Source organism: Paenibacillus planticolens (genome assembly GCF_013141725.1).
In the GTDB taxonomy this organism is placed as follows: Bacteria; Bacillota; Bacilli; order Paenibacillales; family NBRC-103111; genus Paenibacillus_E; species Paenibacillus_E planticolens.
Genome location: NZ_WHNZ01000017.1, coordinates 346028 through 387216 on the forward strand (window position 1 = coordinate 346028; position 41189 = coordinate 387216).

At 51.2% G+C, this 41189-nt stretch carries 35 protein-coding genes (1 of these 35 cut by a window edge); 8 read left to right on the forward strand and 27 right to left on the reverse strand.

The features are described from left to right. From GC097_RS10275 to arfA, 11 genes are all read right to left on the reverse strand, one after another. A protein-coding gene (locus GC097_RS10275; protein WP_171683222.1) for a hypothetical protein crosses the window boundary here: on the reverse strand, nt 1-727 show its 5' portion. It extends 209 nt beyond the left edge of the window; the window shows 727 of its 936 coding nt (coding positions 1-727); its start codon is at nt 725-727; the stop codon falls past the left edge of the window. 439 nt (nt 728-1166) lie between these two features. After that, a complete protein-coding gene (locus GC097_RS10280) occupies nt 1167-2333 on the reverse strand; it encodes a Ger(x)C family spore germination protein (protein ID WP_171683223.1) in 1167 nt (388 codons plus the stop codon). After that, nucleotides 2330-3775 carry a spore germination protein gene (locus GC097_RS10285; RefSeq protein ID WP_171683224.1) on the reverse strand — a complete coding sequence of 482 codons (1446 nt, stop codon included), beginning with the start codon at nt 3773-3775 and terminating at the stop codon, nt 2330-2332. The genes GC097_RS10280 and GC097_RS10285 overlap by 4 nt, the downstream gene beginning before the upstream one ends. Next, nucleotides 3772-4866, reverse strand: coding sequence for a GerAB/ArcD/ProY family transporter (locus GC097_RS10290; protein WP_171683225.1), 1095 nt, complete (start codon nt 4864-4866; stop codon nt 3772-3774). The genes GC097_RS10285 and GC097_RS10290 overlap by 4 nt, the downstream gene beginning before the upstream one ends. 320 nt (nt 4867-5186) lie before the next feature. Beyond that, a complete protein-coding gene (gene helD / locus GC097_RS10295; RefSeq protein ID WP_171683226.1) occupies nt 5187-7481 on the reverse strand; it encodes an RNA polymerase recycling motor HelD in 2295 nt (764 codons plus the stop codon). A 16-nt stretch (nt 7482-7497) separates the two neighbouring features. After that, the gene (locus tag GC097_RS10300) at nt 7498-8469 is read right to left on the reverse strand and encodes an ABC transporter ATP-binding protein (protein WP_171683227.1); all 972 of its coding nucleotides are present in this window, start codon (nt 8467-8469) and stop codon (nt 7498-7500) included. A gap of 32 nt (nt 8470-8501) precedes the next feature. Continuing rightward, nucleotides 8502-9293, reverse strand: coding sequence for an ABC transporter permease (locus GC097_RS10305; protein WP_171683228.1), 792 nt, complete (start codon nt 9291-9293; stop codon nt 8502-8504). Then, entirely contained in the window at nt 9290-10066 is a 777-nt protein-coding gene (locus GC097_RS10310; RefSeq protein WP_171683229.1) for an ABC transporter permease, read from the reverse strand. Before GC097_RS10310 ends, GC097_RS10305 begins: the two co-directional genes overlap by 4 nt. Nucleotides 10067-10403: 337 nt before the next feature. Then, nucleotides 10404-12374, reverse strand: a complete 1971-nt coding sequence (locus GC097_RS10315) for an LTA synthase family protein (RefSeq protein ID WP_171683230.1) — start codon at nt 12372-12374, stop codon at nt 10404-10406. A 147-nt stretch (nt 12375-12521) separates the two neighbouring features. Continuing rightward, nucleotides 12522-12863 carry a c-type cytochrome gene (locus tag GC097_RS10320; RefSeq protein WP_171683231.1) on the reverse strand — a complete coding sequence of 114 codons (342 nt, stop codon included), beginning with the start codon at nt 12861-12863 and terminating at the stop codon, nt 12522-12524. 230 nt (nt 12864-13093) lie between these two features. Continuing rightward, nucleotides 13094-14599 carry an arabinosylfuranosidase ArfA gene (arfA, locus tag GC097_RS10325; protein ID WP_171683232.1) on the reverse strand — a complete coding sequence of 502 codons (1506 nt, stop codon included), beginning with the start codon at nt 14597-14599 and terminating at the stop codon, nt 13094-13096. Nucleotides 14600-14788: 189 nt separating this feature from the next. Between arfA and GC097_RS10330 the strand changes: the two genes are divergently transcribed. The 7 genes from GC097_RS10330 to GC097_RS10360 all read left to right on the forward strand — a co-directional run bounded on the left by GC097_RS10330 (nt 14789) and on the right by GC097_RS10360 (nt 22137). Continuing rightward, entirely contained in the window at nt 14789-15694 is a 906-nt protein-coding gene (locus GC097_RS10330) for an ArsR/SmtB family transcription factor (RefSeq protein ID WP_171683233.1), read from the forward strand. A gap of 164 nt (nt 15695-15858) precedes the next feature. After that, the gene (locus tag GC097_RS10335; RefSeq protein ID WP_171683234.1) at nt 15859-16101 is read left to right on the forward strand and encodes an ABC transporter permease; all 243 of its coding nucleotides are present in this window, start codon (nt 15859-15861) and stop codon (nt 16099-16101) included. 128 nt (nt 16102-16229) lie between these two features. Then, the gene (locus GC097_RS10340; RefSeq protein ID WP_171683235.1) at nt 16230-17429 is read left to right on the forward strand and encodes an MFS transporter; all 1200 of its coding nucleotides are present in this window, start codon (nt 16230-16232) and stop codon (nt 17427-17429) included. A 45-nt stretch (nt 17430-17474) separates the two neighbouring features. Further along, entirely contained in the window at nt 17475-18155 is a 681-nt protein-coding gene (locus GC097_RS10345; protein ID WP_171683236.1) for a TIGR00266 family protein, read from the forward strand. Between the two features lie 1408 nt (nt 18156-19563). After that, a complete protein-coding gene (locus GC097_RS10350) occupies nt 19564-20316 on the forward strand; it encodes an IclR family transcriptional regulator (protein WP_171683237.1) in 753 nt (250 codons plus the stop codon). A gap of 16 nt (nt 20317-20332) precedes the next feature. Continuing rightward, the gene (locus GC097_RS10355) at nt 20333-21106 is read left to right on the forward strand and encodes an SDR family NAD(P)-dependent oxidoreductase (RefSeq protein ID WP_171683238.1); all 774 of its coding nucleotides are present in this window, start codon (nt 20333-20335) and stop codon (nt 21104-21106) included. Nucleotides 21107-21237: 131 nt separating this feature from the next. Next, nucleotides 21238-22137: a fumarylacetoacetate hydrolase family protein gene (locus GC097_RS10360; protein ID WP_171683239.1), complete on the forward strand. Its 900-nt coding sequence runs from the start codon at nt 21238-21240 to the stop codon at nt 22135-22137. Nucleotides 22138-22211: 74 nt separating this feature from the next. Here the strand turns inward: GC097_RS10360 and fabG are convergent, their stop codons facing one another. The 15 genes from fabG to GC097_RS10435 all read right to left on the reverse strand — a co-directional run bounded on the left by fabG (nt 22212) and on the right by GC097_RS10435 (nt 38173). Continuing rightward, nucleotides 22212-22958 (reverse strand): 3-oxoacyl-ACP reductase FabG, encoded by a 747-nt coding sequence (gene fabG / locus GC097_RS10365; protein ID WP_171683240.1) that lies wholly within the window; start codon nt 22956-22958, stop codon nt 22212-22214. Nucleotides 22959-23003: 45 nt separating this feature from the next. Then, nucleotides 23004-23909: an intracellular short-chain-length polyhydroxyalkanoate depolymerase gene (phaZ, locus tag GC097_RS10370; protein WP_171683241.1), complete on the reverse strand. Its 906-nt coding sequence runs from the start codon at nt 23907-23909 to the stop codon at nt 23004-23006. Continuing rightward, nucleotides 23910-24953: a 3-oxoacyl-ACP synthase gene (locus tag GC097_RS10375; protein ID WP_171683278.1), complete on the reverse strand. Its 1044-nt coding sequence runs from the start codon at nt 24951-24953 to the stop codon at nt 23910-23912. A gap of 4 nt (nt 24954-24957) precedes the next feature. Then, entirely contained in the window at nt 24958-25149 is a 192-nt protein-coding gene (locus tag GC097_RS10380) for a hypothetical protein (RefSeq protein ID WP_171683242.1), read from the reverse strand. Continuing rightward, the gene (locus GC097_RS10385) at nt 25140-26147 is read right to left on the reverse strand and encodes a branched-chain amino acid ABC transporter permease (RefSeq protein ID WP_171683243.1); all 1008 of its coding nucleotides are present in this window, start codon (nt 26145-26147) and stop codon (nt 25140-25142) included. Before GC097_RS10385 ends, GC097_RS10380 begins: the two co-directional genes overlap by 10 nt. 4 nt (nt 26148-26151) lie before the next feature. Next, nucleotides 26152-27012 (reverse strand): branched-chain amino acid ABC transporter permease, encoded by an 861-nt coding sequence (locus GC097_RS10390; RefSeq protein WP_171683244.1) that lies wholly within the window; start codon nt 27010-27012, stop codon nt 26152-26154. Nucleotides 27013-27060: 48 nt separating this feature from the next. Next, nucleotides 27061-27765, reverse strand: a complete 705-nt coding sequence (locus GC097_RS10395; RefSeq protein ID WP_171683245.1) for an ABC transporter ATP-binding protein — start codon at nt 27763-27765, stop codon at nt 27061-27063. Further along, entirely contained in the window at nt 27752-28516 is a 765-nt protein-coding gene (locus GC097_RS10400) for an ABC transporter ATP-binding protein (RefSeq protein ID WP_171683246.1), read from the reverse strand. Before GC097_RS10400 ends, GC097_RS10395 begins: the two co-directional genes overlap by 14 nt. Nucleotides 28517-28532: 16 nt before the next feature. Next, nucleotides 28533-29813: a substrate-binding domain-containing protein gene (locus tag GC097_RS10405; RefSeq protein ID WP_171683247.1), complete on the reverse strand. Its 1281-nt coding sequence runs from the start codon at nt 29811-29813 to the stop codon at nt 28533-28535. Between the two features lie 51 nt (nt 29814-29864). Continuing rightward, a complete protein-coding gene (locus tag GC097_RS10410) occupies nt 29865-33134 on the reverse strand; it encodes an ATP-binding protein (protein ID WP_246294104.1) in 3270 nt (1089 codons plus the stop codon). Further along, the gene (locus GC097_RS10415) at nt 33131-34660 is read right to left on the reverse strand and encodes an acyl-CoA synthetase (protein ID WP_171683248.1); all 1530 of its coding nucleotides are present in this window, start codon (nt 34658-34660) and stop codon (nt 33131-33133) included. The genes GC097_RS10410 and GC097_RS10415 overlap by 4 nt, the downstream gene beginning before the upstream one ends. 135 nt (nt 34661-34795) lie before the next feature. Continuing rightward, nucleotides 34796-35980 (reverse strand): acetyl-CoA C-acetyltransferase, encoded by a 1185-nt coding sequence (locus tag GC097_RS10420; RefSeq protein ID WP_171683249.1) that lies wholly within the window; start codon nt 35978-35980, stop codon nt 34796-34798. After that, the gene (locus GC097_RS10425; RefSeq protein WP_171683250.1) at nt 35973-36653 is read right to left on the reverse strand and encodes a 3-oxoacid CoA-transferase subunit B; all 681 of its coding nucleotides are present in this window, start codon (nt 36651-36653) and stop codon (nt 35973-35975) included. Before GC097_RS10425 ends, GC097_RS10420 begins: the two co-directional genes overlap by 8 nt. After that, nucleotides 36650-37357, reverse strand: a complete 708-nt coding sequence (locus GC097_RS10430) for a CoA transferase subunit A (protein ID WP_171683251.1) — start codon at nt 37355-37357, stop codon at nt 36650-36652. Before GC097_RS10430 ends, GC097_RS10425 begins: the two co-directional genes overlap by 4 nt. A gap of 30 nt (nt 37358-37387) precedes the next feature. Then, nucleotides 37388-38173 carry a 3-hydroxybutyrate dehydrogenase gene (locus GC097_RS10435; RefSeq protein ID WP_171683252.1) on the reverse strand — a complete coding sequence of 262 codons (786 nt, stop codon included), beginning with the start codon at nt 38171-38173 and terminating at the stop codon, nt 37388-37390. Nucleotides 38174-38381: 208 nt separating this feature from the next. On the opposite strand from GC097_RS10435, the gene GC097_RS10440 reads away from it, so the two are divergent. Further along, the gene (locus tag GC097_RS10440) at nt 38382-39272 is read left to right on the forward strand and encodes a LysR family transcriptional regulator (RefSeq protein WP_171683253.1); all 891 of its coding nucleotides are present in this window, start codon (nt 38382-38384) and stop codon (nt 39270-39272) included. Nucleotides 39273-39609: 337 nt separating this feature from the next. Here the strand turns inward: GC097_RS10440 and GC097_RS10445 are convergent. Next, on the reverse strand, nt 39610-41189 hold a 1580-nt coding region (locus GC097_RS10445), incomplete at its 5' end, for an InlB B-repeat-containing protein (protein WP_246294106.1).

The window sequence follows — 41189 nt, forward strand, 5'->3', positions numbered from 1 at the left end:
CCGCATCTACGCTGGCGTTCACTTCTACTCCATCCATCTTGATGTCAGAGGTTAGCTGCGGAAGGCTGTTCTTCAGCGTTGTCACATCGATACCTAGCGTATCATTCTTGGACGGCAGCGGACGGTCGTTCTTCTCGAGCGTGCCATGCTTAATAACAAGGGAACCTAGCGTATTTATTACCGGAGAAATTTGACTGCCTGTCAATTTAAAATGAATCTCCTTCACGTTGCCCGCGGCTTCATCCATAGTGACATAGTTTTTGAGGTTGCCGACGAGTGCGTCGACCACATTTTCCACTTCGCTGACGACTTGCGGGTCCGGTGTGTGCGCAGTGCCTTCACGCTCTTTGAACTTTCCGCCCCTGTCGTTTCCTTCCAGTACTTTGTAGACGTCGGAATCGTCTGTTTTTATAATTTGCTTGCCGTCTTGGTTGTAGAAATGAATCTTTTGTTCGTCTGTGCCGCTGTTCACGGTCACTTCTGCGCTTCCTGCGCGATTTTCACTGCTGCTCTTAATCGTCGATTTTACGTTCAGCAATTGAGCTCCGTTGTCCTGCAGGGTCACGTTTACTTGTCGTGTTACATTATACACAGCTGCTGTTTGTTTCACGGCTGATTTGAAAGTCTCATATCCCGGTGCATCGCCCACGCCTGCATATACCGATGTCACCAGCATCATGCTGCCTACCGCCACGCCTAATCCTATCATTGCTAATTTCTTATTCATATCTTTTGGCCTCCGCGTCTTCTCACGCTTTATCTAATTTGGATGCGTTCCTCGCTTCCATGTTTACATCTTATCCCTCCGATCTTAATTGCCGCTAAAACAGCTATTAACCCCGCCTAAAACAATTCTTAAATATTTATAAACTGGCTGGACCGCCACTTCACACAAGGGAACTGGAGTCCCCTATTTATGCAATATCAGCATGTTTCAACTGCCAAGTGGAACTATAGGGTGTTATTTACCCATCCAGCTGTGTTTCGAGCCAGAAAAAGAGAAATAGAGGAACAGAGTTCCTCTACACCTACCAAATGGCCCGAATCTGCGAAAATAGCGGACCATAGTTCCCCCTAAACGGCTTGATCATGGCCAAAGCCGCACAAAAAAGAGGCAAGCATCGCACACCCGCTCACCCCACTTCCCCCCTCACGAATCCCAACTGTCAGTATTGCTTTTCCTTATCATTCATTTTCAGCATCCCCGAATGCGTGAGTCGAACATCAACTTGGATATCGCCGAGCTGGTATCCCTCAAGCGGCTGCTTTCCGTTGTCGGTAAGCTTGGACCACGACCCGAAGTCTTGTTTGTATAGTACATGTTCCAACTGATAGATATCGACATCGCGATTTTGGCCCTGCTTGAATGTGTAGTCGATTTCCTCGGCTATCTGCTTTTCAATTTGTTTCCGCAAGAGCTCCTCGTCTACTTTCTCGACGATTTCGACAATAATGGCCTTGCATCTCACGTGAACATCGAAGATCAGGCTACCGCCTTTGCGCAGCGTAATGCGTGGTTTCGGTCGTTGAATCGAAACCGATTGGACGGACTTGCCGTCGATGGAGACGACTATCGGCGTTCGGGCCGTGCTTTTCTCTAACCATCGGTCTCCCTTAAACTGACTCTCTGAAAACCAATCTACTTTATTATGTTCACCGAGCGAATACACGCCGCTGATTTCTAATTTGGGATCAGGTTTTTCATTTTTCACCCAAACATCGTCCCGAATGCTCAAGGTCGGCAACATCACCGTGTAACCGGGTTCACGAAGCAACGCGGCGGCCCTGTACAATCGGAACGGGCGAATGTAAGAGCGTTGTCGGTAGTTATCCACAGGGTGCATCAATATGGAAGACATAGGGGAAACATTGAAGAACGGAATGATTGAGAAAATTTCTTCAATGGACTCGTCCGTACTATAGATCCACTGCGTAAATCGCGTTTCGCTAAATCGCACGGACCCATCCAGAAATTTACCGATCCCTTGCTTCAGCGCTTCGCTAGAGAAGAGATAAGCATTGACATGCCCCCAAAAAACACGCTGCTGCGTCGTTTTGTACAATCGATTAAAAGCCTCATTAACGGTTTCTCCCTCTTCATGGCCTACCCAAATCTGAGGCGGCTGCCCTTGTTTGCCACCTTCCTGCTTGGCAACAGAACCGAAATCCAACATTTGTCCGTAGATGATGAATTTTCCTTTTTGGTAATCAAAACCTACGGCCGTTAAGTAATTCGTATCTTGGATTGTTTTGATATCCCAACAGCCCGTCTGGCTGACGATAAGCAGCAAGCCCATCATGATTCGTCCTAAACGCTTCATCAACCTAATCATGGGCGATCCTCATTCTGACGGGTGTTATCCTTCGGACTTAACATCTTTGGCCTAAATTTCATGCTGCGGAATGGCTTGGTAAGGATGGCCGGAATCATTTCCTTGAAGCGCGGCGGCGACAATGGCGACAAGTACGGGATACCGAACGACTCTAGCGTCGACACGTACAATGTAAGACCGATGAGAGACATCATGAAGCCGTAAATGCCAAAAGCCGTCGATGCCAATAAGATGATCACCCTGAGCAGCGTAACCGTTCCCGCCAGGGTTTGATTGACGAGGGTATACATGGCGATGGTCGAAATTGACGTTATGACAAGGGTCGTAGGACTCGTAATGCCTGAACGAATCGCTGCGTCTCCGACAATCAGCCCGCCCACAACCGTAACGGTTTGTCCAACGACTTTTGGCAGCCTCGCTCCTGCTTCACGAAACAGTTCGAACAACAGAAGCATGATAATAAAGTCCAACGGTCCCGATAGCGGTAATCCCAGTCTGGATGATGAGATCGTGGCGACAAGTGAAAAAGGAATTTGATCGAGATTAAACGCGGACAGCGAAATCCAAAACCCGGGCAGCAAGGTGGCAACAACCAGTCCACCCAGACGCAGAACGCGTTCGAACGCCACATAATAAAAGGGGGTGTGCACGTCTTCAGGTGATTTTAAGATCAACATCAGATTCGCCGGAGCTAACAGAACCATCGGAGATCCGTCGACAATAATGGCAAATCGCCCGCGAAGCAAGCAGTCCGTTACGTAATCAGGCCTTCCCGCATAATCCAGCAAAGGGAAGAAATTGTATTTCTGCTCCGTTAGCAATTCCTCTAATTGCGCGCTGGAAATTAAAGCATCGATATCGATGGCTTGCAAGCGGCGCCTTGCGTCCTGAAGCACATCCGAGTCGATGATATCATCTATATACAAGAGCGCTACGGAAGTATGGCTGCGCTTGCCGATTTGCATTTTTTCACAACAAAGGCTTCGGGTCAGCAGCCTCTTGCGAATCAGCGCAACATTGGTCACGATGCCCTCTGTGAACCCGTCGCGCGGGCCTTTGATGGAAGTTTCCGTATTGGATTCTTCCGGTGAGCGGTTAGGGGGATTAGACAGATCGAGCGCAAAAAAGCGCTGCTGATCTTCAAAGAACAAGATAAGGAATCCTGCGTATACACTCACTGACACATTTGCGATGGCATCAGGTCCTGTTATTTCTTGCATTTGAAGCAGCGTAGGGAGATCGAGCGCTGACATGTCCTTATCCTTCCTTAGAGTGATCAAGTCCTGAAGTTTAGGAAGCACACGCTGTTCGATGTGATCCTTGTTGATCATACCTTCGCAAAACATCAACAGCACCTTTTGATTAGCTCCGGGTAAAGGGTACGTCTTGATGATGACATCCTCCGACGACGCAAACATGTCCCGCAATTCATACGCATTCACTTCGTCACCTTCTCCTTTCGCCTCACCGGCAAGATGGTCAACACAAGCAGAATAAAGAGCAAACCGGCACCGGCGACAAACATCATAGGGTAATACCAGGCTTGGACAAAATACAGCATCTGGTTGTCTGTGATCGGCAGAAGGCACATAGCAACGAAGCATATGGAGATCCCAATTAAGATCATCGTCCGGGCACGATTCTTTTTAAGCATCAGTACATCCACACTAAGAAACATCAACATGGACATTCGAATACACGCACCGGATATCCATTGGAAAATAGATAAAAAATCCAGATGGGAAATATATTTCCACAACGTCACCATACGCCACTGTTCAAATGCCGGATACCTGAGGTCGTCAGCTTCAAAAGGTCCGAATATCGCAATAGCCCCAACTAAGGGTCCTAGGGTTAGACCGATTAAGCAGGCTCCTACGATTAACAAGGCAGACAATCGGATGCGAGTATCCACATGATGTTGAAGAAAGACGATACTTAGCAGCTCGAACGAAGAACCGGCGGCTAAATACATCGATTTTAGCGCCGGTCCGTAACCATGTGTAAATAGGGGGGTAAGCAAACTGTAATCTTTATATTGAAAATTAACGCCCATCACAAAATATCCAAGGATCACCACCACCGGCAGCAAAATACCCGAGGTTATCGCGATCGCGCGTATCCCTTTGCGAGCGGCAAAGAAGCAAAAAATCATAAATGTCAAAGAAATCATGATAGGTGGCGTCCTGGGCAAATAGGAAACGTGCGTCCAAGTCACCATATCCTGCAAAGTAATTGCCGCATGGGTCAGGGCGATCAGAATAACAACCGTTTTTACGAGTAGGACGATGAAGTTCCCATATCTTTGCCGGATCCATTCCAGCATGTTCATCTGCTTAGAGCGTTTAATAATGAAATACAAGAGAAATATCCACATTAATGTAGGAACGATTGAAGCCGCCACACCCACCCAGGAATCCCGTTTACCGTAATGCAGCAGCACAGGAATCAACAGGACATGGTTTGTTATCGCAATCGAAATAATGATGACGTAGAACAATTGGAGTGCTGTAATTTTCTTGGCTGTAAGCATAAGGGATTCTCCCGCATTGGTAGTAGGTGGAAACTTTTTATAGGTTAAGATTTCCCATCAGGGTGGATTTATGCAGAGCGCGGCGAATACAAAAAACCGCCCCTCGATTCATCGAGAGACGGTTTCATAAGCCTTGCTTCTAGTAAAACGTTGCAAGAATGATGACCAACAAAATATAAAGGACTAGAACAACCGCTGCGTTAGAGTACCCAGCTCCTGACATGACGACTTCCTCCTCTCCGCCCGCTGAAACATAATCTTGTAGTTGCTTGATGTATTCTATGCCGGGCAGGGCGGATATGTATAGACGTATGTCTAACTTACGGGAGAAAAGGGGTCAATTCACCTAGATAGCAGACATCCAGGTAGTGCAGCGCGCGGGTGCAAGCCGTGTAAAACAGCTTGCGCTCCTTCGCCTCCGCGTAGACAGCCGCCCCGGCGTCGTAGAGGATCACGGCGTCGAACTCGAGCCCTTTGGCAAGGTACGCCGGCATGATCATCACGCCTGCCTCATAGTGCAGCGTCTCCTTCGTGATCCGCGCAAGGCCGGGCAGCAGCGGCTTCAAGCCTTCGTGCGCGGCTTCCGTCTCGCGCGCGGTCTTGCACAGAATCGCGACGGAGCTTGCGCCGCCGCGCTGGCGGGTCAGCGCCGCATCCGCGACCAAGTGGCGCAGCTCGTTCTCGCTGGCCGCGCGCAGAAGGCGCGGCGCCTCGCCGCTGCGGCTGAACGGCTCGATCGGCTCGCCGAACGGCAGCACGCGGCTGGCGAAATCCACGATTTCGCGCGTGGATCGGTAGCTTTTGACGAGACGGATCGTCTCCGTTTCGTCCTCTTTCATCAGCTCGCTGATTGAGCTGTACTCGTTCTTAGACCCTTCGCCGTCCGCGTCGCTGGCGGCGTTCGCATGTGTAAAAATCCCCTGATTCCAATCCCCGAGCAGGGTAAACCGGGCACGTGGGAATAGCTTCTTAAGATACGCATAGTGGAACGGCGAATAATCCTGCGCCTCATCCACCAGGCAGTAGCGAATCGTTCCTACTCGAAGTTGTCCCTCGACAAGTCCCTTCAAATAAACCAGCGGCGTGGCATCCTCGTAATGCAGAATCCCTTGGTCAAGGGCAGCAGCCGTGAAGGAGCTTATGCTCTCCCAAGCCCCGGGGAGCTGCTGACCGGCCTGCGCAATCAGTTCTTGATGCAGCTCCCGGTTCGTATAGAGATCGCGGTACATCCCGAGCACATCGACATAAGCAAGATTGCGCGCCTTCTCCTTGAGCGGAGCAATGGCTTTATGCGCCTTGATTTTGCTCATCTTCTTCATCTCTGGCTCCGTGCCCACATATTTGGGCTCCCGCACCATTTTGCGGTAAAACCGTTTCTGCGCATCCGCTTGAATCTCATCCAGCTTCTCCAGCATCCACTCCGACAATTGCTCCATGCGCTCTCCGAGCGCAAGAATCGACGTTTTGCCGTAAAAACGTTCGTTCAATTCATCGGCCGTAATCAGCACCTTCGTTCCTACGGACAGATTGTGAAAGCGAATGCCGCCCTGTTTCAGCTTTTCGCCGTAGGCCTCAATGACATTGAGAAAGGCTGCAGATGTTTTGTACGAAATGCTTTGCAGACGTGATTTGTACGCGGAGTCTTGCTCTGTTCCGGTAAGAATGAATTCCAACTGATCGTACGGATCTTCGAGCTCAAGTCCCGTATTGCTTAATTTATGGGTCAAATAATCTTGAAAAGTCGTCTGCTGCATCGTCGCTTCGCCCAGCTCCGGAAGCACGTGCGAAACGTAATCGCTGAACAGCGAGTTCGGCGAGAACAGAATCATATTATCGGCGCTTAGTGTCGTCCGGTATTTGTAAAGCAAATACGCGATGCGCTGCAGCGCGACCGAGGTTTTGCCGCTGCCGGCTGCGCCCTGTACGACGAGCACTTTGTGCCGGTCATCGCGGATGATCTGGTTCTGCTCGCGCTGAATCGTCGTCACGATGCTGTGCATTTTCTCGTCGGCGCTGCGGCTGAGCATCTTCTGCAGCATCTCATCGCCGATGGAGATCCCGGTGTCGAACACGTCCTGCAGTTCGCCGGCTTTAATGATGTACTGCCGCTTAAGCAGCAGCTCGCCGCTGACATCCATCTCCGGTGTGCGGTAGGTCGCAGGCCCCGGCGGGTAGTCATAGAACAAGCTGGCAATCGGCGCACGCCAGTCATAGATGAGAATTTCATCCGTCTTCGGATCGATGAAGGAGGTGAGGCCGATGTAAATCTTCTCCCGCTCCGGCTCACCGCTCTCCTGAAAATCAATGCGCGCAAAATACGGCGCATCGACGACACGCTGCAGCTTATACAGCGCATCCTGAGCTACCTGAAAGCTGCGCTTCTGACCCTGCAGGACATGCTCCTGCTGGGCCATACTCGCCGCTGTTTCGATGATATCGTCCGCATTGTCCGCATTGACCGAGATATCGTCCCAAAAGCTGCGGCCAATCGCGGTTACTTCGGAGCGGCGCTGATCGACTGTCTCTCCCAGATCGACCATTCGCTCCTGGATTTGGGTGCGTACAGAGGAAACGCGCTGCGCTTCCCGCTCCCGTTCTTCCTTTTCAATTGGCATTTATTCTCCCTCCTGCCTATTGGTATACCCCGTGAATGACCTCTTCAAACTCAGGTTCTTCCATATGGACATCGTCCATATCGCCCCAGAGGCTGACGATACGCAGTACGTCCATGGCCTTCAGCTCTTGGCGGTTGCAGGCGATTGTGAGGACGTTCGCCTCCTGTCCCACCACGCGAAATGGCAGATCCCAACTCGCCGGCACGTTGATGTTACCGCGATACGTGATCTTCATCATCGTCGGCAAACCGATTCGGTCCCTTAACGTATCAATTGAGCCGTCGTATCCGATCTGACCGTGATTGATCACGACCACTCTTTTACATAACTGCTCAATATCGTCCATATCATGCGTCGTCAGCAAAATCGTTTTGCCGAAATCTTGATTTAACGTTTGCAGAAAGCTGCGAATGTTCTTCTTCGCTACTACGTCCAACCCGATCGTAGGTTCATCCAGGAACAAAATATCCGGATCATGCAGCATGGAAGCCGCCAAATCGGCCCGCATCCGCTGACCCAACGAGAGCTTCCGAACAGGCATATCCAGCAGTTCTTTAAGCTCCAGGAGCTCATTCAACTCCCCTAATCTGCGGCGTGAGACGCTCTCCTCCACACGATACATAGCTATTAAGATCTCATAGGAATCCTTAACCGGCAAATCCCACCACAGTTGGCTGCGCTGTCCGAACACGACGCCAAGCTTGCCGACGACACGCCTTCGGTGCTTTTGCGGGCTTAAGCCGTGGATTAACACCTCACCCGAGGTCGGATGAAGGATGCCGGTCAGCATCTTGATCGTCGTTGATTTTCCCGCACCATTAGGTCCAATATACCCGACGAACTCGCCGGATTCAATCTCAAAGCTGATATCTCGTACCGCTTCCTTCTCTTTGTAGGCCCGTGAAAACAAGGTGCGGAGGCCGGAGAACCGGCCTTCTTGGACTAGCGGGGTGTGAAATGTTTTTCGCAAATTCGTTACGGTAATCATGTCGATCCTTTCCCTCCTTGTATGTTAGGTAATTAACTTCCAGTGCTTTGATAACGGGATAAGCCTGTCTTCCAAAACCGCATAGCCAGCCAGAGCGCAGCGCAAGAAACGGCGATAGTCCCAAGCAGCATCCACGCGCCTCCCTGGTGTCTGAGCACATATAAGGCGGGGATGTAATTCACGAACCCGACAGGCACGAGCACCAGAAGTGCGCCTTGCAGCCATTTGGGATACAGGGAAAGCGGGTAGCGGGCCGCTGTATGGGTGGCGTCTTCGGTCATATTTTGCAAATACTCGATCCGTGTCAGCCAGAAGCCGGAAGCTGCCGTAGCCAGCCCGATCGCGAATAAAATAACCGCTCCGCTGCCGATCATTAATACGGTTAGCGGAACGGCAGACCAGCCGATTTGCCCGGTGGACATCAAGGCTTTCATCGCAATGGCGAGCAGAATGAGCCCTTGCCCGATTTCGGCGAAGAGCACGCGTGAGTTTTGTGTCATCAGTGCCAGCAGCACAGGGACAGGACGTATCAGAAGCGCATCCAAATCGCCGGATACGAGATATTTCTCCAGGTGATGCACATCGGAGGCCAGTGTTCGGTAAATCGCTTTGGAGATCATGATCACGCCGTATAAATAGCATACTTCATAAAGCGTCCAGCCTTTGATATTGCCGAAGCGCATCATGACCAGCGCCACCATCAGAAATTCCGAGATATGCACACAGGATGCCATAGCCGTCGAAAACAGGAAATTGAACTTGTACTGCATCCGGCTGCGCATGCTCGCCTTGATCAGCAGCATAAAGAGCTTAACTGACATCATCCGCCCTGCACCTCCAGCTTTTTGCGTACCCAATGCGTAACGGCCAGACAGACACAAGTAAACCCGATGCCCCATGCGAGAGCTCCGAGCACGACCGTGCCTTCTTCAAGCTGCAAATATATACGAGTCGGATAGTAGAGTAAATACGGATAAGGAGTATAAAAGCTAACGGTGCGAAGCCAACCCGGCAGCCATTCGAGAGGGATGAAAAAGCCTGAAAGCAGCATGCTAAGCGAGTAACTCACCCAGTAAAACCAACGTGATTCCGTGGTCCATAAAGCCGCAACGCCAATCAGATAATTCATGCAAATGGAGATGTAAGCTGCAAAAACAAGCGCAATCGCTGTCCAGCCGTAAACCGAAGCCTTCTGTGGAAGCTGTAAGGAGAAAATGAAGTAGTAGAGGACATAAATCGGGATAAATTTATAAAGAAACTGATACCACACTTGCCCCCATTCCCGGCACATCGCCTGATAGAACAAGTGAACGGGCCGCATGAGATCGACCGCGATTTGACCGGTGCGCACCGACTGCTCGAGTCCCAGTCCGTTCGTCATAAACTGCGTTATCCACAAGCTGGCTTGGTTAAATGCGATGTACCCGACGATCCCTTTGGCTCCGTATTCGCCGAGCGACGAATCGGTCCCGAGCCCCGTCCATATACTTGCATAAATAAACCCAAACACTGCGCTCACTGCATTATGCAGCAGATGCGAACCGCGGTACTGCAAATTCCTTGCGTATGCCTTGCGGGCTAAAACCGCGAAAAGCATAAAACACCTCCTATGTTTTTTCATACGAAAAAAACGAATTCCTACTGCAGCCGCAGCGTAGAGACGGAGTTCCATATTACCAAAATTCCCCTGGGGATGGCAATGATTATTTTTGTGAAGGGAGTTGCGAAGTATAAAAGCGAAGTGATATCATAAAAATAGATAAGAGACGGTCCGCTAACCGTCTCCTGTGTACAATCTTGGGTGGACTTCCTCCTAAGTATATAGTTCAGAGAGTAACCCACAAGGCGGTCAACCTAGGAGTGGGTTACTTTCGTTTATCGATGTATGTCAATCCAAAAAAAGAACCTCCACCGATGGTGTAGGTTCTTTTGCATTACTGCACGCTCGCAGGCGTAGCCTCAGGCGGACTGCTTCCTCCCGTTGCCCGGAGCTTCGTATCAGGATTATCAAACTCGGCGTTGTAGCTTGGTTGCGACGCTTTCGTTAAATAGTCATGATCAATGTAAGAAGCTAGATACTGCTTCCCGAAAAGCAGATCGTACTGTACGTTCCTGTAGTCGTCAAGAAGCGGTTGCACGGATTCAGGCGCTTTTGCATGAAGCGTTTGGTCCTGATCCACAACGAGATTGCTGAGCAATCCCGGTACTTTGGCAGCCAGCTCCGCATTCAGCGCAAAGTTCGCCGGTTTCTCCATATGCAGCATATCCAGCACATGCGCACCTAAGAAGGAATCGCTGAGCAGCGGAATATCCTGCTTCGGCATATCGAAGTTCGACCACGTGACCAGTGGGATGCTGTGCATTTTCTTCACTTCTTCCAGCGACCAGTCGTTGGCATTGCTCGTTGAGATGAAACCTGCTTCTTTATACACTTGATAGTCTAAACCAAGCATTGGCAGATGGTCTCCATAGAAGACAATCATCGTTGGTTCATCGGAATTCTGGAAATGATCGATGAGCATTTGCAAACTTTGATCGGCATCATGCGCGCCTTGTGCGTAGGTTTCCAAAATCGTTTTGGCTTGCGGCGTCAAATTGCCTTCGGCCTTGAATTGATTTTCTCCATACCGCGGATCGTCATAAGGCCCGTGATTTTGCATCGTGACGGTGTAAATAAACATCGGATCTTCGGTTTTATCTACTTCATCGATAATATTTCTGGACACCTCGGCATCCGAGATGAAGTAACCCTTCGTTTCCGGATTCACGAAATGCTCACTGCTTTTAAAAGACTCAAAGCCAAGTTGTTTGTATACGGTGTTGCGGTCCCAGAACCAGCCTTCATAGGAGTGAATCCCCATGCTTTTATAACCCTGATCGGCAAAATAACTGGCTAAGCTCGGAACAGGCTTGCTTACATACTGCTGATAAGGGATGGAACCTCCAGGCAGGAAACTCATCGAATTGCCCGTGAGCACCTCGAACTCCACATTGCTGGTGCCCCCTCCGAATTGAGGTGACAGCAAGTAACCGGAAGACGATTCCTTCTGCAGACGGTGGATGGTCGGCACCGGATCTTCGCTGAATGTGACATTCGTCAGCAAGGTAGGGTCCCAGAAAGCTTCGCTCATAATGAAAATGACGTTCGGCTTTTTCCCCTGCAGCATGTCGACAGACGCTTTTTTCACAGCCGGCTCTTTTTGCGTGGAAGCCTCAAGCGATGCCGCAACCGCAGCGATAGACTCATTGCTGTAGGTGTCCGGCTTTTTAACGATGGAGTTTTTGACGTTGAGCGTAAAAGCCAGCGTCGTTCCATTATTCGCATAGTTTTCCTGCTGGTTCCATATGATTTCGCTCACACCTGCATGATCCAGAATTTTGCCGGCCAGCGGTGTTTTGATTCCAAAAGCATATAAGGCATAGAGCGAGAACAGCCCTAATCCAATTCTAGCTATAATAGGAATCGTCGTGCGAGGAATGACCCATCTGAGGGCAAGCACGAAAATAATGGAGGCGGCAATGGCGCCAATTCGTACCATGGCTGCTTTTCCGGTCACTAGCGAAGCAATATCCATACTTTCTTTATTGAGTAAAATATCCCATGGGAAGAACGGCTCCCCAATCATTGTCACCTTCATATAAGAAATTAATGCCATGAGACCAAGCAATAGGGTCGAAATGGCACCGGATATCGCCAAGGATCCCACCACAGCATAAATGAAAGCAAGTAAACAGAAAGTAAGTCCTACATTTAATAGATAAAGCGACTGATTGGACGATATCCAATCCATTGTTGCATGCCATGAGCCGCGCTCGAGCAGCTCCATGCCGGTCACCGAAAGTGCCGGTAAAAGTATTAAAAACAGTACTAGCGAAATCGTCGCTCCCAGACGTTGTGTTCTCATCTTTTTCCGCTTCTTATGAAGATGGTTCCGGGGCTTCAAATTCAAGTGCATCTTGCATCACTCTCCTCTTGCCCCATTTTAAACCCCAATTGTGAAGAAAATATGTAGATAACCTTAAAGGAACCTTAGGATACCCAGTTATTCCCTTTATTTAAGGTCTGCAAGCCAAGCTGCCAATGCTTTCAGCTCCTCTTCTTTGAGCGCGACTTGAAACGGAGGCATCCCGCCACCACCTTTTTGTATGCGCTTTACGATCTCGGCTTCCGTTAAACGCTCACCGACTTTTTGAATGTTCGGACCTTCTCCGCCCTGTAATTGATTACCATGACATGAGATGCAAAAATTTTTATAAACCTTTTGAGGATCGGCATTCACGGCCGTGGTTTGCGGTTCGTTTTGCTTATGACTTCCATTTTCGTTTCCGTTTCCGCAGGCGGTCAGCCCCAATGTCAGAACGATCATAATCATGATTAGCAGCTTTATTTTCATAGAGGAAACTCCTTAAAGAAAGATTTCCCTCCATCATACCAGAGCATGAGCTGCAAAATAAAGAAGTGGCCAAGCTTAAAGCCTCCCCGCGGGCTTTCTTGGTCATAGTATGCGACACGCAGAGGCGATTTATTTTAAGGTAAGAATGTAAAAAATGGCTAAAATACATAAAGACATGGCAGAATCTTTCGCCCCTTGCCATGTCTTTGATTGCGCGGCGGTTGCCCGGCCTAGGCCAATTTCAAGCGAATAACGTTCCAGGACGCTTTGCCAAGCGTCGCATGGATTTGTCCATTCGTATCCATCGCTGCATTGCCGCCGTTATGCGGTCTTACCCGATCCTGGTCATCTATCGAATTCGAGGCTTTGAGATCGTCATTCTCCAACACGATATGTTGGATAACTTGGCAAGCTCCAAAGCTGCGCAGATCCAACTCAAGCGGAAGAGCCTCCGCCAAATGGCGGTTAACTGCGAAGACGGTCACTTCCGACTCCGCTTCATTATGAACCGCAACGGCTTCCAAATAAGGCACATCCGTGTAATCTTTGGCATCGTATTTCGGCGATTTGATTAACGGAACAAGTACGGTTCCCCGCCCAAACAAGCTTGCGTGCATGTACGGATAGTAGATCGTTTGTTTCCATGCAGCCCCGCCGTTTGCCGTCATAATCGGCGCAATAACGTTGACGAGCTGCGCCAAACAAGCCATTTTCACACGATCCGCACGCTTCAGCATCGAGATCAGCATGCAGCCCACGAGAAGCGCGTCCTCATGATTATAAATATCCTCGAGCTGCGGCGGAGCAATGGACCAAGGCTCAATTTGACGATCAGCTTCATTAGAGTGATACCAGACGTTCCATTCGTCGAAGGATAGGTTGATCTTCTTCTTTCCGCGCTTTTTCGCCTGAATATAATCTGCTGTGGAGATGACAGTATGAATAAAGCTATCCATGCCCATCGATTGCGCCAGGAAATTAGCGGAATCTTTATCGCGATTGCCATAGTACTGATGCAGAGAAATATAATCGACGTGATCGTATGTATGTTCGAGCACCGTCGCCTCCCAATCAGGGAAGGTCGGCATATTCAAGCTGGAGCTACCGCAAGCGACAAGCTCGATCGTGGGATCGACCCATTTCAAGACTTTGGCCGTTTCGCAGGCTGTGCGCCCGTATTCAACTGCTGTTTTGGCGCCTGTTTGCCATGGACCGTCCATTTCGTTGCCCAAGCACCAAGTTTTGATGTTATGAGGTGCCTTATACCCGTGGGAAATCCGCAAATCGCTCCAGTACGTACCGCCTTGGATATTGGAGTATTCTATGATATCTCTGGCTTCATCCGCTCCGCGAGTTCCCAGATTAACGGCCATCATCGCCTCGGTGTTCGCTTTGCGGCACCAATCCATAAATTCGTTCAGTCCCACCAAGTTGGGCTCGATCGTGCGCCAAGCCAGATCTAGCCTTTTCTTACGCTGGTTCAGCGGACCAATGCCGTCCTCCCAATTGTAACCGGATACAAAGTTCCCGCCCGGATAACGGACAATAGGGACATCCAGCCCTTTGACCAGTTCCAAAACGTCCGCCCGAAACCCCTGTTCATCGGCTTGCGGATGTCCCGGTTCATAAATGCCCCCATAAACAGCGCGTCCCAAGTGTTCAATAAAAGAACCGTAAATACGAGAATCTACTTCTCCGATTTTAAAATCTTTGTCGATAATCATGCTTGCTTTCATAGACAATGCTTTCACCTCATCGTATAATTAATAAAAATATAAATTGATTAATAAAAACATGATGCAATTGACTCTATTAAACAATACTTGGCGGTTGATTTCAAGCCTTTCTTTCCGCTTGTTTTGGATTTATATTTGTATTAATCAGTCGAGGTTTGAAATCAGTTTCGAATAGAGGAGTTTGGTTCAATGATACATGCGACAACTGACCGCAAATGGCTTCCGCTCTATGAAGCGTTGGCCAGCGATGTGCGGCTTCAGATTTTGGATTTGCTTGCCGAGCAAGAATTGAATGTGAAGGATTTAGCCCAGATGCTAGGTTTGAGCAGCGCCATAGTGACGATGCATGTGAAGAAGCTGGAGGCCGGCGGCCTGATTCACACGGCGTTGGTTCGCAAGCAAGGCGGCACGCATAAAATATGCACGCTAGCGGTATCGCGCGTGGAAATTCAGCTGCCGCAGCTAAGCGAGCCCCAGCGCGTGTTCGATGAGGTGTCCATTCCCATCGGGCATTACACGCGCTTTGAAGTGCAGCCTACGTGCGGTCTCGCCACGGCCGATCATACCATCGGCCAGTACGATGATCCGCGCTATTTTTTCGAGCCTGAGCGCATGCATGCGAAGATTCTCTGGTTCGGAAGCGGCTTCGTGGAATACCGCGTCCCGAATTATTTGCTCCCCAGCCAGACGCTGGAGGAGATCGAGATTTCGCTGGAGCTCGGCTCGGAAGCGCCGGGCATTGCCGAGAATTGGCCGTCGGACATCCATTTCTATGTCAACGACACCCTGCTCGGCTATTGGACGAGTCCCGGGGATTCGGGCCAAGGCCGCGGGCACTTCACCCCCAGTTGGTGGCCGGACTCCATCAACCAATACGGTTGGCTGAAGGTGATCCGGGTCACCGAGCAGGGCACTTTTCTTGACGGGCAGCGGCTGTCCGACGTCACGATCAAGGACATCCGCATGTCGCGCAACGAGTGGACATTGCGGCTGGAAGTGCCGGAGCATGCGGCGCATGTCGGCGGAATGACTATATATGGTGAAGGCTTCGGCAACTATAACCGGGATATTATTTTTCGCACCTACCGGCGGTAGGGGGGAAAAAGGGCTGAGACGGCCTTTTTTGACCTCTCGAAGGCCTGCTCCTTCCGCTCGCCCTCACCTTGTTCCCATGAACAAGTTATGTAAACTTTTAAGGCATACATGGAGGCTGCTGGCAATACAGTAAGGTAAACGACTGAGAGGGAGTTGATCTTTCGATGCCAGAAGAACAACATGCGCCTGTGCTAAGTGTCAAGGATTGGATGATTACGATCCTGCTGCTGGCCATACCCATTGTGAATATCATTTTGTTATTCGTATGGGCTTTCAGCAAAGGGGAAAACCCTTCAAAATCAAACTATGCCAAGGCCAGTTTAATTTGGGCGGCTATCGGTCTTGTCATCTATCTTGTTTTCGTAGTCATAATTTTCGGTACGGTGATGTCCAGTTTGAATACATAAGCTTCCAGCCTAGCAGCTAGCCTAAGCCAGCCATTCCGTTTGGGGATGGCTTTTTTATTTGGTTTGCCCTATAAATCGTATCGAAGTGAAGTATGCTATACTGGAAAAAAAGATAAGGAGCCTCTCTGATGCCTACACCACTACATTGGAAAAAGTCATTATGGATATTGTGGGGGGCTAACTTTTCCATCATGTGCGGCATGAACCTTATTCTTCCGTTTCTGCCGCTATACGTTGGTCAACTCGGGGTACACGAGGTAGGCGATGTCGTCCGCTGGACAGGCTGGATCGTCGCCGCCCAGTTTATTACCTCGTTTCTTACACAGCCTCTTTGGGGTGCCATAGCGGATCGCCGCGGACGCAAAATTATGCTGCTTCGCGCCGGCTTCGGCATGGCTGTTGTGACCGCCTTGATGGGGATTGTCACGGAACCGTGGCAATTGCTTGCGCTGCGGCTATTGAATGGCTTCTTCTCGGGCTTCATCTCCATGGCCGTCTCGCTGCAAGCATCGCTGACCCCGCCGGAACATTCCGGTAAGTCGCTCGGCACGCTGCAAACGGGATCAATCGCCGGATCGCTCATCGGCCCTTTGATTGGAGGATTGCTGGCCGGAACTATCGGCTACAGCCATGTGTTCTTTTTTACAGGCGGGTTGATGCTCTGCGCAAGTCTCATCGTGATGATTTTCATCCATGAGGAGCGCAAAGTTACCACTCCGAAAAAAGCACGCCAACGTAAGGAATGGCGCCTGTTTCGGCCTCTGCTGCCGGTTTTCGCCGCTTCGTTGATTACGCAAATCGGGATGATGAGCATCGAGCCGATTGTGACGGTTTATGCCAAAACCCTCTACTCAGGCAATCATTTGGAGCTGCTCGCCGGGTTAGTCGTTGCGATTACAGGTATCGCCAACTTGTTCGGGGCTCCAACTTTAGGCAGGCTGGGGGACCGTATCGGTCAGCGCAGAACGCTAGTGCTCGCTTTGTCGATGGCTGCTATTGCCTTCATTCCACAGGCTTTTGCTGGTGGTATCACGATGCTGCTGGTCGGAAGGTTCCTGCTGGGGTTGTTCATCGGTGGCATGATTCCTTCTCTGAACGTCCTTGTCTTGAAGCTGGCCCCCACTCAAATTCAGGGAACCGCCTACGGGTTTAACACCTCTTCGCTGTTTCTCGGCAATCTGATCGGCCCTTTGCTTGGCAGTCATTTGGCGGCAGCATACGGTTTCAAGTCGGTGTTTTACGTCACGATGGGCATTCTGCTGATCTGCGCTGGATTCGTCTACGCCAATCGCAGTTTAGAGACTGCACGCCCGTCAAACGCGGCTTAACATTTTACTAATTAAATTCTAGTTATGATGGAGGATGATTTTTTTATGAAGCATGAGATTTTATATAAAGGCGCGTTTCCAATGCTGCGCGTGGAGCTTGAAGCCGGTGAAAACATTAAGGCGGAATCCGGAGCCATGGTCTCTATGTCGCCTAACGTTGAGCTCAAAGGGACGGTAGATGGCGGCATTATGCGCGGTCTTGGCCGTATGTTGAGCGGCGAGAAATTTTTCTTCCAGGAGTTGACCCCTACCCGTGGGAGCGGTGAGGTTTTATTGGCACCTTCGGTGATCGGCGACATTGAAGCTGTCGAACTCGACGGATCGTACAAGCTGTACGTGCAAAAAGACGGCTTTCTCGCTGGAACCTCCGGTATCCAGGTGAATACTAAAATGCAAAACCTAATGAGCGGCTTCATGTCAGGCGAAGGGTTTTTTATCGTTGAAATTAGCGGTAAAGGTACCGTTTTCCTCTCCTCCTACGGAGCTATTCATGCTATTAATCTTGCACCTGGACAAGAGGTTATTATCGATAACGGGCATCTGGTCGCATGGCCGGATTATACGCAGTATAAGATTGAGAAAGCAGCCAAAGGCTGGCTCTCAAGTATTACAAGTGGTGAAGGCGTTGTATGCCGGTTCCGCGGCGAAGGCGTGGTGCTCATTCAAACGAGAAACCCGCAAAGTTTCGGCGGGTGGCTGAAGCAGTTCATTCCGGGCTCCAAGTAATAGCTGGAGCGGGATTGGTTGGCGTGTGGGTAGTGGCTGGCGCAGGATTAGTTGGCGAGAGGGCAGTAACTGGTACAGGATGGTTGGCAGAAGGGTAAACGCGGTTGGCGGTATCCGGAACTGGAGCTGTTCGAGCAAATAAGAGACGCGAAAGACTCCTATTTCGGGCAATCTGAGATATTGGGAAGCAATAAGAGTCTCTGGAGACTCTTATTGCTGAAAATTGGTGAGATTGGCGCGTTTTTGTGCATATAAGAGACTTAAGAGACTGCTATTTGGGAACAAAATGGCTTTGGGGCGGGGATAAGAGTCTTTGGAGACTCTTATCTGGGGCTGATATTGCAGCGGAATAATGAGATGTTGCGCCACATTGGCCACATCAAGGTCTAGCCTTCGTTGTACTTTATACAACTTAATAAGCGTTTTTTACTCAGCAATCTCACCTTCATTGCACAAAGTACAACCATTTGAATCGAAATGACGAAGAAATACTCATTTCAACCTAAATCGTTGTACAAACTGCAACATAGAGGAGCACTTTGCCCGATTGACAGCCATATTGTTGCACAAAGTACAACATAGACCCCGAGCAGAGTCGCGGTTCTGCCATTCCTTATTGAGGGAACAAGTTTATTGGTTACATTGGAAATATCGAAGGCGATACTTCAACACCGTACAATTGCTCGAGGTGCTCCTACTGATGTCCCCCATTCCTACTCTTATACCCGCTCCTATTCCTCCCTGCAACTCATGCTCCTAATCTAGCTATCCTCTTGCTCTTGACTCATACACTCGCCCCTACTCCTCTACGCCCATCATGCTCCTACTCTACTCCTACTGTTACTGTTGCTCTTGCTCTTGCTCGTACTGCTGTCCCCCATTCCTACTCTTGTACCCGCGTCTATTCCTCCCTGCTACTCATGCTCCTAATCTAGCTATCTTCTTGCTCTTGACTCATACACTCGCCCCCTACTCCTCTATGCCCATCATGCTCTACTCCAGCTTTTGCTCTTGCTCCTACTGATGTCCCCCATTCCTAGTCTTGTACCTGCGCCTATTCATCCCCTGCTACTCATGCTCCTAATCTAGTTACCTCTTGCTCTTGACTCACACACTCGCCCCCTACTCCTCTATGCCCATCATGCTCTACTCCTGCTATTGCTCTTGCTCCTACTGAAGTCCCCATTCCTACTCTTGTATCCGCGCCTCACGCCCTACTCCTAATCCTACTCCCACTACCCAATCCCAAATCGCCTTCCACTCACCGACTTCGCCGCATTTAGGCGAAAACAACCTCCATCATTCCACTCGTTTTTTCCCTCCATCTATGCTATGATGGTTTTAATGAATAAACTTGGTTTTTCATAATAAACCACAAACCAAACCACCCAAACTTGGAGGCACACGATTGGACGATAAATACCGCGTTCCGGCGATTGAACGTGCGCACCTTATTCTCAAAGAAATCTCGCTGCAGCCCGGTAGATTGAAGCTCATCGATCTGTCGCGATCGCTTAACATCAACAAAAGCTCGATGTACTCCTTGCTTTTAACACTGGAGAACTTGGGATGGGTCGAGAAAGACGCCGGCGAAACCTACCGTCTGGGACGCGAGCTGTCTCGCTTGGGCCATGCGGCTGTACAGCAGCAGCGCAACTTGAACGAGTCGTTTCACAAGGAAGCCTCCCTAACTAAGCTGAGGCTCGGGGAATCGCTGCAGCTTGCCAGATTGGACAGCAGCGAAGTGCTCTATCTCGCCAAAGAGGAAGCGCCAACACCCGTCCGGCTCGCATCAGGACCGGGAACGCGGCTGCCTGCGCATGCCACTGCTCTTGGCAAGGTGATGCTGGCTGATCTGAGCGATGAGGAACTCGACATGCTTTATCGCATCGAACAAGAGCCATTTCCTCCGTTAACGGTGCATTCCATCACGTCTTTGCAAGCCTTGAAAAATAACTTGGCGCAAATCCGCCAACAAGGCTTCGCGCTCGATTTGGAGGAAGCTGTCCTCGGATTCAGCTGCGCAGCCGCTCCAATTCGCAATAGCGAAGGGAAGGTCATCGCCGCTGTCAGCTGCTCAATGATGTCGCCTCAGTGGGAACAGAAGAAGCAGATCTGTATAGAAGAAGTTCGCAAGCTGGCTCACCTACTATCCGAATAGCAAAGGAGAATTGAACATGCGGTTGCAGAACAAAGTCATTCTCATCACAGGCGCTGCTTCAGGAATTGGCAAAAGCACGGCACTCTTATTCGGGCGCGAAGGCGCTCAAGTCATCGTGAACGATCTCGACGAAGCCAAGGGGATCGAGACGGTGAATGAAATTACGGGGGCTGGCGGAGCCGCCCGCTTCATTCAAGCGGACGTGACGCACTCCGACTCCGTCAAGGCGATGGTCGAGCAGATCATTCAAGCCTACGGCCGAATCGATGTGCTTTTCAACAACGCGGGCATCAGCGGCGTCGGCGCGCTTCATGAGCTGGAGCCCGACGCGTGGGATCGCATCATGAGCATTAATGTGAAGGGCGTCTTCCTCCCTTCCAAGCATGTTCTCCCCCATATGATGGAGCGCAAATCGGGCTCGATCATCAATATGTCTTCCTGCATAGCCGAAATCGGACTGGCTCGCCGAGCCTCTTACGCAGCGACCAAAGGCGCTGTCCTCGCGCTAACCAAATCCATGCAGGTGGATTATGCCCCTTATGGTATTCGGGTGAATGCGCTGCTTCCCGGGACGATTTTGACCCCGTTTGTTGAAAATTATCTCCGCACCTCGTATGACGATCCGGAAGCTGCCGTCGCCTCATTGAAATCCAGACAGCTGAGCAGCGAGATGGGACGTCCGGAAGATGTGGCTTCAGCCGCATTATTCCTTGCTTCAGATGAATCCAAGTTTATGATGGGTTCACCGCTTTATATTGACGGAGGCGTAACTTTCGGCAAAAACGCATAAATTGGGCTGCTGCACGTTTTCATTCACGCTTTCATTCATACTTTCATTCATACTTTCATTCACGCTCTCATACACGCATCCATTCACGCTTTTCATGCCCTCATACATCCGATCATTCAGGAGGTTCTTTCATGAAACTGCTTACATTTAGCAAAAATAATTCGCTCACGCTCGGCATCCAAACGGACTCCGGCGTGCTGGATGCCGCTCAAGCTGTCCAGCAGTTATCACCTGCGTTCTCTGTGCCTGCGACGGTTCACGAAGCGATCCAAGGCGGAGCCGCCGCAACCGATGCGCTGCATCAGCTCGTCAGCCTCGCTCTTGAAAGCGATCATCGCGATTCTCTTCTGCTTAGCGAAGCATCTCTTACCTACGGTCCCTGCGTCACGAACCCCGGCAAAATCATTTGCGTCGGGCTTAATTACCGCAAGCACGCGGAAGAAACGAATGCTCCGATCCCGCAGTATCCGATTCTTTTTAACAAATTCAACAATACGCTGACAGGACATGGACATGATATCGCCCTCCCCCGTGTAACCAAAGAAGTCGATTATGAAGCGGAGCTCGTCATCGTCATCGGCAAGCAGGCCAAATACGTCTCCAAAGAGGAAGCGTTGAACCATGTCTACGGTTACTGCTGCGTGAACGACCTGTCCGCCCGCGATCTGCAGATGCGTACAGCGCAATGGTTGCTGGGTAAGTCGTGCGATGATTTCAGCCCGCTTGGCCCTTATCTGGTCACGGCGGACGAGGTTGGCAATCCGAATGACCTGAAGATCAGCACCACCGTCAACGGCAAGGTGCGGCAAAACTCGAATACAGCGGATATGATTTTCCACTGCGACGAAATCGTCAGCTATATTTCGCAGCACATGACACTTTATCCGGGAGACATCATTCTCACAGGTACGCCGGAGGGCGTTGTGCTCGGCGATCCGGTGGATAAACGCGTATATTTGAAAGACGGGGATGTCGTAACAATTTCTATCGAAAAATTAGGCAGCCTAACGAATCGCATGGTAAGCGAATAAAAAAATCCCCCATATCAAGAGTATTTCGAAAAGGTCATGACCTTTCTACTACTCCCGGTATGGGGGTTTTCAAATTAAATAACCAAACCGCCGTTCACCTCTAGTACGGTACCGTTCACATAATCAGCATCATCTGAAGCTAAGTACAAATAAGCTTTGGCGATATCCTGCGGTTGGCCCAGGCGGCGCAGAGGCACCTTTTCCATCATGCCTTGAAGCACTTTTTCCGGAACTTTGGCAACCATGCCGGTTTCAATATAGCCCGGTGCGACGGCATTAACGGTTACTCCTTTATATCCTAGCTCCTTGGCCCAGGTTTTGGTCATCCCAATGACACCTGCCTTGGTCGCCGCATAATTCGTCTGGCCGATATTTCCGTTAATTCCGACGATCGAGGAGGTGTTGATGATTTTGCCTCTCCCTTTACCGACCATATGCGGCGCAGCAAATTTGGTGCAGTAAAACACGCCGTTCAGGTTCACGTCGATGACTTGATGCCACTGCTCGAGCGTCATTTTGCTGAGCATGCTGTCGCGTGTAATGCCTGCGTTGTTGATCAAGATATCCAAAGTGCCGAAGCGCTCGACCACGGTGCTGACCATCCGCTCCACGCTTTCCGCGTCGCTCACATCGACCTTCACGAAGATGGTCTGCTCCGCGCCGGAAGCTGCTTGCAGCTCCTGCAGCACTTCCGCTCCAGCTTCCTCATCATAGTCGGCTATAGCAACGAGGGCGCCTTCCGAGACGAACAACCGAGCTGTCTCGCGGCCAATTCCGTTAGCCCCCCCGGTAATTAACGCGACCTTATCCTTGAGTCTCATCGCTTCAATCTCCTCCAACGTTTGTCTAAGCGCATCTAACCAATGTCACTCCGTGCCAAGTACAAACCGATCTACCTTCCCGGTTAATGCCGGCAAAGCATCCACTAACGGGGAATGGCCGCAGTTCTCCAATACCACGAGCTCAGCGCGATCGCCGAGATCTTCCATCATCTCGCTTGTCATCGATTCCTGAATGACGAGATCATTAGCCCCCCATATGACGAGCACAGGCGCTTTAATCCGCGAGACATCCCCGCTTCCCGGTGCAGCTTCATGATCCGCACTGCTAATATTGAACGTATTTAAACCATGATAAATATCGGCCAGATTTCGCTGGGTCAAAATATCATCCACATATTGCTCGAACTGCTCCTCGGCAGGTTTATTCAAGTTATACACTGAAACTTCAAACAGCCAGCGCATGAAAGCCCGGTCCTGCCGCGCTCCTGCATCCGAAATAAGCTTCGTCCGCGAAAGCGCGCTGATTTCGTCATGTGTACGAAGACGCTTCGTTAGATCCGGATTGCCGTCAGCGCCATCTGCATAGAATGGATATCCGCGCGTAGACATCGAAGAGAGTAAAATCAACTTCTCCACTTGCTCCGGATAATCCGCCGCAAATTTCATGGCGATTCCGCCGCCGGTCGACCAGCCAATCAGGGCAAAAGTATGCAGCCCGAGCGCATCGACAAACTGCTTAACGACTTCCGCATAATCGAAAAGTCCGTCAATAGGTTTGTGATACGTGGAAATACCAAATCCAGGAAGGTCAATAGCAACAAGATGAATCCGAGGATCGAGACTCTCCATGAGCACATCCCAATGTTTAGACGAGTTCATATTCCCATGAACCAAGAGAAGTGTCGGTCCTTCGCCTTCCACGCCTCTCTCGCGATACCCAACGGTTTCACCACTCGGAAGCTCCAAGCTTTTTAACACAACCTCCGCCATTTACTCATTCCTCCCTTTGCCCCATTGAATAGCCGTAGCGCCCCACGCATAGCCAATGCCTGCACTCACAAGGATGACGCGATCGCCATTTTTGATTTTCCCTTGCTCCACGCCTAGCTCTAAGCTTAAGATCTGATCAAGCTGACCTACATGGCCATAATCCTGCAAATACACCGACTGCTCTTCCGAAAGCCCGATTTCCCTCAGTACATAGTCATGAGCCGACTTTTTCATATGCAAAATAGCCAGATAATCGATGTCGGACAGCTGCCAACCGCTTTTCTCCGCCGCCCTGCGAATCACTTCAACGAAACGCGCCATCGACGTGTGGTCGAGACGTTGTTTCATCCCCTCGGGATCCGGCACATCCAAATACAGCCCCTGTCCCTGATTCAGCAAATCGCTGGTTAACGGCATTTTCGTGCCGCCCGCAGGTACGATAACATCCTCTGCAAAAGCGCCGTCGGTTATCAAATGACTTTCCAGCACCACGTTGCACGCGTGCCCTTTGCGCAGCAGCATAGCCCCGCCGCCGGCAGCCAAATTAAACATAAACCGCGTTCGCGGGTTCTCATAATCGATGAGATCGACGTTCCGGTATCCGCCGGCGAGCAGAGCCGTTTGGATCGAATCATCCGCCATCATCAGGCTTTTCGCCACTTTGAGGGCCATAATCGTCGTACCGCACCGAAGGGCGGCATCGAACGCCCAAGCATTCACCGCACCGATTTCGTGCTGCAGCTTAAGTGCGGCGGTCCACACCGGATACTCCTTGTGCTCCTCGCCGATATAAATGACCAGATCGATTTCCTTCGGATCGATTCCAGCTTTCGCGATCGCTTCGCGCGCCGCCAGGATGCCCATTTCACAGGTGTGGTCCTCCGGGCCAGGGCCGGGAACATGCTTTTGCCGGATACCCAGCTTCTGCTCCACCACATCTTCAGGCAGACCGGAAGCTTCGGCAATATCCTTAGCGGTCATAATGGTTTGAGGCATGTACATCCCCGTGCTTAAAATGCCTATAAGTTCATTTGAAAGGCTCATTTTCTTACTCACCCTTTTTTCGTAAAGCTTGCTCGATGTAATCAAACGCTTCCTGCATGGAACCGACGACAATTTCATCCTGATCCTGCACATGCGTAATGCGAATGCGCCAACGGCGCTCTTCAGGCTGTTCCTCCTCGCCCACGGAGCTGAACCGGAGGACAAAGGAGCTCACCATGTTGGGCTCTAATGCCATTTTTTCTCCACCCGCCTTTCGAGTACCGGAGTTCGCCATTTCGTCCACCACATCTTGACGGTACCCGCGATACCTTGGGGAAATACCATGACAATCAGGATATACAGCAAGCCGAAGAAAATAATCCAACGGTCAAAGATCGCATACGTCTTGGCGAGGTTCGACAATCCGTTATGGGCCAACTCGATAATGGCTGAGCCGATGAGTCCGCCGTACAGTGTGCCGACTCCGCCGATAATTGTCATCAGCAGCGCGTCCAAGGTGATATCCGTAGCAAACACCGAGGTATTTACAAAACGCAGCGTCACCGCATACATCGATCCTGCGAGCGCAGCCACCATACCCGCAACGACACTGGCAATGACTTTATAATGTACAAGATTAAAGCCCAGCGAACGCGTCCGCTGCTCATTCTCGCGGATTGCTTGCAGCACGCGGCCTAGCGGCGATACCGTGAACCGGCGCAGCAGCAGGAACACGATGATCAGTACCGCAAGCGAAATCCAGTAAAAGGTGCGGCGGTCCATCAAAAGATCAGGAATCGAGAAGGTGAAACCTTCCCCGCCTTTCGTGAGCGTGCGCCATTTCTCTGCGGCTACTTGAAACAAGCCTGCAAAGGCGAGCGTGAGCATCGCGTAATAATGGCTTTTTAACCGCAGCGACAGCATCCCGACTAAATAACTGACCACGCCTGCAACCAAGAGGCCGACAAGAACGGCCAGCAGCAGTACGCCGATGGAAGAGCCGTAATTATGCATCATAATGCCAACCGCATAAGCTCCGATACCAAAAAACATGGCATGCCCGAAAGAGACAATTCCCGTGTAGCCCAGCAAAAGATCGTAACTGATCGCAAAGATCCCGAAGATGAATATTTTCGTTACGAGGATCATCGCGCTGCGCGAGTCGTTGATAAGCGGGTACAAAGCTAAAAGAAGAGACAACAGCCCGTATACGGACAAAGAGCCGGAAAAGCGTTTATTAAGCAGCGTTAGCATCCTCTCACCCCTTCGATCCAAGCAAGCCGGATGGCTTGAGCATGAGCACCAGGACCATCAGCAGCATATTGACAGCAAGCGACAAGTCGGGAACATAATAAGCCATTAATGACCCTGTCAGCCCTACGATAACGGAAGCGAGCGCCGACCCGTTAATATTTCCCATTCCTCCGATAACAACGACGATAAACGCGAGAATCGCGAACTGCATGCCCATCTCGGCAAACACAATGCCGGAGTAAGGCGCGAGCAGCACGCCGCCGAGCGCCGCCATCGCTGCGCCCAGCATGAACACAGCTGTAAACACGCGATGAATCGGGATGCCAAGCGCCTGCACCATTTCTTTGTTCTGCACACCGGCGCGTACAATGAGACCGAGCCTCGTACGGTTCATCAGCAGTTGCAGTCCTAACAGGACAAGCAGGCCAACCCCGATAATAAACAATCTGTATTTGATAAAAATAACGCCACCCAAGCTCCAACTGCCGTCAAGCAGTTTTGGTACCGGCGCAGAGATCGGGTTCGGCCCCCACACGACCTTTAACAGTTCGCTTAAAACAAGCATAACTCCCAGCGTTACGAGAATTTGCTGAACATGATTGCCGTATACAGGTCGAATCACGATACGTTCCATCACAAGGCCGAGAATCAGGCCGGTGACAATCGCCCCGATAATAGCGAGTGTAAAGCTGCCTGTGCGAGTGAATAACCAAACGCCGGAGTAAGCTCCCCATGCGAACAGACCGCCGTGTCCGAAATTAAGAACATCCATCAGTCCGAAAATTAAGGTAAGTCCAGCCGCCAGCAAGAAGACGAGCATGCCGGTCGCGAGACCGTTAACGAGCAAATTTGATAATGTAGCCATAAGGATACGGCCTCCTCTGTAATGGATCCCCAAACGTTGGGCCGGATGTCAGGCAATCCCCAGGAACCGTTTGCGGGTTTCCGGGTCTTCCCTGAGCTCACTCATCCGCCCGCCCAGGACGATTCGGCCTTCATCCACGATATAGTAGCGGTCTCCGATTCGGCTGGCCATGAAAAAGTTTTGCTCGACCAGGAGCACCGTCGTTTTCTTCTTGATTTGTTCGATGGACTGCATCAGCTTCTCCACCACAATGGGCGCAAGCCCTTTGCTCGGCTCGTCGATCAAAAGCAGCTCATTCTCGCCGACGTAAGCCCGCGCAATGGCCAGCATTTGTTTCTGCCCGCCGCTGAGATGACCGCTTTTGCGCTGCCAGAACGTCCGCAAATCGGGAAATAGCTCCAAAATCCATTCCTGGCGCTGCATCGCCGCATCGTGCTGTGCTTGCATCGCCACCTTCATATTCTCCTGCACGGTCAAATCGGCGAAAATACCCTGATCCTCCGGCACATAGCCGATCCCCTTTCGGGCAATGGCATAGGTAGGCAGCTTATCTATTCGTTCTCCCTTGAAGGTGATGCCGCCTTGAGAAATCGGATTCAACCCCATGATCGAGCGGAGCGTTGTCGTCTTGCCGGCGCCGTTCCGCCCCAATAAGACGGTGATCTCCCCTGGGGTTACTTCCAGTGAGACCCCTTGTAAAATGTGATACTGACCAATAAAAGTTTCGATGCCTTCGACGTTAAGAAGCGTCATCGTAAAAGCCCCCTAAGTACGCGGATTGGACCAATTCATTATTCATGATCTCTTGCGGCGAACCGTCCGCCAGCAGTTTGCCGTTGAACAGAACCATCAACGAATCGGACAGATCGAGAACCATTTCCATCTTATGCTCAATCAGTACAATCGAGCGGTCGCCCCGTTCTTTGATGCCGCGTATGACTTCTAAGATCGCAGGCACCTCTTCCATGGAAATGCCCGCCGTCGGTTCATCCAGCAGCAGCAGTTCAGCGTTCAGAGCAAGCAGCATGGCAATCTCCAGCTTGCGCTTCTCGCCATGTGCCAGCATGCGTGCCGGGGAGCCGGCCACGTCAGACAATAACACAGTATGGAGCAGTTCCTGTGCTTCTTCTTCAAGACGGCGGTAAGCGGTAAAATGGCGGAAAACGTTATATCGAATGCCTTCCCGCGACTGGACGGCCAACCGGACATTTTCCAGCGCTGTCAGATTCGGAAATACGTTCGTAATTTGAAAAGATCGCCCGATGCCTAACCGGGTTCTCTCATACGGAGACAGCGAGGTGATGTCCTGCCCTTTAAACCAAACCGTTCCGCGGGTTGGCTTCAGCTCGCCGCTCAATAAATTGAAAAATGTCGTCTTCCCCGCTCCATTCGGCCCTATGATGGATTTGAAATGCCGGGGTGGCACCGTAAGGTCCACCCCGTTCACCGCCGTATGTCCGCCGAATGCGATCGTCAGATCACGGGTTTCGAGAATCGGCTTCATTCGCACTCGCCCCTTGCTATTTTTTATTACGAACCGGCGGAGCGGTCTCATCCATCTTCATTTCACGCATGAGCTCGGGCACCGGATAATCGAAGCCGTCTTTTTTCACCAGCTTGATCGCATACATAGACTGCAATGCCTGATGATCCTCGGCGCGGAACTTCATCGTTCCCTTTGGCGTTTCGAAGGACATGCCTTCCATCGTCTTGATCAAAGTATCAGTATTCATGTCAAAGTTTGCCTTCTTCACCGCTTCGACAATGGCAAGCGCTGCCGACATGCCGCCCGGCGTGAACAGATCCGGAACTTCGTTGTTAAACCGCTTCTTGTTTTCATCGACCAACCATTTATTAATATCATTGCTCGGAAGCGTATTGTAGTAGACGGAGAAGCCCTCCATGCCGACCAGATCGTTCATGGTTTTAAGCGCTACGATGTCAGGTGCTCCCGTGGAAATTTTAATGCCGCTAGCTTGCACTTTCATATCCTGCAGCTGCTTCCATGGCGAGTTGGCGCCTGCCCACACAACGAACAGGTAGTCCGGCTTCGCTTCCAGGATTTTCTGAATGTTCGGTGTAAAATCCGTCGCAGTCGCGCCTGGGTATTGCTCCGTTACGAAGTTTGCGCCAAGCTTAAGCGCCGCTTCCTTAAACGCCGTAATGCCATCCCGGCCGAATGCGCTGTCCGGAGCGAGCGTCGCGATCTTTACGCCCGGCTTCGCAATGGCTGCCGCACCTGCCACCGCATCCTGCGAGGAGTTGCGACCTGTGCGGAAGATATACTTGTTCCAGCTGGCTCCTGTAATGGAATCTGCCACGGCAGGCTCAACGACCATGACCTTCTTATACTCCTGCGCAAGCGGCAGGACCGCCAAGGTGTCGCCTGAACTGGATGAGCCGACAAGGAAATCCACCTTATCCTTCTCAAGCAGCTTTGTTGCTTTCTGCACCGCGACGTCCGGTTTTGTTTCCGTATCCTCGACAATGATCTGAATCGGGTGGCCATCCAGCACTTTCGTCCCTTTGGTCACGTAATCGATTCCCATTTCAAAGCCGCGGGTGGTCTGCTTCCCATAGCTTTCAAGCGAGCCCGTCATGGAAGCCAGCACCCCGATTTTGATCGGTGTTTTATTTGCGGCAGCGCTTTCAACCGGAGCTTTCGAAGCCGCCGTCGTTGCGGCCGCTGTCGGTGACGCGGTGTTATTGCTGTTCGTTGCACTCGAGCATGCGGATGAAAGCAGCAGGATCGTTGTAATGAGCGCTACACTTCCGCTGCGTCCCCATTTTTGTGTTGGCATGAAGAGAATCCCCCTCTTAATTTAGAATGACTTTATCATAATGGGGCAGGGTTACAAATCAGTTACATCGGAGTCTGACAACTGGTTATACAGCTCCAGTGTGGCTGGCATAGGCTCGACTCCCATCTCTTCGGCCAGAGCAAGCTGACATTTGTGAAACCATCTATCAGCCTGCCGGCGGTTTCCGAGCTTGAGGTGGCTCTGCATCAGCAGCCTGTACGCTTCTTCCCAGCAGGAGTCTTTCTGCACGATCGCTTCGCACCAGTGGATGGCGCGGTCATACAATTCCGCTTTCAACTGAAGCCGCGCCAGCCGCTCCGCTCCGCGCAGATACAGCACCAGCAATCGCTCCCGCTCTTCAATGCACCAATCCTCGTAACGGCGGTCGGGCATATAATCACCTTTATACAGCTGGAGCCCTTTTTCTAATAAGGCCATAGCTTTAGCCGGGTCCGATTCCTCCAGGCCATCCTTGAGAAGCGCTTCGAATTCAATCGTGTCCAGTTCAAACCCTGACGCCAGGTTAAGTCCATACGACGACCCGTGCCGTTGAATAAAAAAAGGATTCGCACGCGCGCGCCGATGCGGCTCAAGCGCCGTATTGAGCGCGTTCAGCATCACTTTGAAATCGCGGGCAGCGGATTTATCATCCGACTGCGGGTACAGATGCGCCAGAATCGCTTCCTTGGGAAGCAGCTGTTGGCGCTTAACAACGAGAAGCTGAAACAGCTCTTTGGCTTTGCCGCGCTGCCAATCTTTCTCTTCGAGCTCCCGGTCCCCCAGCCATACGCGGAAGCCGCCCAGCGTTTCGATGTGCAGGGTATACCCCGGATGGTACGTCATATGCTCCATCCCCAACCCGGTCAGCAGATGGGTGACATACCCGCTCTCAATCCTCTGCTTCTGCGCTTCAATGAGGAGCGGCGCCAAATGCTGCACATCTCTCGGACCGAATAACGTACGCCTTTCGATAAGTCCATCGTACTCGCCGCTTTGCAGCATTTGAAGAAAGCGTTCCATCGCATCGTGGAACCGTTCATCCTGCTCGGTACGGTAAGCCAACATCGCTTGCCACAGCAGCGTGACCGTAAGTCCGTAACTGTCGCCGCACAGCATGAACCGTTCATGGCATTCCATAAACACTGCTTCCGCCTCCTCCCATCTGGAGGCATAGAAAGCGGCAATCCCGCGGGAAATGCGGATATAGGACGATAACCACTCATCGTTCACCTTCTCTGTTTCGGCTAGCGCCTCTTCGCCGAACTGGGCGGCAAGCTCGAAAGCGCCTTCACGCCCATAGAGCAGGGCAAGACCCATGAGCGGCTCCGCCTTGCCGCGCGAGACATCCAGCTGTTCCATCATTTCTTGGGCAGCCCGATAGCATTTCACGGCAACGGTAGGGTCGTATTTCTGTAAAAGCTGCGCCGCATGGCCCATACGGATCCAACCGACAGCTTCCACGAACGGAGCATGCAGGCGAATGCCCACCATCATCCCGGCTTCGGCCAGCTGCTTCGCGACTTCGGGCCGGCCTTGCATGGACTCGATGAGCGAAAGAAGCAGCTCGATCTCGCGATGTGAGCGGGGGAGCTGTGCAGCGTTCGATTTGTTGCGCTGCTGCACGATTCGTTCGGCGAGCCGCTTCGCCTGCTTCAAGCGCCCCGTACGCAAATGCAGACGCGCTTCCAACCAGTCTTCGTGGAAATCCGTCAGATAGAACCGGCATTTATTAAACCAGTCTTCGGCTTCCGCCGCGCGTCCGGAGTTTACCAAGTTTTCCGCCATCAACCCGTACAGGCGCACGCGGTGTGTGTCCTCCGAATGCGTTGAACCCTCCAGCAGATCAATCGAGCGTTCCAGCAGCTTTTGCGCTCTCCCGGGCTGGATGGTATCCAAATAGATGCGAACCTGCCCCTCAAGCGCCAGCGACTGGCCAATCGAATCTGAGGCTGCAGCTGCCAACTGCTCCGCTTGTGCATAACAGCTCATGGCTTGCTCATACACACAGCGATAGCGGTGAACGTCCCCTTCATAGATCCATAGGGCAGCCCTCGCATTCTTCTCCGCTAGCGGGGTACGCCGGATACGATCCATCAACGCTTCCAGTTGGCCTGTTTCCAGGAGCGTACGGCCGTGCAGCTCCAGCATCCGCGCCGCTTCGCCGGGATCGCCCGCCGCAGCGAACAAATTCATGGCCCCGCCGTACTGGCCGGTCGCAGCCAAATACGCCCCGGCCATATGAGCGAACCGGACGTATTCCGTAGGCATCTTTTTAAATTGACCCTGCAAAAAGTCCCGAAATAACGAATGATACCGAAATAAACCGTCCCCCAGATGCGTTAAAAACAGGCTCTGACTGCACAATTTGGCCAGCAATTGATAAGAGTCATCGCGCTCTAGAATCTTGTTGCAAGCATCGGCTGTCAGTTCCTCAAGCAAGCTGGTTTGCAGCATGAAGGTTTGAATATCCGGCATTTGCTTCTGAAACACTTCCAGAGCCAGGAATCGGAATAGATCATCCATCGTCTCGGCTTCGTCCGCCAGTAAGGATTTAACATCGCTGCCGGTTAAAAGTAAGCGCTGCCAAATCAACTGAACGGCAATGGCCCATCCTTCCGTCCTGCGGTATATAAGCTGCGCCTCTTCTGGTCGCAGTGGGTAGTCATAGTAGTCTGTAAAGAGCACCTCGATCTCTTCTTCGGAGAACGCAAGGTCTTGCTCGGTAATCTCCAACAGATCGCCGCGGACTTTCATCGCAGCCAGCAGCTCCCAATCCGGGCGTTTGCGGCTTAATAGAACCACATGAATCCCGGCAGGCATATGTTTCAATGCGTACTGCATAAAAGCGTCTACACCTTCGCAGTGCGCTGTGAGGTGATAGTCATCCAGGACAAGCGTAAGCTCACCCTGAATCGTCGCCAGTTCATTCAGGAAAGCATCGAAGAGCCGGTGCAACTCGGCATCGCGAACATAATACTCACCTTGAGCCAGATGATTCAACAGCTCATCTCCGAAGGCGGGAAATTGTCCGCGAACGGCATGTACGATGTAGGTTAGAAACAAATACAGATCGTCGTCATGCTCGCTGATGCTGTACCAGCAATAAGGGGAAGGCATGTCGCGCAGAAAGGAGGCGACAGCCGTGCTTTTGCCGTAACCCGGGCCGGAATGAACCAGTGTCAGCGGATGATCGTTCAGCCGCTTTAGTTTCTTGGTTAAAACGGATCGTCTTAACATATGTGACTTTACTCGATGAGGAGTCAACTTTGTCTTGAGCACGATGCCAGTCTTCATCACCGCACCCCTTTCCCCTAAACTCATGCTTCGTTTCCACATTGTAACATAGTTGCTATTATTCTACTCTTATCAATTTTACCAACCGCTGTTTTGGGCAGGTCTCCCATAAATAAAACTCTCTTAGGAACCTTATACCTGCCAATGGCGGCAGAGCAGTATGCAATCAATTCGTCCTGTGTTAAGCTGCAGCCTTCTTCCAGTACAACAGCCGCAGAGACAGCTTCTCCCCACTTCTCATCGGGCACTCCGACGACAGCCGCATCACTGATTGCCGGGTGCTGCCGGAGGTGATGCTCGACCTCAAGCGGATAAACGTTTTCGCCTCCGCTGATAATCATGTCTTTCTTGCGGCCGATAATATAGTAATAGCCCTCGGTGTCCCGTTTGCCAAGATCCCCCGTCTTCAGCCAGCCGTCCGGTCTCAACACTTCAGCCGTCGCTTCCGGACGATTCCAGTAGGAGTGGAAAACATGCCCGCCTCGCAGCCAAACCTCGCCAACTTCGCCGGTCGCTACCTCGCATCCCTCATCATCAGCCAGCAAGACATCGTTGTACAGCATAGGACGCCCTACGGAGCCTCTCTTGTGCACGGCATCCTGAGGATCAATATAGAAATTATTCGGGCCGGCCTCGGTTAGTCCATAACCTTCTTTGAAGGAGAGTCCCTTTGCTTCAAAAGCTTGATAGACGGGAAGCGGACAAGGAGCTCCTCCGGAGAGAAACGTATGCATCGTTGGAAATACCGCGTCTGCGAAGGCGGGTGATTGTATCAGCATGTGGTACATCGTTGGGACAAGCAGCGCGATCGTGCACTTCTCCCGGTTGAGCAGCTCCAGCGTATGTTCGGCGTCGAATTGCCCCACAACGACAACCGTTCCCCCCGCATGCAAAACCGGCAGTGACAAGGCATTCAGCCCTCCGGTATGAAACATCGGCATATACGTCGGCGTCACATCTTTCGCCGTTAAATTCCAAGTGACTGCGGTGTTCGCCGCATTCCAAAAAATAGACCGGTGACTAAGGACGACACCCTTCGGTTTGCCTGTGGTTCCCCCGGTATAGATCATCACAAAGGGATCTTCAGGGTCGGCCTCTGCTGAGCCGGGCTGTGTATCTTGTGCCGCCGCCATGCAGGCGAGTGACAGATCCTCCGCTAGATCGAGCGGAAGGACCTCCATGGCGTGAGAAGCCCTAAGCTCCTCCGCTAATAGGGCAAAACGGCTGTGAACGCCGATCACCTTTGGCGTGCAGTCCGCCAAAATACTGGCAAGCTCAGGCAATGCCAAGCGCCAATTAAGCGGAACAAGCACGGCGCCAAGATGGCGGCAAGCAAACAGCCATTCAAAATAAGCGACATGATTGGGAGCAAGCAGCGCGATCCGGTCCCCACGGCAAATACCATGGGTTCCAAGCTTAGCGGCCAGCCTTTTCACCATGGCGTTCAACTCGCTATACGTTAGGCGTTCTCCCGTTTCTCCATCCACGACTGCGATATGGTCCGGCGTAAGGAGGCATCGTTTCTCCCACCAATTAACTATGTATTCTACCATGATGACATTCCTCCTGCTTGCTGCTTCTATACAGCACCTTAACCTGTTTACTCTAAGTAAACAGGTTAAGGGTTACAAACGAGTTACACGGCAGAGGCTGCTCGGCTTTGTTCCAAACTGCCGTTTGCCTGCACGCTATCCCCGCTCGACCAACATTGCTACGCCTTGCCCGCCGCCAATGCACAAAGCCGCCATACCCAGCTTGCCTTCTCTTTTGTCCAGCTCATGCAGCAGCGTAACCAGAATACGGGCTCCGCTGGCACCGATCGGATGCCCAAGGGCAATCGATCCGCCGTTGACATTTAATTTGTCGTTCGCAACGCCCAACTCACGGCCAACGGCCAAAGACTGCGAAGCAAAAGCTTCGTTTAGCTCGAATAAATCGACGCTGTCCAAGGGCACGCCTGTTTTACTTAGCAGTTTGCGAACGGCATCGACCGGTCCCATGCCCATCATAGACGGATCTAAGGCCGCATTCGCATAGCCCTTAATTCGAGCCAAAGGCTTAAGCCCAAGCTCCTTAGCCTTATCCGCAGACATGACGACTAAAGCAGCCGCTCCGTCGTTAATGCCGGAAGCGTTCCCCGCCGTGACGGTGCCTTCTTTCTTGAAAGCCGGGCGAAGCTTGCCAAGAATGTCAGCCGTCGTACCTGAACGGGGAAACTCGTCTTGCGCGAACAGCACCGGGTTGCCTTTCCTTTGCGGGATGGCAACAGGCACAATTTCATCCTTGAATCTGCCTGATGCGATGGCATGCTCCGTCTTCTGCTGGCTCCACGCAGCGAATTCGTCCTGCTCCTCGCGTGAAAGACGATAATGCTCGGCAATATTCTCAGCCGTGATGCCCATAGAGATATCGCACATCGCGCACCATAACCCGTCTTTCATCATCGAATCCACCATCGTGCTATCGCCCAGCCGCAAGCCCGATCGAGCCCCAGGAAGGAGATATGGCGCTTGCGTCATATTTTCCATACCGCCCGCCACGACGATCTCGGTATCGCCAAGGCTCACGGACTGTGCGGCCAGCATGACGGACTTCAAGCCGGAGCCGCAGACTTTGTTAATCGTCAAGGCCGGTACGAACTGCGAATACCCCGACTTGAGCCAAGCCTGTCTGGCCGGGTTTTGCCCAAGTCCGGCCTGCAGCACATTCCCCATGATAACTTCGTCAACTTGGCTGTCGGCTAGATTTGCCCTCTTTAAAGCCTCTTGAATAACCGTGCTGCCGAGCTGCGGAGCAGATATGTCCGCCAGTGTTCCCTGGAAGCTGCCGATAGCTGTACGGACTGCGCTAACAATAACGACTTCTCTATTCATAACGATCTCCTTTGCTCATCTGAAGTTTGCTTTGCAGAAGAGGGCTGCTCGTAAACTGCGCCTCGGTATTGGCTGCAACCTCTTCCATCGTAGCTCCCGGCTGGATAGCCGTTAACACCATGCCCGCCTCTGTAAAATCAAACACAGCTAGATCCGTGATCAGACGATTCACGACTCCCTTGCCTGTCAAAGGCAGGGTGCAGGCCTTTTTCACCTTGGACTCACCCGATTTATTCACATGTTCCATGATGACTACGACCCTTTTGGCCCCATTGACCAGGTCCATGGCGCCACCCATCCCTTTCACCATTTTTCCGGGAATCATCCAGTTCGCCAAATCCCCATTCTCCGCGACCTCCATACCGCCAAGAATCGCTAAATCAATATGGCCGCCTCGGATCATAGCGAAAGATTGCGCGCTGTCAAAAAAGGACGCGCCCGTCACAGCCGTTACCGTTTCCTTGCCGGCATTAATCAAGTCCGGATCTTCTTCTCCTGCATAAGGGTAAGCACCAATGCCCAAAAGCCCATTTTCCGATTGCAGCATAACCGTCATTTCCGGGGGAATATAATTGGCCACCAGTGTAGGCAGGCCAATGCCTAAATTGACATACATGCCCTCTTTTATTTCCTCGACGGCGCTTTTGATAATGGTTAGACGATCATTTTTCATCGGACTGCCTCCATGCTGCGAACGGTAAGTCGCTCGATCCGTTTTTCATAAGACGCACCCTTCACAATCCGCTGCACATAAATACCTGGCGTATGAATATCGTCCGGGTTCAGTTCGCCTAACGGTACAATTTCTTCCGCCTCAACGATCGTCACTTTCCCGGCTGTTGCAGCCAGCGGATTGAAGTTGCGCGATGTTTTGCGGTAAACGAGATTTCCCAGCGGGTCAGCTTTCCAAGCTTTGACCAAGGCAAAATCGCCGACAATCCCTTTTTCGAGCAGGTAAGTGCGCCCATCGAATTCTTTGTGTTCTTTGCCTTCTGCAACCAAAGTGCCTACGCCTGAAGCCGTATAAAAGCCAGGAATTCCGGCACCGCCTGCACGAATTCTTTCGGCAAGCGTTCCTTGCGGAACGAGCTCCACTTCGAGCTCTCCGCTCAGGAACTGCTGCTCAAATGTTTTGTTTTCTCCCACATAGGAGGAGATCATTTTCTTGATCTGTTTGTTCGCCAGCAGCAATCCAAGCCCGCAATCATCGACCCCGCAGTTGTTGCTCACTACGCATAAATCTTTGGTTCCTTGCTTCTCAAGCGCCGCAATCAAATTCTCCGGAATTCCGCAAAGCCCGAAGCCGCCAACGATTAACGAAGCTCCGTCGCGAATGTCCGCTACAGCTTCCTCCATGGAAGAATATAGCTTGCTCATGCTGATTCATCTCCTTTATCTCCTTCATCTCTACTGCGCCGTGTACCCTCCGTCGATTAACAGCGACGCTCCCGTTACACCCCGCAGTTTATCGCTGGCAATGAGCATCGCGTAATCCGCAATTTCCTCTACGGCCAGAAGGCGTCTTTGTGGAACCAATGGATAAATGACTTCTTCCAGAACACTTTCCAGAGGAACGTTCCGCGTTTTGGCTAAATCCTGTAGCTGCCCTCTCACTAGCGGCGTATCGACATAACCCGGGCATAAGGCATTCACCGTAATGCCGTGGGCAGCGCCTTCGAGTGCCGCCACCTTCGTTAAGCCAATAAGTCCATGCTTGGCGCTGTTGTAGGCTGCTTTGCCTGCAAATCCAATAATGCCGTTAATCGAAGCCATATTAATAATCCGTCCAAAGCCTTGATCCTTCATAATCGGGAACGCATGTTTAATGCCGATAAAAGCGCCCGTCAACATCACTTGGAGCATGAAATTGAACTTCTCCACAGGGAATTCCTCAATGGGAGCCACATGCTGCAGCCCCGCATTATTCACGAGAATGTCTAATCGTTTATAGGTTTGAATCACCTCTTCTATCGCTTGAACAAATTGCGGCTCCTGCGTTACATCGCACTTGATCCCTATGGCTTCATAGCCTTCTTGCTGTAGATCTTGCGCAGCCAGATTCGCCTGCTCGCCATTGATGTCGCAAATGACCACCTTGGCTCCTTCCCGCGCGTAAGTGCGAGCGATTTCCAGACCAATTCCGCTTGCAGCGCCTGTTATCAACGCCACTCTATTTTCCAAAAACCTTGTCATTGCGTTAACCTCCAGCGTGAATGATTAAATATGGATAATAGGATCGCGAGCGAGATACGCATGGAAATAAAGCGCTTTCAGACTTGTTGAAATGTAATGAAATTGGAAATGTTTCACTCTCTTTTAGTTTACATGCAGATTCTCGCAAGGTAAAATTCATATTTGGAATCACATTGATGAAAATAAGCTATAGGTCGGGGATGATCTCTTGGATATCCGTCAGCTGCAATACCTGCTTGAGATTGCTAAACATATGAACTTTACCAAAGCCGCCGAAGCCCTTCACGTTACCCAACCTACTCTTAGCAAAATGGTGAAAAATATAGAAGAGGAACTGGGTGCCACTTTATTTGACCGTTCCGGCAAGTATGTCCAATTGACGGACTCCGGGCAGGCCGCCGTTCAGCAAATCGGGGTCATCATGCAGGCCGTTCAAGACCTTCATCTCGTATTGGACGATGTGGCCAACCTAAAAAAAGGAACCATTACCATCGGGCTCCCCCCGGTAGTCGGCTCCGTTTTCTTTGCGCGCGTGATCGCGAAATTCCAAACCTTGCATCCCGGCATTCATTTTCGAATTGTCGAAGAAGGCGCTAAACATGTAGAAAGCCTTGTTCATAACCGCAAGCTGGATCTTGGTGTCGTCGTAGGACCCGTGGATACGTCCGCCTTTGAAACCCTGCCTTTTATGTATCAAAAGTTAGCTCTTATTATCCATCGTGAGCACCCGCTCGCAAAGCAATCCAGTGTGTCCCTACTGCAGCTTAGAAGTGAACCCTTTATTCTGTTTCCCAGCGGCTATGCGGTCCGAAATCATGTGATGCATGCCTGTCGAACCGTTGGATTCGAGCCCTCCGTTGTCTATGAAAGCTCACAGTGGGACCTGTTGGCCGAGATGGTAGCATCAAAGGCAGGCATCTCCATCGTTCCCGAGACCATTTGCAGCAAAATCACCAGTCCCGAGGTTCTGACTTTACCTCTAATAGAGCCTTCCATACCGTGGGATTTAGTTATCATTTGGCCTAAGGATCACTATGTATCTTACGCCATGCGTGAATTTATTTCGTTTAGCCTAGGGCTTTCAGATAATGAGCCTTAACGCTAGACGTCTACGACCAAGCTCCAATCCGCCTTGCTGCCTCTGGCTCCCTCAAAGACTTACTGGAAATAATAACGCCTGAATAGAGTCATTTTCAAAATGACACCTCTATAAAGGTTCTTTTTCACTACATTATCCTCCCGTTTGCGGGGAAAAGGCAGCCGGTTTTAGTCGGCTGCCTTTTCGTTTGGATTATTGAGTTCTCGTTTTCCGTTAGCGTAACAACTTGGTTAGCTTACTAATTGAAGAGATGCCGCATGTGGCACACTTCTTTTTAACTAGCATTGGAAAGAGAGAAGTTTTTCAGCCTTTCTCTCTCTCCGTTTCACCTTAATCGTTATTGCATGATCAGTTTAGCAATACTCACTACATCGATAATGTCAATTTTGCCGTCATGATTGAAGTCGCAATCTTTCGCCGCATTCCAATCGCTGCTGGCCGTAGTTTTTCCGTATTGTGCCGCTGTTTTGCCTAAATCGCCAATATCAATGACATAATCTCCATTGACATCTCCTGGGGAGAAGACGGTTATGATCTGCTGATTAAACGTTTGTATCGCTTGGTTTAACGCATTAGCCGCATTAGCCAGCTGCTGTTGGGTAACCGCTGGGTTCGCGCCCACGGCAGCAGCCGTTTGGATCGCAGCTAGCAGCACCGCTTTGGAACCTGCTGCAAATTGTCCAGCTTGCGTTCCTTCTACTGTGCGGTCATAGATGGACTGTGCCAAGCCCAAGACCGTCTGCAACGTTGTCTTATCTACAGCTACAGCCGCCGTTACAGAAAGCGTTAGATTAGCAAGCGGAGCATCCATCTTTTGGCCCAGTGCGTTAGAAAGTGCTGCCTTGGTCAGTGCCAGGTTAGTCGTAGTGGAAGAAGCCAGCGGCTTCGCTTTCCAATTGATCTTGAATACATCTCCGCTTGCTGTGATTGCACCCGCTTCACCTTCACTAACCGCGATAATGCGAATTTGCCCCGGTACATCTTTCTTCGTTTCAACTACAGCAAATCCGGATTTCAATGCATCTACGGATACAAATTCAACCGCATTCGCATCAAAGCTTAATAGTATGTCCGCCGCATATACAGAGGAAGATACGCTGTTCGTGACATTTGTTAAGCCGAAATTGGTCGAGAACGAAGCTCCTGCTTGTACCGCCGCTGCTCCCATCAGCGTCGTGTGAGGCACGTCGGTCTGCACCGGTGTCTGACCCCTGATCACAACATAACTGGAACCTTGCATTCCGCTGCCATCCGTCGCGGATGCCACAACTTTCACGACGCCGTCTTGTTCCGCAGTGAGCAAGCCGCTGGACGTTATCGTCGCTTTATCAGTTTCCGTGACCCCATCTGCTTCCCGAACGCTCCAAGTGACTTGACCGTTCGCAACCGCCGGTAACACGGTAGCCTGCATTTGCAGCGCACCACCCTGACTCGTGATCGCATTTATACCACCTGCACCGCTTACGGAGATGGAAGTAATCGATACGGTCGGAGGCACATCCTCGAACTCGGCCGTTACCACCACATCGCTTGACGGCATTGTGAAGCTCGTGCCACTCATCACTGTTTCTACCAAACCTGCCGTATATTTCAGTGTGCCTGCTTTAAGACGCTTATTACTTGCTGGTGTTGCAATAACTTGTACGTCCTCGCCTGTCGCAGCAGAGACTTTGTCTACTTGCACAGTTCCGCCTATGATGTCGCTGCCAACCGTGATACTGTATACGGTCGGAGGCACATCCTCGAACTGTGCCGTTACAGTCACATCACCTGACGGCATTGTGAAGCTCGTGCCGCTCATCACTGTTTCTACCAAACTTGCCGTATACTTCAGCGTTCCTGCCTTGAGACGCTTGCCGCTTGCTGGCGTTGCAATGACTTGTACGTCCTCGCCTGCCGCAGCAAAGACTTTGCTTA

Bases quoted from the DNA above. Each gene is read 5' to 3' on its own strand.
- GC097_RS10435 (WP_171683252.1), bottom strand. From the start codon at position 38,173: ATGACAAGGTTTTTGGAAAATAGAGTGGCGTTGATAACAGGCGCTGCA.
- GC097_RS10405 (WP_171683247.1), bottom strand. From the start codon at position 29,813: ATGCCAACACAAAAATGGGGACGCAGCGGAAGTGTAGCGCTCATTACA.
- GC097_RS10375 (WP_171683278.1), bottom strand. From the start codon at position 24,953: ATGAGCCTTTCAAATGAACTTATAGGCATTTTAAGCACGGGGATGTAC.
- GC097_RS10310 (WP_171683229.1), bottom strand. From the start codon at position 10,066: ATGCTTTTCGCGGTTTTAGCCCGCAAGGCATACGCAAGGAATTTGCAG.
- GC097_RS10380 (WP_171683242.1), bottom strand. From the start codon at position 25,149: ATGGCATTAGAGCCCAACATGGTGAGCTCCTTTGTCCTCCGGTTCAGC.
- GC097_RS10330 (WP_171683233.1), top strand. From the start codon at position 14,789: ATGATACATGCGACAACTGACCGCAAATGGCTTCCGCTCTATGAAGCG.
- GC097_RS10400 (WP_171683246.1), bottom strand. From the start codon at position 28,516: ATGAAGCCGATTCTCGAAACCCGTGATCTGACGATCGCATTCGGCGGA.
- GC097_RS10345 (WP_171683236.1), top strand. From the start codon at position 17,475: ATGAAGCATGAGATTTTATATAAAGGCGCGTTTCCAATGCTGCGCGTG.
- GC097_RS10320 (WP_171683231.1), bottom strand. From the start codon at position 12,863: ATGAAAATAAAGCTGCTAATCATGATTATGATCGTTCTGACATTGGGG.
- helD (WP_171683226.1), bottom strand. From the start codon at position 7,481: ATGCCAATTGAAAAGGAAGAACGGGAGCGGGAAGCGCAGCGCGTTTCC.
- GC097_RS10385 (WP_171683243.1), bottom strand. From the start codon at position 26,147: ATGCTAACGCTGCTTAATAAACGCTTTTCCGGCTCTTTGTCCGTATAC.
- GC097_RS10425 (WP_171683250.1), bottom strand. From the start codon at position 36,653: ATGAAAAATGATCGTCTAACCATTATCAAAAGCGCCGTCGAGGAAATA.
- GC097_RS10335 (WP_171683234.1), top strand. From the start codon at position 15,859: ATGCCAGAAGAACAACATGCGCCTGTGCTAAGTGTCAAGGATTGGATG.
- GC097_RS10410 (WP_246294104.1), bottom strand. From the start codon at position 33,134: ATGAGTTTAGGGGAAAGGGGTGCGGTGATGAAGACTGGCATCGTGCTC.
- GC097_RS10390 (WP_171683244.1), bottom strand. From the start codon at position 27,012: ATGGCTACATTATCAAATTTGCTCGTTAACGGTCTCGCGACCGGCATG.
- GC097_RS10315 (WP_171683230.1), bottom strand. From the start codon at position 12,374: ATGAGAACACAACGTCTGGGAGCGACGATTTCGCTAGTACTGTTTTTA.
- GC097_RS10340 (WP_171683235.1), top strand. From the start codon at position 16,230: ATGCCTACACCACTACATTGGAAAAAGTCATTATGGATATTGTGGGGG.
- GC097_RS10430 (WP_171683251.1), bottom strand. From the start codon at position 37,357: ATGAGCAAGCTATATTCTTCCATGGAGGAAGCTGTAGCGGACATTCGC.
- GC097_RS10395 (WP_171683245.1), bottom strand. From the start codon at position 27,765: ATGACGCTTCTTAACGTCGAAGGCATCGAAACTTTTATTGGTCAGTAT.
- arfA (WP_171683232.1), bottom strand. From the start codon at position 14,599: ATGAAAGCAAGCATGATTATCGACAAAGATTTTAAAATCGGAGAAGTA.
- fabG (WP_171683240.1), bottom strand. From the start codon at position 22,958: ATGAGACTCAAGGATAAGGTCGCGTTAATTACCGGGGGGGCTAACGGA.
- GC097_RS10305 (WP_171683228.1), bottom strand. From the start codon at position 9,293: ATGATGTCAGTTAAGCTCTTTATGCTGCTGATCAAGGCGAGCATGCGC.
- GC097_RS10280 (WP_171683223.1), bottom strand. From the start codon at position 2,333: ATGATTAGGTTGATGAAGCGTTTAGGACGAATCATGATGGGCTTGCTG.
- GC097_RS10420 (WP_171683249.1), bottom strand. From the start codon at position 35,980: ATGAATAGAGAAGTCGTTATTGTTAGCGCAGTCCGTACAGCTATCGGC.
- GC097_RS10415 (WP_171683248.1), bottom strand. From the start codon at position 34,660: ATGGTAGAATACATAGTTAATTGGTGGGAGAAACGATGCCTCCTTACG.
- phaZ (WP_171683241.1), bottom strand. From the start codon at position 23,909: ATGGCGGAGGTTGTGTTAAAAAGCTTGGAGCTTCCGAGTGGTGAAACC.
- GC097_RS10360 (WP_171683239.1), top strand. From the start codon at position 21,238: ATGAAACTGCTTACATTTAGCAAAAATAATTCGCTCACGCTCGGCATC.
- GC097_RS10290 (WP_171683225.1), bottom strand. From the start codon at position 4,866: ATGCTTACAGCCAAGAAAATTACAGCACTCCAATTGTTCTACGTCATC.
- GC097_RS10300 (WP_171683227.1), bottom strand. From the start codon at position 8,469: ATGATTACCGTAACGAATTTGCGAAAAACATTTCACACCCCGCTAGTC.
- GC097_RS10355 (WP_171683238.1), top strand. From the start codon at position 20,333: ATGCGGTTGCAGAACAAAGTCATTCTCATCACAGGCGCTGCTTCAGGA.